Source organism: Limnothrix sp. FACHB-881, assembly GCF_014698135.1.
Taxonomy (GTDB): Bacteria; Cyanobacteriota; Cyanobacteriia; order CACIAM-69d; family CACIAM-69d; genus CACIAM-69d.
Genome location: NZ_JACJSN010000013.1, coordinates 1 through 57,671, shown reverse-complemented (window position 1 = coordinate 57,671; position 57,671 = coordinate 1). Strand labels below are relative to the sequence as shown.

General features: G+C 56.9%; 52 protein-coding genes and 1 tRNA gene (1 of these 53 running past the window's edge). 22 read left to right on the top strand and 31 right to left on the bottom strand.

Features of this window, described 5'->3' with window-relative positions; all coding sequences use genetic code 11:
• The 6 genes from H6G52_RS12645 to H6G52_RS12620 form a co-directional block, all read right to left on the bottom strand.
• A protein-coding gene (locus tag H6G52_RS12645; protein WP_190528774.1) for a hypothetical protein crosses the window boundary here: on the bottom strand, positions 1 to 420 show its start. Its footprint begins 510 nt before the window's first position; only the first 420 of its 930 coding nucleotides appear in the window; it begins with the start codon at positions 418 to 420; the stop codon falls past the left edge of the window.
• Positions 417 to 872, bottom strand: a complete 456-nt coding sequence (locus H6G52_RS12640; protein WP_190528772.1) for a hypothetical protein — start codon at positions 870 to 872, stop codon at positions 417 to 419. Before H6G52_RS12640 ends, H6G52_RS12645 begins: the two co-directional genes overlap by 4 nt.
• A 79-nt stretch (positions 873 to 951) precedes the next feature.
• On the bottom strand, positions 952 to 1,569 hold the full coding sequence (locus H6G52_RS12635) for a hypothetical protein (protein WP_190528770.1): 618 nt from the start codon (positions 1,567 to 1,569) through the stop codon (positions 952 to 954).
• Positions 1,566 to 2,063 (bottom strand): DUF29 domain-containing protein, encoded by a 498-nt coding sequence (locus H6G52_RS12630; RefSeq protein ID WP_242026362.1) that lies wholly within the window; start codon positions 2,061 to 2,063, stop codon positions 1,566 to 1,568. Before H6G52_RS12630 ends, H6G52_RS12635 begins: the two co-directional genes overlap by 4 nt.
• Entirely contained in the window at positions 1,997 to 2,260 is a 264-nt protein-coding gene (locus tag H6G52_RS19120; protein ID WP_190528766.1) for a DUF2442 domain-containing protein, read from the bottom strand. The genes H6G52_RS12630 and H6G52_RS19120 overlap by 67 nt, the downstream gene beginning before the upstream one ends.
• Positions 2,261 to 2,267: 7 nt before the next feature.
• A complete protein-coding gene (locus H6G52_RS12620; RefSeq protein ID WP_190528764.1) occupies positions 2,268 to 5,138 on the bottom strand; it encodes a CHAT domain-containing protein in 2,871 nt (956 codons plus the stop codon).
• A 207-nt stretch (positions 5,139 to 5,345) separates the two neighbouring features.
• Here H6G52_RS12620 and H6G52_RS12615 point away from each other — a divergent pair, with 207 nt between their 5' ends.
• From H6G52_RS12615 to H6G52_RS12605, 3 genes are all read left to right on the top strand, one after another.
• Positions 5,346 to 5,597 (top strand): UPF0175 family protein, encoded by a 252-nt coding sequence (locus H6G52_RS12615; protein ID WP_190354529.1) that lies wholly within the window; start codon positions 5,346 to 5,348, stop codon positions 5,595 to 5,597.
• Complete coding sequence (locus tag H6G52_RS12610) at positions 5,584 to 6,063, top strand: DUF3368 domain-containing protein (protein WP_190528762.1); 480 nt, start codon at positions 5,584 to 5,586, stop codon at positions 6,061 to 6,063. The genes H6G52_RS12615 and H6G52_RS12610 overlap by 14 nt, the downstream gene beginning before the upstream one ends.
• A 172-nt stretch (positions 6,064 to 6,235) precedes the next feature.
• Entirely contained in the window at positions 6,236 to 6,802 is a 567-nt protein-coding gene (locus H6G52_RS12605; RefSeq protein WP_190528760.1) for a Uma2 family endonuclease, read from the top strand.
• 44 nt (positions 6,803 to 6,846) lie between these two features.
• Here the strand turns inward: H6G52_RS12605 and H6G52_RS12600 are convergent, their stop codons facing one another.
• Positions 6,847 to 8,577, bottom strand: a complete 1,731-nt coding sequence (locus tag H6G52_RS12600) for a hypothetical protein (RefSeq protein WP_190528758.1) — start codon at positions 8,575 to 8,577, stop codon at positions 6,847 to 6,849.
• 343 nt (positions 8,578 to 8,920) lie between these two features.
• Here H6G52_RS12600 and H6G52_RS12595 point away from each other — a divergent pair, with 343 nt between their 5' ends.
• Positions 8,921 to 10,105 carry a hypothetical protein gene (locus H6G52_RS12595; RefSeq protein ID WP_190528757.1) on the top strand — a complete coding sequence of 395 codons (1,185 nt, stop codon included), beginning with the start codon at positions 8,921 to 8,923 and terminating at the stop codon, positions 10,103 to 10,105.
• A 144-nt stretch (positions 10,106 to 10,249) separates the two neighbouring features.
• Here H6G52_RS12595 and H6G52_RS12590 read toward each other — a convergent pair whose 3' ends face one another.
• From H6G52_RS12590 to H6G52_RS12570, 5 genes are all read right to left on the bottom strand, one after another.
• Positions 10,250 to 11,437, bottom strand: coding sequence for an LL-diaminopimelate aminotransferase (locus tag H6G52_RS12590; RefSeq protein ID WP_190528755.1), 1,188 nt, complete (start codon positions 11,435 to 11,437; stop codon positions 10,250 to 10,252).
• A gap of 34 nt (positions 11,438 to 11,471) precedes the next feature.
• The gene (locus H6G52_RS12585) at positions 11,472 to 11,822 is read right to left on the bottom strand and encodes a co-chaperone YbbN (protein WP_099531524.1); all 351 of its coding nucleotides are present in this window, start codon (positions 11,820 to 11,822) and stop codon (positions 11,472 to 11,474) included.
• Positions 11,823 to 12,035: 213 nt separating this feature from the next.
• A complete protein-coding gene (locus H6G52_RS12580) occupies positions 12,036 to 12,815 on the bottom strand; it encodes a PspA/IM30 family protein (RefSeq protein ID WP_190528753.1) in 780 nt (259 codons plus the stop codon).
• Between the two features lie 348 nt (positions 12,816 to 13,163).
• Positions 13,164 to 13,826, bottom strand: coding sequence for a PspA/IM30 family protein (locus tag H6G52_RS12575; RefSeq protein ID WP_190528751.1), 663 nt, complete (start codon positions 13,824 to 13,826; stop codon positions 13,164 to 13,166).
• A 214-nt stretch (positions 13,827 to 14,040) separates the two neighbouring features.
• Positions 14,041 to 15,348, bottom strand: coding sequence for an SPOR domain-containing protein (locus H6G52_RS12570; RefSeq protein ID WP_190528749.1), 1,308 nt, complete (start codon positions 15,346 to 15,348; stop codon positions 14,041 to 14,043).
• 615 nt (positions 15,349 to 15,963) lie between these two features.
• Here H6G52_RS12570 and H6G52_RS12565 point away from each other — a divergent pair.
• Both H6G52_RS12565 and H6G52_RS12560 read left to right on the top strand, forming a co-directional pair.
• The gene (locus H6G52_RS12565) at positions 15,964 to 16,539 is read left to right on the top strand and encodes a DciA family protein (protein ID WP_190528747.1); all 576 of its coding nucleotides are present in this window, start codon (positions 15,964 to 15,966) and stop codon (positions 16,537 to 16,539) included.
• 865 nt (positions 16,540 to 17,404) lie between these two features.
• Positions 17,405 to 17,698 (top strand): hypothetical protein, encoded by a 294-nt coding sequence (locus H6G52_RS12560; RefSeq protein WP_190528857.1) that lies wholly within the window; start codon positions 17,405 to 17,407, stop codon positions 17,696 to 17,698.
• 381 nt (positions 17,699 to 18,079) lie between these two features.
• Here H6G52_RS12560 and menB read toward each other — a convergent pair whose 3' ends face one another.
• Entirely contained in the window at positions 18,080 to 18,913 is an 834-nt protein-coding gene (gene menB / locus H6G52_RS12555; RefSeq protein WP_190528745.1) for a 1,4-dihydroxy-2-naphthoyl-CoA synthase, read from the bottom strand.
• 306 nt (positions 18,914 to 19,219) lie between these two features.
• On the opposite strand from menB, the gene ald reads away from it, so the two are divergent.
• A complete protein-coding gene (gene ald / locus H6G52_RS12550) occupies positions 19,220 to 20,302 on the top strand; it encodes an alanine dehydrogenase (RefSeq protein ID WP_190528743.1) in 1,083 nt (360 codons plus the stop codon).
• 129 nt (positions 20,303 to 20,431) lie between these two features.
• On the opposite strand, the gene cysK is transcribed toward ald, so the two are convergent.
• The 6 genes from cysK to efp form a co-directional block, all read right to left on the bottom strand.
• The gene (cysK, locus tag H6G52_RS12545; protein ID WP_190354527.1) at positions 20,432 to 21,391 is read right to left on the bottom strand and encodes a cysteine synthase A; all 960 of its coding nucleotides are present in this window, start codon (positions 21,389 to 21,391) and stop codon (positions 20,432 to 20,434) included.
• A gap of 233 nt (positions 21,392 to 21,624) precedes the next feature.
• The gene (locus H6G52_RS12540; protein ID WP_190528741.1) at positions 21,625 to 22,062 is read right to left on the bottom strand and encodes an Rrf2 family transcriptional regulator; all 438 of its coding nucleotides are present in this window, start codon (positions 22,060 to 22,062) and stop codon (positions 21,625 to 21,627) included.
• A gap of 250 nt (positions 22,063 to 22,312) precedes the next feature.
• Positions 22,313 to 23,161 carry a hypothetical protein gene (locus H6G52_RS12535; RefSeq protein WP_190528740.1) on the bottom strand — a complete coding sequence of 283 codons (849 nt, stop codon included), beginning with the start codon at positions 23,159 to 23,161 and terminating at the stop codon, positions 22,313 to 22,315.
• A 467-nt stretch (positions 23,162 to 23,628) separates the two neighbouring features.
• Positions 23,629 to 23,970, bottom strand: coding sequence for a DUF2288 domain-containing protein (locus tag H6G52_RS12530; RefSeq protein WP_190354367.1), 342 nt, complete (start codon positions 23,968 to 23,970; stop codon positions 23,629 to 23,631).
• A gap of 22 nt (positions 23,971 to 23,992) precedes the next feature.
• Entirely contained in the window at positions 23,993 to 24,490 is a 498-nt protein-coding gene (gene accB / locus H6G52_RS12525) for an acetyl-CoA carboxylase biotin carboxyl carrier protein (protein WP_099534809.1), read from the bottom strand.
• A 332-nt stretch (positions 24,491 to 24,822) separates the two neighbouring features.
• Positions 24,823 to 25,383, bottom strand: coding sequence for an elongation factor P (gene efp, locus H6G52_RS12520; RefSeq protein ID WP_099534808.1), 561 nt, complete (start codon positions 25,381 to 25,383; stop codon positions 24,823 to 24,825).
• A 455-nt stretch (positions 25,384 to 25,838) separates the two neighbouring features.
• On the opposite strand from efp, the gene H6G52_RS12515 reads away from it, so the two are divergent.
• The 4 genes from H6G52_RS12515 to ispE all read left to right on the top strand — a co-directional run bounded on the left by H6G52_RS12515 (position 25,839) and on the right by ispE (position 31,261).
• Complete coding sequence (locus H6G52_RS12515) at positions 25,839 to 26,906, top strand: peptidylprolyl isomerase (RefSeq protein WP_190354526.1); 1,068 nt, start codon at positions 25,839 to 25,841, stop codon at positions 26,904 to 26,906.
• Positions 26,907 to 27,101: 195 nt separating this feature from the next.
• Positions 27,102 to 28,178, top strand: a complete 1,077-nt coding sequence (gene thiL, locus H6G52_RS12510; RefSeq protein ID WP_190528738.1) for a thiamine-phosphate kinase — start codon at positions 27,102 to 27,104, stop codon at positions 28,176 to 28,178.
• A 146-nt stretch (positions 28,179 to 28,324) separates the two neighbouring features.
• Complete coding sequence (locus H6G52_RS12505; RefSeq protein ID WP_190528736.1) at positions 28,325 to 30,208, top strand: DMT family transporter; 1,884 nt, start codon at positions 28,325 to 28,327, stop codon at positions 30,206 to 30,208.
• Positions 30,209 to 30,289: 81 nt separating this feature from the next.
• Entirely contained in the window at positions 30,290 to 31,261 is a 972-nt protein-coding gene (gene ispE, locus H6G52_RS12500) for a 4-(cytidine 5'-diphospho)-2-C-methyl-D-erythritol kinase (RefSeq protein ID WP_190528734.1), read from the top strand.
• A 40-nt stretch (positions 31,262 to 31,301) separates the two neighbouring features.
• On the opposite strand, the gene H6G52_RS12495 is transcribed toward ispE, so the two are convergent.
• The gene (locus H6G52_RS12495; protein WP_190528732.1) at positions 31,302 to 32,852 is read right to left on the bottom strand and encodes a sensor histidine kinase KdpD; all 1,551 of its coding nucleotides are present in this window, start codon (positions 32,850 to 32,852) and stop codon (positions 31,302 to 31,304) included.
• 455 nt (positions 32,853 to 33,307) lie between these two features.
• Here H6G52_RS12495 and H6G52_RS12490 point away from each other — a divergent pair, with 455 nt between their 5' ends.
• On the top strand, positions 33,308 to 33,637 hold the full coding sequence (locus H6G52_RS12490) for a DUF3155 domain-containing protein (protein WP_099534815.1): 330 nt from the start codon (positions 33,308 to 33,310) through the stop codon (positions 33,635 to 33,637).
• A gap of 519 nt (positions 33,638 to 34,156) precedes the next feature.
• On the opposite strand, the gene H6G52_RS12485 is transcribed toward H6G52_RS12490, so the two are convergent.
• On the bottom strand, positions 34,157 to 34,675 hold the full coding sequence (locus H6G52_RS12485) for a hypothetical protein (protein WP_190528730.1): 519 nt from the start codon (positions 34,673 to 34,675) through the stop codon (positions 34,157 to 34,159).
• A gap of 24 nt (positions 34,676 to 34,699) precedes the next feature.
• Between H6G52_RS12485 and H6G52_RS12480 the strand changes: the two genes are divergently transcribed.
• Positions 34,700 to 34,840 carry a hypothetical protein gene (locus H6G52_RS12480; protein ID WP_190528728.1) on the top strand — a complete coding sequence of 47 codons (141 nt, stop codon included), beginning with the start codon at positions 34,700 to 34,702 and terminating at the stop codon, positions 34,838 to 34,840.
• 40 nt (positions 34,841 to 34,880) lie between these two features.
• Here H6G52_RS12480 and H6G52_RS12475 read toward each other — a convergent pair whose 3' ends face one another.
• The 3 genes from H6G52_RS12475 to H6G52_RS12465 form a co-directional block, all read right to left on the bottom strand.
• Positions 34,881 to 37,394 (bottom strand): adenylate/guanylate cyclase domain-containing protein, encoded by a 2,514-nt coding sequence (locus H6G52_RS12475; RefSeq protein ID WP_190354357.1) that lies wholly within the window; start codon positions 37,392 to 37,394, stop codon positions 34,881 to 34,883.
• 356 nt (positions 37,395 to 37,750) lie between these two features.
• Positions 37,751 to 39,499: a phospholipid carrier-dependent glycosyltransferase gene (locus tag H6G52_RS12470; protein ID WP_190528727.1), complete on the bottom strand. Its 1,749-nt coding sequence runs from the start codon at positions 39,497 to 39,499 to the stop codon at positions 37,751 to 37,753.
• 64 nt (positions 39,500 to 39,563) lie between these two features.
• The gene (locus H6G52_RS12465; RefSeq protein WP_347278295.1) at positions 39,564 to 40,991 is read right to left on the bottom strand and encodes an LCP family protein; all 1,428 of its coding nucleotides are present in this window, start codon (positions 40,989 to 40,991) and stop codon (positions 39,564 to 39,566) included.
• A 763-nt stretch (positions 40,992 to 41,754) separates the two neighbouring features.
• Between H6G52_RS12465 and H6G52_RS19115 the strand changes: the two genes are divergently transcribed.
• Complete coding sequence (locus tag H6G52_RS19115) at positions 41,755 to 42,105, top strand: DUF565 domain-containing protein (RefSeq protein WP_099534799.1); 351 nt, start codon at positions 41,755 to 41,757, stop codon at positions 42,103 to 42,105.
• A gap of 193 nt (positions 42,106 to 42,298) precedes the next feature.
• On the opposite strand, the gene H6G52_RS12455 is transcribed toward H6G52_RS19115, so the two are convergent.
• Positions 42,299 to 42,973: a hypothetical protein gene (locus H6G52_RS12455; protein WP_190354352.1), complete on the bottom strand. Its 675-nt coding sequence runs from the start codon at positions 42,971 to 42,973 to the stop codon at positions 42,299 to 42,301.
• Positions 42,974 to 43,338: 365 nt separating this feature from the next.
• A complete protein-coding gene (locus H6G52_RS12450; protein ID WP_190528719.1) occupies positions 43,339 to 43,959 on the bottom strand; it encodes a phosphoribosyltransferase in 621 nt (206 codons plus the stop codon).
• Between the two features lie 78 nt (positions 43,960 to 44,037).
• Here H6G52_RS12450 and H6G52_RS12445 point away from each other — a divergent pair, with 78 nt between their 5' ends.
• On the top strand, positions 44,038 to 44,226 hold the full coding sequence (locus H6G52_RS12445; RefSeq protein WP_190528717.1) for a hypothetical protein: 189 nt from the start codon (positions 44,038 to 44,040) through the stop codon (positions 44,224 to 44,226).
• Positions 44,227 to 44,346: 120 nt separating this feature from the next.
• On the opposite strand, the gene ilvB is transcribed toward H6G52_RS12445, so the two are convergent.
• The 3 genes from ilvB to H6G52_RS12430 all read right to left on the bottom strand — a co-directional run bounded on the left by ilvB (position 44,347) and on the right by H6G52_RS12430 (position 47,847).
• On the bottom strand, positions 44,347 to 46,203 hold the full coding sequence (gene ilvB, locus H6G52_RS12440) for a biosynthetic-type acetolactate synthase large subunit (RefSeq protein ID WP_190528715.1): 1,857 nt from the start codon (positions 46,201 to 46,203) through the stop codon (positions 44,347 to 44,349).
• Positions 46,204 to 46,518: 315 nt separating this feature from the next.
• Positions 46,519 to 47,658 (bottom strand): aromatic ring-hydroxylating dioxygenase subunit alpha, encoded by a 1,140-nt coding sequence (locus H6G52_RS12435; RefSeq protein WP_190354339.1) that lies wholly within the window; start codon positions 47,656 to 47,658, stop codon positions 46,519 to 46,521.
• A 102-nt stretch (positions 47,659 to 47,760) separates the two neighbouring features.
• Positions 47,761 to 47,847 (bottom strand) — tRNA-Ser (locus tag H6G52_RS12430).
• Between the two features lie 134 nt (positions 47,848 to 47,981).
• On the opposite strand from H6G52_RS12430, the gene H6G52_RS12425 reads away from it, so the two are divergent.
• From H6G52_RS12425 to H6G52_RS12405, 5 genes are all read left to right on the top strand, one after another.
• Positions 47,982 to 48,380: a 2Fe-2S iron-sulfur cluster-binding protein gene (locus H6G52_RS12425; RefSeq protein WP_099535405.1), complete on the top strand. Its 399-nt coding sequence runs from the start codon at positions 47,982 to 47,984 to the stop codon at positions 48,378 to 48,380.
• Positions 48,370 to 49,074, top strand: a complete 705-nt coding sequence (locus H6G52_RS12420; protein WP_190528713.1) for a thermonuclease family protein — start codon at positions 48,370 to 48,372, stop codon at positions 49,072 to 49,074. The genes H6G52_RS12425 and H6G52_RS12420 overlap by 11 nt, the downstream gene beginning before the upstream one ends.
• 75 nt (positions 49,075 to 49,149) lie before the next feature.
• A complete protein-coding gene (locus H6G52_RS12415) occupies positions 49,150 to 50,010 on the top strand; it encodes an inositol monophosphatase family protein (protein WP_190354335.1) in 861 nt (286 codons plus the stop codon).
• A 292-nt stretch (positions 50,011 to 50,302) separates the two neighbouring features.
• Positions 50,303 to 51,283, top strand: coding sequence for a J domain-containing protein (locus H6G52_RS12410; protein ID WP_190528711.1), 981 nt, complete (start codon positions 50,303 to 50,305; stop codon positions 51,281 to 51,283).
• 47 nt (positions 51,284 to 51,330) lie between these two features.
• Positions 51,331 to 52,590 carry an ATP phosphoribosyltransferase regulatory subunit gene (locus H6G52_RS12405; RefSeq protein ID WP_190354331.1) on the top strand — a complete coding sequence of 420 codons (1,260 nt, stop codon included), beginning with the start codon at positions 51,331 to 51,333 and terminating at the stop codon, positions 52,588 to 52,590.
• Here the strand turns inward: H6G52_RS12405 and H6G52_RS12400 are convergent.
• The gene (locus tag H6G52_RS12400) at positions 52,587 to 54,203 is read right to left on the bottom strand and encodes a hypothetical protein (protein WP_190528709.1); all 1,617 of its coding nucleotides are present in this window, start codon (positions 54,201 to 54,203) and stop codon (positions 52,587 to 52,589) included. The genes H6G52_RS12405 and H6G52_RS12400 overlap by 4 nt on opposite strands.
• A 688-nt stretch (positions 54,204 to 54,891) precedes the next feature.
• On the bottom strand, positions 54,892 to 56,949 hold the full coding sequence (locus H6G52_RS12395) for an NAD(P)H-quinone oxidoreductase subunit 5 (protein ID WP_190528707.1): 2,058 nt from the start codon (positions 56,947 to 56,949) through the stop codon (positions 54,892 to 54,894).
• 11 nt (positions 56,950 to 56,960) lie between these two features.
• Here H6G52_RS12395 and H6G52_RS12390 point away from each other — a divergent pair, with 11 nt between their 5' ends.
• Both H6G52_RS12390 and H6G52_RS12385 read left to right on the top strand, forming a co-directional pair.
• Positions 56,961 to 57,215 (top strand): hypothetical protein, encoded by a 255-nt coding sequence (locus tag H6G52_RS12390; RefSeq protein WP_190354326.1) that lies wholly within the window; start codon positions 56,961 to 56,963, stop codon positions 57,213 to 57,215.
• Positions 57,216 to 57,261: 46 nt separating this feature from the next.
• Entirely contained in the window at positions 57,262 to 57,474 is a 213-nt protein-coding gene (locus H6G52_RS12385) for a chlorophyll a/b-binding protein (RefSeq protein ID WP_099535357.1), read from the top strand.
• Positions 57,475 to 57,671 lie beyond the last annotated feature (197 nt).

Sequence of the window (57,671 nt, the reverse complement as noted above, 5' to 3'; positions counted from 1 at the left end):
GAGTTGGCGATCGAGCTTGATACGTAGTTGGCGATCGCGACTGGTAAGCCTTGGGAGATTATCTAATTTTTGAAATTGTGATTCAAGTTTTCCCTTGGCCCTGATTTGCTGGCAAATGAAGTGATCTTTAAACCCATTAAAAATAGGATACCAATAGCCCTCAAGACCGCGTAGTGCCATCAGTTGAAACCGTTCCACCACGGCAGCCGAGGCGATCGCCCCGCCCAGCACGGCCACCAACAAAGCCAACTGTAATGGTTCCGGCTGTTTGGTGAACCAATCCGTGAAGGGTTGCCAGCCAAATCGCTGAATAACCGCCACTAAGCCCCCAGCCCAAAAGACAATGGCAGAAGTCAGCAGACTCGAAATCCACTGTTCTGCAACCTTGCCGCCTGCGCCTTCGAGTACCTTGGCAGTCATGGGTTCTCCTGCGCTGGATTAGACCGTAACTGCTGAAATTCAGCGATCGGGATTAGGGAAAGATTATGGGTTGGGCAACGGGGAATCGGTTGGCCGACGCTGCGCCGTGACCAGCGATAGTCACCGTGGGGACAAATATATTTATCGGTCGCAACGTAGCTGGCATTCCCGGGAAGGGCTTCAAAACTTTTGCGCTGATCATTAGATGAGTCAATCAGAAAGGATTGCAGCCAAGTTTTTGTAGATTCATGTGTGTTTAAGTACTCTTCGACTTGAGTGGCGATCGCACTGATTGTTTCGTAATGTAGATTGCGCAGATCAAAAGGTACTTGATTCAGCAGTTCAGCGAGGCGATTGTCTAGGTTTTGTGCTGTTTCGGGAGCCAACAAATCCGGTAATTCGCTGCGAATCGTGCGAGCAGCCTCAAATAAATCTTCGTCCGTGTAGAGCATCGGTTTCGAGGGCTTTAATCAAGACAGGTTAGAAGATGAATCAAATTGAGAATTTTAGTGTGGCATTTGTGATTCTGAGCTAATGCATTAGAATGCCAATCAAGACTCGGAGTAGATGTTCCAATTCCGTGAAGATTGAATAGAGGTTTAGATCTTGATAAATCACTTTTTTCTCAAAATCGAGTAACGAAAATTGCCAAATTTTCCCGATTGAAACAGCTCCCCAAAGTTGGGGTTTCAGAACTAAGCTTTCTTGGTTTTCTTGGGCAATCGCAATTAGCTCAACGGCGAGTTGCTTGAATCCGCGCTCTAGGTTTTCATCCTTGGCTTCAATCACGAGTAAGCGATCGCGTGCTTGCAAGAAATAGTCGATCGAGCCTCGTAGTTGGCTACTAACTTCCACTGGATAGCTAACCCGCAATTGACTATTGGTGGCCAGCACTACCTCCGTAAGCAAGGGTGCGATCAAAAACTCCCGCCGAGCCATTTCGTTGTCCGCTCGGATCAGGTGCATGGTTTTCTTGAGCCGTAATTGTAGCGGCTCGATCGCAAAGGGCAATGATTCCGCCTGGGGTAATGTCATCTCAGTTAGTTCAAAGCCATAGCCGAAATTTGCCAAAATTTCTTCAGGGTAGGCATTGAGTTTAAAGTAGTCGGAAAATGAACAGCTTTCCGGTAGCTTAATCGGTCGAATCATGGGCTGAATTCCAATTCGTCTGACAAAATAAATTCCAACGTAAATGGCGAAATTTCGGGAAATACAGAATCAGCAAGGTTAGTTTCTTGAATGGCTAGATCGCGCCCGTCGGGATAGGCCTCGGCAAAAGCTTCGGATAAAAAAGGTTTGAGACTGGGGTTATTTTTCAAGAGTCGCTGAATGCGTCGTCGCTGCTCACGAATTGTGCCGATCCAGGAATTGGTTCGCATCTCAGGCTGATAGCGCCATTTCAAGAGATGACCAATCAGAACACCTAAGCGGTTGACGAGCTGTTCGCGTTCCTGGCGACCCATGGCGGCGAGTTCTTCGATTAAATTTGGGAGGTCGATCGCCCCGAAATCACGATTTTGGAGCAGCGCGATTTGCTCCTGTGTCCAAGCATAAAAGTCGCGATCGTAGGTGGTGTTCATGCTGACAGTGGCTGGGCTGCGATCGGTACAGGGATAGAGTCTAGATAAAGCGTGTCTGGGCAAATATCTTGCTCATTGGGCCAAGTAACTGTGCCATTGAACACCTTGACTTTCCGAAAATAAGCTTCGTCCCTGAGTTCCTGAAACACGCCAAAATCTAAGAGCGATAAGCAATCATAAGCTCGCACTTCTTGATTGGTGAACTGAATTTTAAGTGTGTAATTGCTGCGTGGAATAACGCTGTGGACTCGGGGATTCATGTCTGGATTATATGCCGGTGTAGCTGAAGCCTGCCCAGTAGTAGGGGTGGGTAAATGGGTGTTCAGCTCCTCGCAACCCGATGCCTGTGAGCTGGCGAATTTCGGCAAGGGTGGCGGCGCGGAGCCATTGTTGCGCTTGGCGGAGAGCGTCGGGTGGGGTGAGGTGGTGGTTGCGCCAGAGGTCGTAGAACTTGGTGAGCAGGATTGCGGTGCTGAGGTCGCTCACGGCCCAGAGGGAGGCGATCGCCCCGGCCACGCCTGCTTGCAACAATCCGACGGGCAAGCCGATCGCCTCGTCGGCTAAGTCCAGGCCGGGGAGGCCTGTTTCGCAGGCGGAAAGGATGGCCAGCCGGATGCCATGTTTGTTGCCTTCGGTGAGCTTGAGGGCAAACAGCTCGCGCAGGGTCAGCAGGTTGTCGTTCATCAGCAGTCCGCTGTTGAGGGGTTCGTTGAAGTCAACGGTTCCGTGGCAGGAGAAATGGACGATCGCCTGTTGACCCAGGTTGGCAGCGACGGTGGCGGTGGTGGCTTTTTCGTGCCGTAGGACGGTGGGGCGGGGGAAGGTTTTGACGGCGGCCAGGACTTCCCGTTCGGAGCTGGGGAGGTCTTGGCGGGGATTGTCGATCGCCAGGATTGAATTGAGGTGGCTGTCGGGGAATCGTTGGGCGATCGCGCGGGCGGCCACGAGGGATTGGGCGTTGGGGGCGTAGGTGAAGGTCAGCTCATCAAGGGCGTAGCGGCGGCCGGTGGGGCGGTTGGGGTCGGGTGTCCAGGCGGCATGGAGGGGCAGGAGGCTGAGGAAGCCGGTGGGAATCAGGATCGCTTGGGTGTGGTTGTGTTGTTTGAGGCGATCGATGAGGGGAGCCATCAGGTTGTCCCACAGTTGGCGGGTTCCCTGGTCGATCGCCTCCAGCCAGCCGGGGAAGTTGTTGCGTTGATTCTGGTAAGCGTTGAGCCAGGTTTGCACCAAGTCGGTGAGGGTGGCTTCGGGGAACGCATCGAGCCACAGGGGGTCGATCGCCTGGGGGGTGGCGATCAGGGCGAGGCTGCCGTTGGGGGTGGGAATCAGGTAGACGGTGGGTGCTTCGGTGCTGAGGTTTTGTTGAATTTCGGTGAGGCTGGGTGCTTGCAGGAAGGTTTCATAGTCGGGAACTTGGCGAATTTGGGCGATCGCCTCGGTCAAGTCCTGGCGGAGTCTTTGGGCTTCGTTGCGGTGTTGTTCGGGGGTGATGGCTTGGCGATCGCGGACTTGCTGTTCGCGTTGGAGGCTTTCCAGGTTTTGCAGTTGGTTGGTGATGTCGCGATAGCGATCAAATAGGTCGGGGCGCTGCTGCTGGAGTTGTGCGAGGTCGGCGCGATCGCGTTGGAGTCGTTCGCTGAGGCCCCGGGCGCGGCCCCGTTCGATCGTTTCGAGTGCTTTGGCGAGTTGACCAATTTTGGCGTAGGCATAGGCTGCACGGCGGGGCAGGTCGGCGGTTTCTTTGAGTTCACCGGCTTGGCTATCGAGCAGCGTGCAGGCTTGATAAAGATCTTCCGCAGCGGCGAGAGCTTGCCCGTAGGCTTGGGTCGCGGCATCCCAGTTTTGTAAATCACTGTGGAGATAGCCGAGTAATCCAGAAGTTTGGCGGCATTCCTTCGGAAACGCCTCACGGGTTCTGACTTCCAGCGCCCGTTCGTAGGCGGCGATCGCTAGTTCCAGGTTGTCGGCGCGCTCCCCTCGGATGCGATCGCTGTAAGCATTTGCCAGGTTGTTTTGGATCAGTGCCCACCTTTCAGGAAAGGCATCGCGGGTATAGACTTCCAGCGCCCGTTCGTAGGCGGCGATCGCTTGCTCCAGGTTGTCCGCCCGCTCCCCTCGGATGCGATCGCTGTAAGCATTTGCCAGGTTGTTTTGGGTCGCTGCCCAATTTTCAGGAAAGGCATCGTGGGTTCTGACTTCCAGCGCCCGTTCGTAGGCGGCAATCGCTAGTTCCAGGTTGTCGGCGCGCTCCCCTCGGATGCGATCGCTGTAAGCATTTGCCAGGCTGTTTTGGGTCATGGCCCAACCTTCAGGAAAGGCATCGCGGGTTCTAACTTCCAGCGCCCGTTCGTAGGCGGTGATCGCTTGTTCCAGGTTATTGGCGCGCTCCCCTCGGATGCGATTGCTGTAAGCAACAGCCAGGTTGTGTTGTGTTGCTGCCCAATCTTCAGAAAAGGCCTTGCGGGTATAGACTTCCAGCGCCCGTTCGTAGGCGGCGATCGCCCGCTCCAGGTTGTCGGCGCGCTCGCCTCGGATGCGATTGCGGTAAGCATTTGCCAGGTTGTTTTGGGTTGCTGCCCAATCTTCAGGAAAGGCATCGCGGGTTCCGACTTCTAGCGCCCGTTTGTAGGCGGCGATCGCCATTTCCAAGTTCAGCCAACGAAGGCCCAAGGGAAACTGCTGAATTAAGTTGCCGAACTCATTAAAAACCGCTGCAATTAGTTCAGGGTTATTTTGCCCAATCAAACGTCGAAACGTGATCGGCAACGTCACCAAAAACTCTGGATTAAATCGATCTAAATTCGCCCGCCAAAACCCATAAACCTGTGCCGGATTGCCTCGGGCTTGGGCAATCTGCCCCATCACCTCTGCCACAAACTGAGCCATATCCTTCGTGTTGCTCGCACTCGACTGCTCCAGACCCAGCGCCTGCGCCACCTGTCCCGCAAATTGCCGCAACCAACCGGCGTTATTGTGCCCCTCCGCCGCCATCTGGTCAGCCACTAGGCGCATCACCTCCACCAGCCCCGCATCCACCAACTTCGCCTGGCCTTGCAAAACGCTTGCCTCTTCCCCCGCCGGACAAGCCAACAACTGCTGAATTAATTGCAAATAAGCCTGAAGTCGCTGCTCGTCCATGGGGCCGCCTCAATCCCTCGGTGAATCGTCACCAAAACTCTGCCCCCACCCTAGCGCCCCATTCCCCTCACTGCCCAGCGCCTTTGTGAGGCAAGCCCCCAATCATCGCCCCCTAGGGCAATCGATCGCCCTGCCTCCCTCCTTTCAGCGGTGCTAAGATCGCCACAATCCAAAGACCAACAGGCAGCAGGCGATCGCCCAAAAATCATGGGACTACAACTCTCAATTCCCGATTCAATTGTTCAAGCCATTCGCCTACCAGAACCCCGCATCGAGCGCGAACTACGGCGCGAACTCGCGATCGCCCTCTATGCCCAAAATCTGCTGGCCTTCGGTAAAGCCCGCGAACTTGCTGAAATGGATAAATACGACTTCGGCCAACTGCTTGCCCAACGCGGAATTCTGCGACATTACAGCCATGAAGAACTAGACGATGACCTCGCCTATGCTAGTCGTTAGCAACACCTCGCCAATTTTGAACTTGGCCATCATTAATCAACTTTTCCTTTTACAACAGCAATTTGGCAAAATCATCATTCCCAAAGCTGTTTTAGAAGAACTAAAAATCAGTGAAAATCGCCCTGGATCTGCGATTATTCAAGGCGCGATCACTTCAGGATGGATTGAAGTTCAAGAAGCTCATGATCAGTCCTTGACTCGACTGCTAAAGCAAACTCTCGATCAAGGAGAATCCGAAGCAATTTCCCTCGCGCTAGAACTCAACGCTGACTGGATACTCTTAGATGAGCGAGAAGGTCGAAAAACCGCTAAATCTCTGGGATTGCAAGTAACAGGTATTTTGGGAATTTTGCTCCGAGCGGAACAAGACGGTCAGCTTGCATCCTTGCCAGTAGCAATCAACAATCTTATTCATCAAGCTGGCTTTCGGATTGCTCCAGATTTACTCAAACGAATATTGGAGTGAAATCAGATCATTTAGACTAAGAGGATATTTCAAAAGCCGGAATTGACCTCCTGCCTGCCCCAGTGATCGTTGAAAACAAGGGGCTTAAGCCCCTTGCTCCCCACGATTTTTGTTATCGACATTATATTTAGCTCCCTTTGAACCACATTCAACCGACCCAGCGATAACCCCCATGGTTGCCAATGCTGACCCGAAAAATCGGTGGACAACCGCCGATTTAGAATTCTTCCCCAACACCGGCGATCGCTACGAAATCATCGACGGAGACCTATACGTGACCCGCGCGCCCCACTGGAAACACCAGCGAGTTTTAACGCGCCTCTGTCGATCGCTCCCCACCCAGGATGTAGACAACCGCACCGGAGAAGCCTTGCAAACACCGGGGCTGATTTTTGCGGGAGAACAAAACGTCATTCCGGATCTAATTTGGATTAGTGACGAGCGAGCCGCAAGCTGTGTTGATGAGGCCGGTCATTTCACAGCGGCTCCCGAGCTGATCGTTGAGGTCGCTTCCCAGTCCTCCCAAGATATTACGCGCGATCGCCAGGTGAAATTAAAGCTCTATTCCCGCGTCGGTGTGCGGGAATATTGGATCGTGGATTGGCAACAACAAACCGTTGAGATTTATCGGCGATCGCAAGCCCGTTTAGAGCTAGTCTTTACTCTCTTTGCCGAAGACGAATTAACCTCGCCCTTGTTTGCTGAATTTACCCTCAAAGTAGCTGAGATTTTCAGCTAATCTGGCTTCTCAAGTTACCGGTTATTTTTGGATTTTTGATAGTGTTAGGGCAGTTGCAAAATGCAGCGGGCATCGAGCAGTTGGAGGCGCTTATTTTCGAGGACAGAACAGGGAGCGATCGCCCGTTCCAAAGCTGGAGTTTCACCGCGATCGAGCCGATCGCTCACGTCTTGAATGAGCGGCTGAAATTGCTGTAACCAAGTGTTATCTGCCAAGTCAGACTTTGAGAGTGACCAGGGTTCTAATAACCAAAAATTCACTTGATACTTCCGCAAAAAAGCTTGCACCTCCGATAGGTTGCTGGTGTATTGAGCGCGGATAGTGTCTTCAATACGTTGGCGCAAAACTCGGTAATAGCCCCAATGGTAAGGCAGGGCAAATTCGCGGCTGGCGAGAATCGATCGCCGGGCAAAGATCGGAATGAAATCCGCTTCCTTGGACAGGGAAACCACTAGGGTATCCTTCGGTTGTTTTTGCAGAAATTCATAGACTTCGGCCATGCGTCCTTCCATTTGCAATTGGCTGGACACGGCCAAGTTAGGAACCATGGGCACAACGATCGACAGGCTGAGAACGAGGCTCACCAGGGGCCAGAACCAGCGCGGTTTTTGGGATTGGGTGGCTTGCATTTGCCGATCGAGCCACAGGCCCAGGGCGATCGCCCCCGCCACTGGCAACACCACCCGCAAGGGCACATAGCCATAGCGATTGGGTAAATACAATCGAAACAGCAGGGCATGGGCCGCGAGAAACAGACCCAACCCACCCCAAACCCAATCCCCCAGCATAGCCAAGTGAGGCGAAAGGCGACTGGCTAGGGGAAATTGACGGGCGCGAGCGGGCCGGCTCAACCAACGGGGCAAGGCCAAGGCCGCCAGGGCGATCGGAGGCACAAATCCCACCCACAGGAAACCACTGCGGGGGGCAAACAGCCAAAAAATCAGCGGATTGGGGTGAAAGAAGAACGATCGCCCGTATTCATTGCCCACAAAGTTAAATTCCGGCAGGGCGGCGGCTTGGGATCGGCTGATTACGGGGCCAAAATCGCTGCTGGTGAACAGTTCCGGCAACAACACCGCAATGGCCATGGCAATGCCCCCGATCGCCAAGCGCCAGTCCAGGGGAGTCAGGGCTTCGGGATGCGATCGCCCCCGACGAGTGGCCCACCAGCGCCGACCCAAATTCACAGTCAGGGCCGCCGCCGCCACCACCGCCACCATTGGATAAAACAAACCGCTGAGGGCGATCGCCCCTAAACAGCCCCAGAGCGATCGACTCAGCAGCGCATCCATCACCGCCAACACCAGGGGCGTGGCAAAGGCTCGCGGCGTGGATGAGGCCAAATCATCCTCCATCCACAGGCTTTGATTCACCAAAATGCAACCCAGCAGGGCCACCCACGGCACGGGCAACAGCCGAATCATCACGCGCCAGGTCAGCGCCGTGGTCACCAACCCCAAAATCACCGGCCAATATTTACTGACCGTTAGGGGATCCCAGCCGAGGAGGGCCGCTCCGTGATAGAGCCACTGATAGCCCAGGGGCGCAACGGATTGGTAATAGTCAGCGATCCAGTCGCCGGGGAAGAGGCCAGGATCCAGGTAACGAAAGGCCCAAAACACATGCTGGCGCACATCGTCTTGCACGATATAGGGATTGCGTGTGGCCCACTGCACCGACTGCCAGCCATAAAACAACGCCATGGCTCCACTGAGCACCATGCTCCAGCGCCGATCGCCCGATCGCGCCCCTATCCAAGCCCATGCGTTTTTCATCCAACCAAACCTTTCGGGATTCCCGGCAACTGATCAGCCAGAAGCCACCCTAAACCAAGGTTGGGCCGTTTGGGGCGATCGCTGGTGTCGGTTCTCCGTTTGGGTAATGGCGAATTGAGGGGACGGGCCCAGCGGCAGAGGGGCTTTGGGGTTGGACCCTGGCTGCAGGGTTGCCAGACCCGATAGAATGGAAGCAGCAATTGTTACCTAAAACTGGGCCATCGCTCCAAGGCTCGTTCTCGTCTAGGGTTTTCGCTCGCTTCTCCGCCGTCTCTGTCCAGCGGCTCTCGTTCAGCCTCCCCAACCCCAACCGACGCTCCAACCACTCTCTGATCCTGCTCCGGTGACCCTAACTATGTCCGAGCATCACCATCACTCATCGGGCCATCACCCATCGAGCCATCACCCGGCGGGTCATCATGGCCACAAGGCGCACTCAGGAACCCATGAGCCAGGAACCCATGAGGGTTGGGTGTCGCAACTGCGCGAAACCTTCAGCCTAACGCTGGTGCTGAGAAATCTGCGCTGGTTGGGTGAACCCTTCATTTGGTTGCCGGCCATGGCGATTTCGATGGCGACCTTGGGGGCTTGGGTTTTTTGGAAAAATCCCGATCGCTGGACTAATGCCGAACCTGAGCCGGACAAGGTGGATTGGCTCTCGATTCTGGAGTCCCAGCCCGATGATGATTCGGTGGCGGCTGATATTGACTCGTCTAATGTGTTGGCAACGGAGCTAACCCTGCCCCAAAACCAGCGCCGGAACAATCGCAATAACCGCGATCGCCAGAATGAAGAAAAAACGGCGAACAATACCAACTCTGAGCTGGCGGATATTTTGCAGTTGCTCAGTGGCGGTTCGGCGGGCCCCGTGGGCAGTCGATCGCGCGGTGGCGAGGGCAGCGGTTTGGCCCCAAGGGCGGTGAATCAATTTTTGAGCAATGACCCTCGGGCCGCCAGTGCCAATGGCAGCACCTACAGCGTGGGGGGAAGCTCGACCATGCTCAATGGCAATGGGACAACCACCGGCCAGCCCGTGAGTCCCCTGCAAGCGGCGCTCGATCGCCTCTACCTCAACAACAGTGATGGCAGCAGCGATTCCAGCGGCACACCCCCCACCACCAGCCCTAACACCACCACTCCGACGGTTCCCGTGACGGGTTCCAGCGGCACAACTTCCACCATCGGCAGCGGCACAACCAATCCCGCGCTACCGAATGTGGCGGTTCCCAATGCTGGGGCCGGCAATGGGAACTATGGCGGCTTTGGCAGCCCCACCGGTTATCCCAGCTATGGTTCTGGCCCGGCAACGGCGGGCAGCACCTTGCCCAAAATCCCAACAGCTCCGATGCCGGGCTATGGTTCCACGGGTTCCGGTGTGCCCTTAAACGCCGGTTACAACACGGTTCCCAACAGCCCCGCGATCGCCCCGCCGCCCAGCCAGCCGGCCGTGGCTCCGGAACCCGTAACACAGCCATCCCAGTCCAACATCGGTGGGCGACCGGTACGCACCTTCAGTAATCCTTGGTAGGGACTGAGGGCGCAAGGTTGGTCTATGTGTTGAGTGTTGATCTACTCTTGACCTACCTTTGACCAGTTTTTGGGCAGTTTTCGAGCAGCCGATCACTCAGGTCAACCTCTGTGGTTAGCCCTGGTAATTGGCTGGCGAAGCGGTTTATGCAAACGCAGCAGTTTTGAGAGTAGTTTTGAGAAAGGCGGCGATGCGATCGACCGAAAGCGCCAACTGTTCCGGGGTTTGCACCAGCGCAAAGCGCACATAACCTTCGCCGGAGGGGCCAAAGCCCACCCCCGGGGCTACGGCGATTCCCGTGGCAGCCACCAGTTGCTTACAGAATTCGATCGACTGGTTTTCCCAAGGCGGCGGCAACTTAGCCCAGGCAAACATAGTCGCTTGAGGCGTTTCCAGGGGCCAACCAATCCGATTCATGGCGGCCACAAACGCATCCCGGCGATCGCGAAAAATGGCTAACCGTTCTTGCACATCGGCTTGGGGCCCCTGAAGCGCTGCGATCGCCCCCCTCAAGATGCCCTGGTATTGGTTAAAGTCCACGGCGGCCTTGACACTGCGCAGGGCCGAAATCAGGTCACGGTTACCGATGGCATAGCCCGCCCGAAAGCCGCCCATGTTGAAGGCCTTGGACAGGGTGAAAAACTCGATCGAAACCGTCTTTTCCGGATCCGCTTGCAGCACCGACGGCGGGCGATCGCCAAAGGCCATCCCGTCGTAGGCAAAATCATGAATCAACACCATGCCGTGCTGCTGACAAAACGCCACCGCCCGCCGGAAAAAGTCCAGGTTAGCGACCGCTGTGGTTGGGTTGTGGGGATAGTTCAGCACCATCAGCCGTGCCCGATCGACCACGGCCGGCGGAATTTGGTCAAACTGGGGCAAATAGCCATGTTTTGCCAGTAGCGGCATCGGATAAACCTCACCGCCCGCCAAATGCACGCCGCCGTAGTGGGAGGGATAGCCCGGATCGCCCAGCAGGGCCACATCCCCCGGGTTTAAAACCGCTAGAGGTAAGTGAGCGGTTCCTTCCTGGGAGCCAATTAAGGCCAGCACTTCCGTTTCCGGGTCGATCGCCAGGCCAAATTGCCGTTCGTAGCGATCGGCCACCGCCTGTCGGAAGGCCGCCGTATTGCGAAAGAGTTGGTAGCCGTGGGTGCTGGGATCCTGGAGCGCTTCCCCGATCGCCGCCAGCACGTGGGGCGAAGTGGGCAAGTCCACCGATCCCAGCGATAAATCCACAATCTCGTGGGTTTCAGCCGCCGCAGCCTTCGCCCGATCCATTTCCGCAAACACGTTAAATTGCAGCGGTTTTAGTCGATCGGCAAATTGCATGGATTGAAGCCTCAGGATGCTGCTGCGATGATCCTCAAACCGCGCTGGGCACTGCACCCACATGCGGCTTGAGGAAATCCGCCAACTTCTCCTTGGTCAGGGCCCCTTCGCTGGTGTCCAGCAATTGGCCATCCTGAAACAGTCGCAGGGCGGGCACCCCTTCCACCTGGCAATGTTTGACGCTGACGGGGTTAGGATCCACTTCCAATTTCACGATCTGGAGCCGATCGCCCCAGGTGGTCGCCGCCCATTCCACACTCGGACTCATCAACCGGCAAGGCCCACACCAAGATGCCCAAAAATACGCTAAGACGGGCGTTCCCGAGGCTCCCAGCACGTCGCTTTCAAATTCGGCATCCGAAATGACTCGCACTTGACTCACGATCGTTGTCCTTGCTTCTGAAAATTCGCCTTTTGCATCTTAAATCCACAGGTGTCTTGGCGGTAAGGGCAATATTTCGAGGGGGCGGCCGCCTGCGGGTTAGGTCACAAAACGCGTTAATTAACCACTGCACAGGCAATGCTACAGGGGCGCGCGGCCGCACGCCCCCACCCGAACTCGATCGCAGTTTTTGGTTTGGCGGTTTTGGTGTCCTGCCTACTTGGTGTCGTTGAGCTGGCGGCGCAGGGCTTCCAACTCGGCATCGATCGCCGCGTCTTTTGCCTCCGTAGCTGGTGCGGCATTGCTGGCCGGCAGGGCCCCCGCTGGCGTTGAGGAACCACCCAACATTTGCGCCTTCATTGCCGCCAGTTCATCATCCACATCGCTACCGGCTTCCAGGGATGCAAATTGTTGCTCCAACGAAACGCCGCTCAGTTCCAACGCTGCCGTGGAGCGGGCTTCCATTTCCAGCACCTTTTCTTCCATCCGCTCAAAGGCGGACATGGCGCTGCCGGTGTTCATGGAGCTGAGGGCCCCTTGCAGTTGCTCGTTGGCCTTGGCGGCTTGGGCCCGGGCCTTGAGCATGTCTTTCTTGGTTTTGGCTTCCGAAATCTTCCCTTCCAGGGCGATCAGGTTGCGCTTGAGCTGATCCACCATCCCCACTTGCTGATCCAGTTGGCCCTTGAGGGCGGTGGCAGCTTCGGTCTGCACCTTTTTGCGGTTGAGGGCTTCGCGAGCCAAGCTTTCATCGCCTTTTTGCAGAGCCAGTTGGGCGCGTTGTTGCCACAGGTTGGCCTCACTTTGGGCCTGGTTATATTGCTGCTGAATTTTTTGTTGAGCGGAGATCGCCCGGGCAACGGCCTGGCGCATTTGCACCAGGTCTTCTTGCATGTCGATGATCGATTGCTCAAGGATTTTTTCGGGATCCTCGGCTTTGTTCACAAGGTCGTTGACATTGGCCCGAATCAGGCGGCTGACGCGATCGAAAAGGCCCATGACGGTGGCTCTCCTGCTGGTTAAATCGGGGAAGCGATCGGGATTGGGAAGCTTGGCCCCAAGGCCAACTGCTTTATCCAAACTACCAACTCCATCGGTCAACGGCCGCGTGATCAAGCCCGGCAGTTGCGATCGTCCTATTAGCCTAGATACCGAAAATCAGCGGCCCATGGCAAGTTCGGTTAGCTCTCCCGCCGTGATCGGCTATTGGGGGGCTGAGGGGCCCGGGCCCTGTGCAATTGCCCAAAACCGGGGATTTTGGCGGCTAGGAGGTTTGGGAATCGCCGCTGGGAATCGCTGCCGGGAATCGCCCGAGGGCGGGTTTGTGATGCTGCTGAATGATCGAAATTATCGAAGCTCCGGGGGACGACGGGCTTTCAGTTGTTCTAAGTCCCGATCGAGGCGCTGGTCAGACTCTAGGGTTTGGAAGGCCTGTTCCAATGGATCGCGACCGGCGGTCTGGGACAACTGGGCACGAGCTTCGAGTTCCATGGTCCAAGACTCCAAACGCTCCAGCGGATTGTTGGGCCGGCTCAGGTAATTCAGAGTGTCGTGCATTCGTTGGGTAGCCATGGCCGATCGGGCGCGGGCCACGTACAAATCGCGTTTGGTGCGAGTTTCCAGCAGCTTGGCTTCCAAATCCCGCAGGGTGTTGCGCAGTTGGGCGATCGTGTCCCGTTGGGTTTCCCACTGTTCCTGAAGGTGGGCGGCTGCGTCTTGCTGACCGTGACACTGGCTCAGGGCCGATCGGGCCCCTGGCTCGTCACCAACATTCAGCAACTGTTGGGCCCGTCGATACCAATCCTCAGCGGCGCGGGCGGCGGCCTCCCGTTGGCGCTCCGTGCGCTTTTGGGTGGCGATCGCCTGGGCCACCGCTTGGCGCAACTGCACCAAATCATCCTGCATGTCCATCAGGGCCTGATCCAAGGCCTGTTCAGGATCTTCCGCCTGGGCGATCGCCGCGTTCACATTGGCGCGCACCAGTTTCCCAAGTCGCTGCAATAGTCCCACGCTCGATCTCCTTCTGGCTCTTGCCCCGATCCTATCGCTTCGATCGTTCGGTGGGGCCTTTGGGGGGCGATGCCGTTGCGGTTGGTCAGCAATTGATCAATTACTGCTCAACCGATCAATGACCGCTCAACTGATAGTCAGTTGCTGGCTGATGCTGACTCGCTTGCTGACTGTTGACTGAACCGGCCGATGACTGGCTGGTTTACGGATTGGCTCAGGGACTGGGCTTCGGGCTGGAACTGGGTTGGGAGCGGTTGCCGGCCGCAGATTGATTGCGACTATTGGGCTGGTTACGGTTAGCGGCGTTGCGATTATTGGGTTGGTTGCGATTGACGCTATTCGCATTCGGGCTAGGTTTGGCCCCTGGGCTAGCGGCTGGCCTGGGGGCAACGGGGCGATAGACCGTGGCGGGAATTCCGGCCGCCTTCAGTTGCTGAATGAGCTGGTTGGCCTGTTGTGCATTGTCCAAGGCCCCAAACTGAATTCGCCGCCCGATCGACAATTCCCGCACATAGGCATCGGCCACCTGTTTGCGCGCGGCAATCAGGCTAGCGGGGCCACTGTAGGGCCCCACCACATACCAACGCCCATCCGCACTCGGATTAGTCACCGCTGGGGCTGCGGGTGAGTTGGTTGGGGGATTGGCTGGAGCACGCTGGGCTTGGGGAAACGGCAAGGGGCTGGGGGCCGGTTGCGGGGCCAAGTTAGCCCCAGCGGGCGCGGTGGCCCCGATCGTTCCCGTGGGCATTGGCGGGCGATCGCCCAAAACCGAAAGGCTCTCCAGGCTCAAATCAGCAAACTCATCCCGCGTCAAATCCACCGTGACCCCAGTGGGAGCCGTGGGCAAAGGGGTGGGTTCCGCAGGGGGCAATTCCGCCAAAACCGGCTCTGGCGATCGAGTGGCCGGTTGATTCAGCCCGATCGCCCGGCCCGTTCGTTCCAAAAATCCACCCACCTTTAGCCAACCGTCACTGTCGGGATAGTTGCTGTAGTAAGTCCAAATTGTGCCCGACAGCATCACCAAAATCGTTCCGACCCCAATCCCCGTCCAGGTGGGTTCCTGTCTCCGACGCACCCGCCGCCGATCCCAGCCATTGCCATTGGCAACCGGTTGGGCCCCCTCCAGCAGCATCGCCGCCTGCACTACGGACTTCGCCGCCAAGGGTGCATCCTCGCCCAACTCATCCGCCGCCGTCAGCAATCGAGGCGAAGCCGGGCGGCGGTTTTGCTGAGCCAAAGCTGCTTGCAAATCGCTAGTATCAGGCACAGGGGGCAAGCTCAGGGCCCCAGAAGCCTCCAGCGCCTCCGCAGAAGCCAACAGGGGCGGTTCTCCAGCCCGTTCCGGGGGCTTCAGAAAGAAGCGGCGAACAATGCCTTGGCGAGGGCCCCGCAGGCGGCGATAGCGCGCGAGTTCCGCGTCTAAGTCCAACTCCATGCATTCCAACGCCAAGGACAGGCGACGGTGCAGGGTTGGCTCGGTCTCCGATCGCGCGGGTTGTTGGCGCGCTGGGCGGAATTTCATAGCGGTTTCGAGGCTCCTCGGTGCAGGGTTAATAATCACCCAAACGGTTCAACGTGACCAGGAAAAATATGACCAGAAAAGATTAAACGAATGCCTCAGAGGGTGTCTGAAAAGCCAAAATGGATACACCGCTTCCCCCAGCGATCAATAGCGATCGATAGCGATCGACACAGACAAGGGGCTTAAGCCCCTTGCCCCGACGACAATTGGGGCTTGACTGGGGCTTCAAGACATTTTTCAAACATCCTCTCAGCGGGCTTGCTTCTCGCCTATTTTAGATTTTGCGAAGCGTTTGTCCAGATTAAACGCTGTTTGCTTAACCCATAAGGCTTTCCCACGGGTTCTGAATCTGAGCTGCTGCGATCTGAGCCGCTGTGATCTGAGCTGATGCAGCCTGAGCGAACCCAATCCGCGCCGATTCAACGCAGGTTCAACGCAGATTCAACCTGATCGAATTTAACCCGATCGAACCGACTCTGAGCCGCGAGTTGTGATTGGGTTCACGGAATTGTTGAGCAGGGCCATGGGCTGGATTCACAAGGCTGACTGGTTCGATCGATCCCGGTTGTTTCCCAAATCTCTGCTGATTAATCCCTTTGCTCCCCCGTACTTTCCATGGCCTTTGACCCGATCGATGGACTGCTCAAACGGCTTGACCAACACCCGGCTTGGCAGTCAAACCGATCTTTCCTGCAACTCTGTCAGCAATGGCGAGTCATTGTGGGCGAGGCCTTGGCCGGTCACACCCGCCCCATTTCCGTACATCAGGGGGTGCTGTGGGTGGCGGTGTCCAATCCCGCTTGGGCCCAAACCCTGATGTTTGAGCGATCGCGCCTGATCACCAAAATCAACCAATCGATCACGCCTCCCTTCAATCCACCCCTGACCGACGCGCGATTTTCTACGGCTCGCTGGTTTGAAAATCGGTCTCAGTCGATCGCCCTGGGATCCGCTGCCACTGCTCGATCGCCCCAAAGATCCCAGCACCTTCCCGATCGACCCCGACCCGCCACCGCCACCGAAGCGTTTACCCAGTGGGCCGCTTCCGTGCAAAGTCAATTGAAGCGCTATGATTGCTGTCCCCATTGCGGGCGATCGACCCCGCCAGCGGAATTAGAGCGCTGGGGAGTTTGTAGTTTGTGCATGGTTGAGCGCTGGTCTCAAGACCGTTCACCCGGCTCTGGATCTTGAGATCAGCTTGTATTCAGCTTGCATTTGGAAGCTCGATGCGCAAGCCAGAAACCCCAAGCCAGAAATCCAAGCCAGAAGCACAGGAACAGAAAAACCACAACTCCACAATCATATGAATGTGGGTGAATACCAATTCAATATCAACGCGAAGTCAATATCAACGCGAAATCAGTGCAAGCAGTGAAATGCGGGCACTGGTTTCATGGAAGCCTCAAAACCTTGCGCAGAATTTGCTTGCAGGATTTGCTCACCAAAATTCTGGGAGAGTTTCTTGCGAAATTTCCTGGAGAAGGTATCAAAAATAGCTCAACTCGATTGATCCCAATCCCAAACTCATCGCAGATCCAAATGGCTTCCCGATCGAGCAATGAGGCCAACAGTATGTCCAAAAAAAATTGATCTCGAATGTCCTGCCTTCGTCAATTTCAAGAGATGTTGCCAAATATTGCGTTTTGTATGATGGCCCCTCTTGGGAAACGGTATTCTAGGTAACCATTCACTCCTAGACTTTCATAACCTACCATTACTAAAAACCCAGGTTCCTAGCGCCATCAGAGAAAGCGCATACCCTTTTTAAAGACTTTTTAAAGTAATTGACAAAAACTCTTCAAAATGATTAACGATTGATTTTAAGTGATTTTTCTTTGATCCCCTAACTGATTTTTCAGGAAAATCGATGGGCTTCTGAAGAAACTTTCTGAAAAAGCCAAAGTGGAAGCTGAAGATAATCTAAATTTCTAAAAGTGTTTGGGATCGCTGAATCTCAGAGTAGATCTAGGTCTTAAGGACTTTTACAGCAATTCGTCTCAATTCCATAATGAAGTTAGCAAATTCTCAGCGGCGCTCTGCGTTGGCAGTGCAAAATATGAGTGCTACGCCCTTCCAAGTTTCTGCTTGCCGCCATTGTCGCTACTACACCCCAGAAGGGCGACGTGGTGGATATTGCGGTCAGTTTGATGCAGTGGTTCGTGCGGGCTGGAAGGCTTGTCCGCTCGCAATGCCAGCATTCGCTCCATCTTGGGAATCGTTAGAGCGGTTGGTTCACAACCCCGCAGAAACGGGCGTGGCAATCGTGGCGACGGTGGAATTTAAAAATGAAGCGGCCCTGGCGGCCACTACGCCGGTTTTGCGATCGAATGCTTCTGCTTCCATTGCCTAGGGGATCAGTCACGCCGTTGGCAATCAAGGGCTGATGAATGCTAGCTTCAGGGTGCATCAAGCCCTCAATTCAGTGCCTAGCCAATCAGGCGATTTTCTGGTAGTAGTTCCCTGGGATCTTGCTCCGCTTTCAGGATGAATACTTAAAGATTGCGATCGGGTTTGAAATAGGGACTGAAACAACGATTGAAACCAACTTTGACCCACCATTAACGACTGATGGATGCGACTGGGTAAACGCCATGTCATCAATCATTCAAAAGCGAAAAATGAACCAGGAGACTAAGATACTCCTGGTTCATTTTTTTAGATCGGATTTTGTGTCAACTGGGCAAGGGTGAGCCTGATACTCAGAAACCCAAAAAAGGTTCCCTGCTATGGCTTAGGGTCGCCAGGGATAGCGACGGAAATTGGGCGATCGCTTCTCTAGAAAGGCCTGTTTGCCCTCGCTGCCTTCTTCGGTCATGTAATAGAGCATGGTGGCATTGCCAGCCAATTCTTGTAAGCCCGCTTGCCCGTCGCAATCGGCATTCAAAGCGGCTTTTAGGCAACGAATCGCGATCGGGCTTTTTTCGAGCACTTCTTGGGCCCAGCGCAGGCCTGCCGCTTCCAGCTCCGCCACGGGAACCACGGTGTTAACCAGACCCATCTCCAAGGCCTGTTGCGCGTCGTATTGCCGACACAAAAACCAAATTTCCCGAGCTTTTTTCTGGCCGACAATTCGGGCCAGGTAGCTGGCTCCAAAGCCGCCGTCAAAGCTGCCCACTTTCGGGCCCGTTTGCCCAAAAATCGCGTTGTCAGCGGCGATCGTCAAGTCACAGAGCAGGTGCAGCACATGGCCACCCCCGATCGCATAGCCCGCCACTAGGGCGATCGTCACCTTGGGGATCGATCGAATCAGCCGCTGCAAATCCAGCACATTCAACCGGGGCACGCCAGCCTCATCCACATAGCCCGCTTCCCCGCGAATGCTCTGATCCCCACCGGCACAGAAGGCATATTTCCCATCGGTGTGGGGGCCCGCGCCGGTCAGCAAAATCACGCCCACGGCCGCATCTTCGCGGGCATCACAAAAGGCTTCGTACAGCTCAAACACCGTTTTGGGGCGGAAGGCGTTGCGCTTGTGGGGGCGGTTGATGGTGATTTTGGCGATGCCGTCGGCTTTGACGTAGAGGATGTCTTCGTAGGTTTTAACGGTTTGCCATTGAATGGTCATGGTTGGCTGGTTTGTTAATCAAAAATTGGATGCTTGACCAGCATAGGGGTTGGCGCGATCGCCCGGATGCGGGCCGGGCCGAGTCTCTGCCAATGAAGCCTTGCGCTCTGGAAATGGCATCTGTGACGAGGGGCACACCTTGATCCCCGATCGAGCCGTTAGCTTAGAGGGGATCCCATGCAAATGCACGATCGCACGTGATTTTTGATTTTGGGGCAAAACCCTTAAGGTTTCTGCAACAAAACAGCAACGGGGCGATCGGGCGCGTTTAGCCACTCACGACCGCTTCAACAGGAGGTAGTCCCCGTGGAAATCGGTGTTCCCAAGGAAATTAAGGATCTGGAATTTCGGGTGGGTTTGACTCCCCAGGGTGTGCGGGCGTTGGTCGATCGGGGGCATTCGGTGCGGGTGGAAACCCAGGCCGGTGCCGGTGCGGGGTTTGGCGACGAGGACTATCGATCGGCTGGGGCGCGGATTGTGCCCGACGCGGATTTGGCTTGGGACTGCGAGTTGGTGGTGAAGGTGAAGGAGCCGCTGCCCGGTGAATATGGCTTCTTGAAAACTACGCCGCTGTTGTTCACCTATTTGCATTTGGCGGCGGAGCGGAGCTTAACCGAAGCCTTGCTGAAATCGGGGATCAGTGCGATCGCCTACGAAACCGTGGAAACCCCCGATCGCCGCCTGCCCCTGTTGGCCCCCATGAGCGCGATCGCCGGTCGGTTGTCCGTGCAGTTTGGGGCCCGCTACCTGGAAAAACAACAGGGCGGGCGCGGAGTCTTGCTGGGCGGTGTGCCGGGGGTTGCGCCGGGCCGCGTCACGATCCTCGGTGGCGGCGTGGTCGGCACCGAAGCCGCCAAGATGGCCGTGGGCTTGGGGGCCAAGGTGCGGATCTTGGATGTGAATGTCGATCGCCTGAACTATCTGGAAACCCTGTTTGGCTCGCGGGTGGAATTGCTTTACAGCAGCAGCGCCGCGATCGAAGCCGTTGTGCCCGAAACGGACTTGCTGATCGGCGCAGTGTTGGTGACGGGGCGGCGGGCCCCGATCTTGGTCGGGAGATCGCTGGTGGAACAGATGCCCACCGGAGCCGTAATCGTTGATGTGGCCGTCGATCAGGGCGGTTGCATCGAAACCCTGCGCCCCACCTCCCACAGCCATCCCACCTACACCGAATGCGGCGTGGTGCATTACGGCGTGCCGAATATGCCGGGTGCTGTGCCTCGCACCTCCACCCAAGCCCTGGAAAACAGCACCTTGCCCTACGTGTTGTCCCTGGCGGATCACGGTCTGGGCGCGCTCGATCGCGACCCAGCATTGGCGAAGGGCCTCAACATCAAAGACGGCCGGATCGAACATCCAGCCGTCCAAGCGGTTTTCCCAGATTTGTAGGAATGAGGAGGGGTCGCTAAAACCATCCACGGTTACAGCGTGATCAAAATCATCCCCATTCGGGTCGATCAAGACCCATCAACCCTGTAGGGGCGTACCTCTGTACGCCCCTACCCGGATTAATCCTCATTACAACGGAATATTCGTAACCGGCTCCGCGTCTTGGAACAACGGCGTGCTCAGGTAGCGCTCCCCAAAGCTGGGCTGAATCGCCACAATCAACTTGCCCGCATTTTCCGGGCGGCGACCCACCTGAATCGCCGCATAAATCGCTGCTCCCGAAGAAATCCCCGACAGCAAGCCCTCTTCCCGCGCCAGTCGACGACCATAGGCGATCGCCTCGTCATCCGTCACCGTAATCACCTCATCAATCAGATCCACCTTCAGCACCTCGGGCACAAACCCCGCGCCGATCCCCTGGATCCGGTGGGGCCCCGGTTGCCCGCCAGACAGCACCGGACTATTGGCCGGCTCCACGGCGATCGCCTGAAAGTCCGGTTTCCGCTGCTTAATCACTTCCGCCACGCCCGTAATCGTGCCGCCCGTGCCCACACCGGAAATCAAGAAATCAATCTTGCCGTCCGTATCCGTCCAAATTTCCTCAGCGGTGGTGCGGCGGTGAATATCTGGATTTGCCGGGTTGCGGAACTGCTGCAACATATAGGCATTGGGAACCGTGTTGGCAATGTCCTGGGCTCGCCGAATGCAACCGCCCATCCCTTCAATGCCCGGCGTGAGTTCCAACTGTGCCCCGTAGGCTCGCAGCATGGCCCGCCGCTCGGCGCTCATGGTTTCCGGCATAGTCAGGATCAGTTGATAGCCCTTGGCAGCGGCGGCCATAGCCAGGGCAATCCCCGTGTTTCCGGAGGTGGGTTCCACCAAAACGGTCTTACCCGGAATGATCGTGCCGGCCTGTTCGGCGGCTTCGATCATGTTGATGCCGATCCGGTCTTTCACCGAAGCGGAAGGGTTCATGCTTTCCAGCTTGACCAGCACTTCGGCCAGGCAGCCTTCCGCTTGGGGCAGGCGGTTAAGCCGAACTAGGGGAGTGCGGCCAATCAGTTCGGTGATGTTGTTGGCGACGTTCATGGGCATCTGGCTGGAACTCTCTCGTCAGGTCTGAGGGGGTCGATCGCCCCTATGGCACGGGTCGGATCGAACAACGAAGCATTGGGCAGTGAGTAGATCAGTCGAATCATCCGGCCATTCAGCCAGCCATTCAGCAAAAATCAAGCAACCGCAAGCAACCCAAAATATCCCGAGCATTCTAAGGATTTTTTCAGTGCTCTTGATTGCCCCTGGGCAGCCATGATCCCCAGAGCCTAGATGTAATACATCAGGTCAAGTTGCTTGCGGGCATCTCGACGATCCTTGAGATCCTGGAGGGTGTAGCGTTGCAGCACGTCGTTGGCGGCTTGATCCACTTCAACCCAAATCTCGTAAATAATGGCGCTTTCGAGCGGGCGATCGCGCCCACCGTCGTTGGCAATGTTGGCATCGGCTCCTTCTAAACATCGCAGCACATCCAGCAGCGAGATCGTCCAGGGCGATCGCGCCAGCAGATAGCCGCCTTTGGCCCCACGTTGGCTTTTGACCAAACCGCCTCGGCGCAGGGTGGCTAAGAGTTGCTCAAGGTAGCGATCGGGAATGTCCTGATCGGCAGCAATTTGGCGGATTTGCAACGGCTCGTCGTCTTGGTAGCGATCGGCGAGTTGCAACAGGGCCAGAAGGGCATATTCGCTTTTGGATGACAGTTCCACGGGTGGAGAACCTAGGAGCGAGGCTGGATCCCCAAGCGCCCGATCGCCTCATGATCGTTGATCTGAATCATGGATCTGAATCATGGATCGGCGAGTCGATCGAGATAGCTTCGGGGCGATCCTAGTATACCCCGGTTTTCCGCTGGGTTTTGTAGGGTTTCGAGAGAGGTGTGGGGCATGGAAAATTCAAGCCAATCCGCCACGACTGAGCGATTGGCTAGGTCAGAAAAAGGCCTTCAGTCAAGACTTCCTAAGTCGCTGGCTCTGGCTCCAAAACGATATAACCCTTGATTACTGACGACTCTGGCAAGCTTAACAATTTGGCTTCCAGGGCCGAGGGAGTTAGCTGTTGGTCTTCCAACAACTTGTATTGGGCGACATAACCTTCAAAGACTGCGCTCCGAGCCAGTAGCTTTCGCAAAGTTGGGATCACCACTTGCTTTTCCTGGTCAAGCCCTAGCCCCGCATTTCGGCTGAGGCCCGATCCCAAGTTGCCCAGATTCGGGAGCCAGCCTCGGGCGTACCAGGTTTCATTCATCTTCAATCGCAGCTCATCTACCCAACCTAATCCCCGTTGTTCGGGCTGAATAAAGTCCATCCACTGGGCTAATTCCGTCACAGGAACCGTATCCGCAAAATCCGTAGCTAGGAATCGCTCGGGGTATTCACCAATCAGAATGTCCTTAGCGATGCGGCGGGCTTGTGCTTGCCAGAGTTCATTGACTTCCTGTGCTTCCTTACGAGCAATGTCTAGCATTCCTAGCTCTGCGGTGCAGCGGATTTGCGCTAAAGCAGTGAGAGAAAAATATTCCTCATGGGCGATCGTAACTTTCAGTGCCTGGGACTCCGCTAAGAGTTCCCGATAGCGCATGTGAATCTCCGCCAAGACATTCCGCGATTGATGCAAAATGGTGTGGCGATGGGCTGAATCGGTACGCTCATCAATTTTCAGTAAGGCATTTAAAGCGGCGAAAAGTTTGGCTCGTTCACTACTTTCAAGAAACGATTTGATCGCCTGCACTTCTTGCTGAATTTCCTTGAGCCGACTATCAATTTTGCTGAGCTTGTGGTTCATTGCCAAAAAACCAATCGAACTCACGGCCAGGCCCAATCCGGAAAAGACTGCTGCTCCGGTTGCCATTTGCAAAATTTGCTGAGTCGATTGAGACAGGACGCTAATTTGCCCTGAGAGTTGGAGGAGTTGCTGAGTATTTGCTTCTGTTAATTTTTGTAGGTCATGTAGTTGGACATTCGCGATGATTCCCGGTACAAAACTGAGTCCTGGAATAGCGCCAAAAAGATCAGAACTGATGGGGATTAGATGCCGAACAATTTGCCCTCCTTGTCCTGTTCCAGCAGCCCAACGAATTACGCCACCATAGAGTTTGTACTGTCCAGCCACTAAGCCAACTAGGATTTCAGTGGGGATTGCGCGGGCAACTGTCCAGCCAGGAATCATGGGCTTTTATCCCTTAGATTTTGTGTCCCATAGATACAGCTATGATGCTTTGTGTTCAAGCATCAATCACTCTTAGGTTAGTGTAATCCTGATCTTGGGAAGCGAACCTAGCCAGTGATCAGCTTGACCAGCACAAAGGGCGCAACAATCATGGCCTGAAAACGAACATCGCCCGATCGATCCCACTCCGCAAGTTCGGCTTGGGTGGGTTTTGTGATCGCCTGTTCATCAATCCAGCGCTGCACGACGGCGGTGTTGTCGCTGGCCAGGGCCTCGCCCACTTCGGCCAAGTCCAAATCTGGCGTAACCACAATGACGGCATCACGGCCGATGTGGGGCTTCAGCCAATCCCATTCGGCTAGGTCGATCGATTCCGTGAGGCTCGATCGCAGGTTGCCGCTGGAGGAGTCATCGGCCGGAAAATTGGGGTTGCTGGGTTCGCTATCCATGCGCTTGGTGGGGGCAGGTGATTTAGGCGGGCCGCACCCGCATCAGAACTTGATCGAATTCGACGGGTTGGGCATTTTCCACCAAAATTTCCACCACTTCACCGCTGATTTCGGCCTCTAGCTCGTTCATCAGCTTCATGGCTTCGATGATGCAAACCGTTTGCCCCGAAGTGATTCGATCGCCCGGTTGCACAAAGGGCGGCTCGCCGGGGGCCGGGGCCCGGTAAAACGTGCCCACCATCGGGGACTTGATTTCCAGCAGTTTGGGATCGTTGAGGGGCGGTGGCGAGGCGGGCGGCGCTGCTGGCTCCAGGGGGGCGGCCGTGGTCACCGGGGCCGCGACCGGGGCGATCGGGGCCGCTGCCATGGCCACCGGGGCGATCGCCGTGCCTGCTGCTGCCGCCGCCACTGCCTTTCGCACGGTCAGCTCATAGTCACCTTGCTTGAGCGTCACTTCGGCAATATCCGTCTGGTTCAGAACCAGCAGCAGTTCCCGCAATTCGTCAAAGTCCAGCGGCACGGGTCGTCTCGCTCCTAATCGCAGAATGTTAAAGCGTTAAAGGGATTCAAAAAAGAGCCGTCCATGGGGCCTTGGGCCCAGGCTCCGAGTTGAAAAAGAGGCAATCTAGGCAATCTAAAGCAATGCAAACCAAGGCAATGCAAAATGCAGGATTTAGTCAGGATTTAGTTTAGAGAGCTGCCTGGTCTGAGGACGATCGCTTGGAGATTCCCAAGGGTTGCCCAGACCAAGGGTAGGGGCTGATTCAGTATCGGTTGTAACACTAATTGCCTAGCCCCTGGCGATCGGTCGTGGCGTTCCAGGGCCCAATCGCCAGGAGCTTCAGAAGGAAATTAATTTTCGCGGCCAAGGTACTTATCTTCGCGGGTGTCAATCCGCAATTTTTCGCCCACGGAAATGAACAGGGGAACCATGACCGTTGCGCCGGTTTCCAGTTTGGCGGGCTTTTGGCCCCCGGTGGCGGTGTCGCCCTTCACGCCGGGATCCGTTTCCACCACTTCCAGAACCACGGTGTTGGGCAAGTCCACTTCAATCACCTTGCCGTTCCAGGTCACCACCTGGGCTTCCATCCCTTCTTTCAGGTATTTGACCCGATCGCCAATTTGGGCAGCGGAAATGTTCATTTCCTCGTAGGTCTTCATGTCCATGAACACATACTGCTCACCGTCCATGTAGGTGTGCTGCATGTCGCTTTTTTCCAGGGTCGCTTGTGGAACCGTTTCCCCTGCGCGGAAGGTGCGCTCAACCACGCTACCGGTCTGCACGTTTTTCAGCTTCGTGCGAACAAACGCTGCGCCTTTGCCGGGTTTGACGTGCAAAAACTCAACAACTCGCCAGACACCATTGTCTAGCTCGATCGTGACACCGGGGCGGAAATCGTTACTGGAAATCATCGGAAGCTGGTTTACAAAGCACCGCAGGCGGGCATAGGACGGGATACACTCTACCGCTTTTTGGGGCCGTTGGGTATTGGGCCCAGGAATCTGGAATCGACCGGGCTATGGCAAGATTGGAAGATTGGCAGTCTCCCGATGCGCCCATGGAAACGGGCAATCGCGCTGGGGCTGTTGCGATGGTTTGAGGGCTTGCGGGCTAGGGTTTAGGGCTTCCTTGCGAGTCCTGGGGGCTGGCTTGCGGGTGGGCTGGCGCAATTGCCGGTGTAGCCAGTGGTCAGCCAGCCGTCAAGCAGCCATATTTTTTATTCACTTCGATTGACCTCGATTTATCTTCGATCATGGCTATTCCAAGGCGATTTAAGGCAGGGCAAACCCGCTCCGGGTGGGCGAAGACGATCGAAACCTGGACAGCGGTGGTCGATCGACAACTGCAACGACGGGAGCAAGGGTGGATGGGCGGTTGGGCGATCGCCCTGAGCCTGGTGATGGTGCTGTGGACGATCGGGGCGGCTCCCGCTTGGGCAGCACTGCCGGCCGGGAATGCCATCACTGACGGCAAGGCCCTGCTGCGCTATTCCTTGCCGATCGACAATGTGCCGATTCGCAAGGTGCAGTCGGAGGTGGAATCGATCGCCGGATCCTTGCGGGCTAAGCGTTGGAGTCCCGTGGCCACCAGCTTGAAAACGGCCGATCGGACGGTGACCTACAAGCGCAACCAGATTTTGGCGGCCGTTCGTCCCGATCGCCAGGAAGCCGCTGCCCAAAAGCTTGATCAGATTAGCGAGACGATCGCCAAGGCCCAGGCCGCCGTGGAAACCAAAAATAAGTCCACGGTTTGGGAACTGCGCCGGGAGATTCTGGACGCAGTGGGGGCGATCGAAGCGGATATGGTACAGGGTTTCCCCTTTGAAGTGCCTGCTCAATATGCCAACCTGCCCCAACTGAAGGGCCGCGCCACGATCGAGATTGAAACCAGCAAAGGCAGCGTCACCGTGGTGGTGGATGGCTACAGCGCCCCCGTCACGGCCGGCAACTTTGTGGACTTGGTGCAGCGGGGCTTCTATGACGGGTTGCCCTTCACCCGTGCCGAAGATTCCTACGTGTTGCAATTTGGCGATCCGGCTGGCCCCGCTGAAGGCTTCATTGATCCCAAAAACAACGAATATCGCGCCATTCCCCTAGAAATTCTGGCCAGCGGCGACAAGGAACCCACCTACGGCATCACGCTCGAAGATGCGGGCCGCTATGGCGATTTGCCCGTGCTGCCCTTCTCGTCCTATGGGGCCCTGGCCATGGCCCGACCGGAACCGGATCCCGATGGCGGTTCGTCTCAGGTGTTTTTCTTCCTGTTTGAACCGGAACTGACCCCCGCCGGGGCCAACCTGCTGGATGGTCGCTATGCGGTATTTGGCTACTCAATTAGCGATGCCAAGGCGGTGTTGGATAAGATTCGCCCCGGTGACCAGGTGGTGAAGGCAACGGTGGTGGATGGGTTGGAAAATCTGGTGCAGCCCAGTTAGATGCGGCGGGTTCTGAGTGATGCCGTTTGCTCAGAACCTGTCTTGCAGCGAACCCCTCCCCGAGGATTGAGTCCCCGCTTGGCCTGGATGCCAAGGGGGATTCGTTTTGTTGGAACCGTTCCGTTTAGCCGGGTTGCCTAGGTTACGGGGTCATTATGTTTGGGTTGGGTGCGTTTAGAGTCAGTGCGAGAGCTTATGGACGCGGTGGAATCGTTGCGGTTGGCGGATGTGGGGGAAGCGGGGTTACTGGCGCGGTTGTTTACCTTTTGCGATCGCTCGGTGGTGGGTGATGACGCGGCCCTGTTGGATTGGCCCGAGGGTCGATCGCTCGTGGTCACAACTGATGTGCTGGTGGACGGGGTGCATTTTAGCGATCGCACCACCCCTCCTAGGTCGATCGGGTGGCGAGCGGTGGCGGCTAATTTGTCCGATTTGGCGGCCATGGGGGCAATGCCTCGGGCAATCACCGTGGGGCTGTCTCTGCCGGGGAATTGCGCGATCGACTGGGTGGAGTCTCTCTATGGGGGGATGGCCGATTGCTTAGCCCAGTTTGGCGGGGCAATTGTGGGGGGTGATGTGACCCGATCGACTGTGGCCACGGTGGCGATCACGGCGATCGGGTCGGTTTTGCCCGATCGATCCCTCCAGCGCCACGCGGCCCAACCGGGAGATGCGATCGTCGTGACGGGTGAACATGGGGCTTCCCGCGCGGGGTTAGCCCTGCTGTTGGCTGACTGGCCCCCGGAGGCTGCGGAACCTTCGGCCGCAGCGCGATCGGCCTGGATTCGGGCCCACCAATACCCAACCCCCCGCTTGGACGTGATTGCGCAGTTGATCCAGTTGATCCAACTGCGCCCCAGGCTGGCCGATCGCCCCCTGGCTGCCATGGACTCCAGCGATGGGTTGGCCGATGCGGTGGTGCAATTGGCCCAAGCCAGCGGCCTGAGGGCGAAACTGCAGGGCGATCGGCTGCCAATACCATCGGGGTTGGTGGCGGCGGTGGGGCTGGCGCGGGCCCGCCATTGGACACTCTATGGGGGCGAAGATTTTGAATTGGTGCTGTGTTTACCGCCGGATTTGGCTGCTGATTTGGTGCAGTCCTTGGGCGGTTCGGCGGCCATTGTGGGAGAAATGGTGGCTCCAGAGGCGGATCTAGAAGCGTTAACCCAGCAGCCGATCGCCTGGGTGGTGGATTCAGGGGCGATCGAGCCGATCGGGCGATCGGCTAGCTTCCAACATTTCGGAACATCGGCCACCACCGGGCCCGCTTGAGGCTGTCCCGCTGGGCCAGGCCCAAGGCGGCTATGCCCAATTGGCCCAGGATTGAGCCATCATGATTGAGCAATGCTAGAGGCGCAAAATGCGGAGCTGTTCAACCGCAAAGCCACTGACCTGAGCCACTGACCTGAGCCATCTCCATGGGCCCATCGGAGCAACCAACCTTGCCCATTGAAGAACCCACGATCGACCCCATGGGCCTCGATCCCAATCCGCATCCCCCTGGGTCGGCGGCGAAAGATGCCCGTGATGATCGATCGAGCCTGGCCCCGATCGCCCCAGAATCAGCACCGGATTGGTCAGCAGTGATTGAGCAATTGCAAATTTTTCAGCGATCGCAACTTAACCAACTTGCCCAAGATCTCGATCGCCTGAGCGCCGAGAAAACCCAATTACTGTTGGATCTCGATCGCCTAGCTCGCTATCGCCAACAACTGCGAGCACAGTCCGCTCCGGGGCAGTCCCTGTTGGATCCCACCAGCCAAGCTTGGGCCCAACAGTGGGCAAAACAACTGGCTCAACACATGGGATCCCACCTGAAAAGGGCGATCGACCAACGGTTTCAGGCCTTGGCTCAGGAATTGCGGCCCAGGGATTCCAGCGAGGTGATCGGCTCGCCCGTGGTGATCCATGGTCGTCTCAGCAGCACCGCGATTGAGCGACAATTGATGGCGCTGGATCAAACCCTGGCCCAAGTTTTTACCCATCTCCATCAAGACTTAGCGGCCTATGAACAGGCGCTGGCCCAACGACTCAGCCGATTGGCCCGGCAGCAACAGCAGGGGGAATTGTTGTTGAAGCAGGTGATGGCTCGTTGGGAAACCTCGATCGCACCCAATGCTCTTGCGCCTGATTCCCTTGGGTTGAATCCTGGGGTTCCCAATCCTGCGGTTCCTGAGCCTGAATCAACCGCGCTCGATCGGCCCGCTTCCCCGATCGCTCCCTTGCCCGATCCGGCTCCTGTGTTGTTCCCTCCCCCCCTTGTGGCCGTGAAACCCTCCGTCCCCCACCCTCAGACCCTGCGGCAACCGGGCTGGCTGTTGGCCCTGGTGGCGGCCCTGTTGTTGGCCCTGTTCAATGTGGCCCTGAAACTGTTGTTTACGGGCAATGCTCCGGAAACCCTGTTAGGGGTGGTGACCCTACCCGGCATCATTGCGCCAGGGCTGGGCAATTCCCTGCTGATTTTGCTGTTGCGCACCCTGGCGATCGTGTTGGTGTTTCCAGCGCTGGCCACTTGGCTTTATCCCGCCACTTGGCAGGAAATTCGCCACCTGTGCCAAAGCCGCGATCGCCGGTCTTGGCAAGTGATCTTGCTGAACGGCTTTTTCATGTTTGTGTCCCAAGTGCTGCTCTATGTGGCGATCGGGAATTTGCCGACGGGCTTGGCGGTCACCCTCTTTTTTCTCTACCCCGTCTTTACCCTGCCCCTGTCCTGGTGGCTATTGGGCGATCGCCCCACGGCCCTGCGCTTGTTTCTCACGGCTCTGATTCTGCTGGGGGGCGGCTTGGCCCTGCCCGAGGGGGGCCCGACCGCGGGCGATAACTGGGTGGGTCTCTCCAGCGGGCTAGCGGCCGGCGCAGCCTTCGCAGGCTATCTACTCACGGTGCAATGGGGAACCAAAACCTTGCATCCCGTGCCGTTCACCCTGGTTTCCTTCCTGTGGGTGTTTGTGTTGGCTTGCTTTGGACTCATTGCGCGGCCGGAGGCGGTGACGGTGCAGGTGTTGCCGGGGACTTGGGGCGGCCTGCTGTTGGGTGGAGTCATTTTGGGTCTGTTGACCTTGGGGGGCTACCTGCTGAATAACTTGGCGGTGCAACGGGTGGGAGCCGCTTGGACGGCCATTCTCAGCGCCTCGGGCAATGCCCTGACGGCCCTGGCGGCCTGGGTTTTGATCCAAGAATCGCTGGCCGGGGGGCAATGGCTGGGCATTGGGTTGGTGACCCTTGGGGTAACGCTGCTGAGTGTGGAGCAGTTGAGCAAGCCGCGCCGATCGCCCCGATCGCGCCAATCGCCCCAAAGCTAGGCCAGGTTAATCAACCATCGATGGTCTCGTGGGCCCCTTCTGAGACAATAGGGACGCTTTTGTCCTGATGCTTGCGTGCCGATGAAATCCTATTCGCTGCGATCGCCCGCCAAAATTAATCTCTATTTGGAAATTGTGGGCGATCGTCCCGATGGTTTCCATGAGTTGGCCACCGTGTTCCAGAGCATTGACTTGGCGGATCTCGTCCATGTGCAATCGGGAATGCAGGGCGTAATCCAAGTGGAGTGCGCCGCCGAAGGTGTGCCTAACGATGCCAGCAATTTAGCCTATCGGGCCGCAGCCCTGATGAGCGAGCGGTTTCCCGAAGCCTTCGCCAAATGTGGGGGCGTGTCGATCGAAATTGAAAAGCGAATTCCCGTGGCCGCTGGCTTAGCCGGGGGATCGGGCAATGGCGCGGCGGTGTTGGTGGGGCTGGACTTGGCCTGGGGCTTGGGCCTCACCCAAGGAGAATTGCAGGAGTTGGCGGCCGAGTTGGGATCCGATGTGCCATTCTGTGTGGGCGGAGGAACAGCGTTGGCCACGGGACGCGGTGAGGTGCTGGATCCCCTCGCGGGGGTGGATCAGGTGTGGTTGGTGTTGGCAAAATATCGCAGTTTGGGCGTTTCCACCCCCTGGGCCTATCAAACCTATCGCGCTCAGTTTGGGGCGGAATATGCCCGGACTCCGGAGGCCCAAGCGGCTCGGCATACGGCGGCCAAGTCTGGGCCCCTCGTGCGATCGCTCCAGGCCTTGGCTACGGGCGATCGGGCCGGTCTTTCGGGGTTACGGCCCCTGTTGCGCAATGATTTGGAACGGGTGGTGTTGCCGGCCCATCCCCAAATTGCGCAGTTGCGGGACTTGCTCGATCGCCTGGCCCCGCTGGGAGCGATGATGTCCGGTTCTGGCCCCTCGGTTTTTGCCCTGGCCGAATCCGCCAGCCAAGCCCAGGAAATTCAAGCCGCCGCGCGATCGGCCCTGCCGGATCCGGATTTAGAATTTTGGGTCACCCAATTCAGTGCGGCGGGCATTCGGCCCGTTAACCCATCGGTTTAGCGATGGATTCAGCCGTGGATTCAGCTATTAATTCAGGGATTCACTCAGAGGTTAATTCAGGAGGCGGTGAATTCGTTTCCGCCAGGGGCAACCAAGCCACGGCCATCGTTCCCTGAGCGATCGGGGGAAGGAGTCGATCGGGAGTTTCCCGCAACCGCAACCGAGCAGGTAGGGCGATCGGGGGGCTAAACAGTTCCAAGCGGCCGCCCATCTGCGTCATCAACTGACGGGCGATCGCCAAACCCAAACCCGTGCCTGGAATCGGGCTGGCGGCCTGAATTCCCCGAAAACCGCGCTGAAACAGCCGCTCCAAGTCTGTTGGGGGGATATTGTTGCCCTGATTGCTGACCACCAGCGCCAAACCCCAACCGGCCGCGGGCGCATCTTGCCAAGCGGCGACCCGGGCCAACACCTGCACCCGACCCCGATCACAGGCGTATTTGATGGCGTTATCCAGCAAATTGCTAAACACCTCTCGCCAAGCCGTGCCATCGGCCAAAACCGGCGGCAAATCGGCGGGTAACGAAATTTGAAACGATCGCCCGCGTTCGATCGCCACCGCTTCCGCCGCCGCAATCGCATCCATCACCAAGGCCTCGACTGGCCAAGGGGCGATCGTCACCCCCGGCAACAGCAGGGCCGCCCTGTTTTCGGCGGGGGCGGGCAACTCCGACGGTGAATGCTGGTCGGCACTGGGGGCCGCTGTCCCTGTCCAGTCCGGCGTATCAATCACTTGGCTAAAGTCCGTCAACATCCCTTGGAGTCGATCTCCCTCCCGCAGCAAGCTTTCCAGATGTGGGCGCGATCGATCCTCGCCCCCCAACCGCTTCAGCACCAACTTGCCAAACGTCCGAATGGCCGTCAGGGGATTACGAAACTGGTGCAGCCAATTGTGTAGTAATTCCGCCTGGCGCTGTTGCGTGGTCTGTTGTTGGCGATAGGCCGCCTCCAACAGTTGATTGCGGCGATCAAGTTCGCAGGCCGCCGCCAAGGTCACCGCCACCCGCCCCGCCTGCTGGCGATCCTTGGGAGTCCAAGGTTTAGGGCGATCGAGCACCAACAGCCCCAACATCATCCCCCCTCGGGCCAAGGGCAGCACCAATCGGCCTGGGTGGGGTTGGGGATTGAATAGGGGATTCAACGCGGGGTCAACGGCTGAATGGGAATTGGCTGAATGGGAATTGGTGGAACGGGCAGAGGCTGAATGGTCAGCATCCGTGATCTGGTTGACCGCCGGGGGAATTGCTTCCGGCGCGATCGAGAAGTCCAGCACGTCCGGCCGATCGCCCGCTTGGTGACTAACCTCGGCCTCGGGCGCGATCGCAGAAATGATCTCCGCCGGAGCCGCTGCCCAAGGGCCCGACCCCGACAGCAACCGCGATCGGCCCCGACTGCGCGATCGGCCCGTTCCCGCTTCCCCCAAAAGCTGCGTCTTGGCCCGAGCCGGATATTCCAACACCGGCATCCAAGCCGGTTCCGCCGTTCCCGACCAATCCTGCGCCAAGTACACCACACCCCGTCCCAGGTGCAGCGTTTCCGCCATCAAGGCCAACTGCGCTTGGCACAGGGCCAAAAAGGTTGAACTCGCCATTGCTCGCCACTCCCCCCTGGGGGCCTCCATCGGGGAACATTCGCGGTTGCCAGGGATTGGGGAGCAGCCGCGCCCGGTTTCCCGCATGGGGCGATCGCCGGCTTTGTGAAGAATTACGGCGTTGCTCTCCCCAAGGCTTGAGAACTCCTTAAGCTGGAGCTATCTCAAACCGCTTCTATTCAAATTGCTCCATCTAAACTGATTAAAAACCATTAAAAAGCCGCGAGGGATCGCAAGAACCTGGGGCGGCAATTGTGCAAAATCCAGGCGGTCTCTAGGTTTCTGGATGGGCCAGCACTCAAAATGAAACTGCTAAGAAATCGACAGAATAAACAATTGTAATTGAATCCATGTCGATCAATTAAAACAAGTTGAAATTTTGGCGCAAAGGCGATATACTTTGCACGGCTTTTGTAACCGTCACTACACTTATCTTGGCACGGGAGGTAAGGAGGTTGGCAAGGAGACGCAAGCGCAAGAGCCGTCGGCGGCAAGAAGGGCGACGGATTCTTGAGAATGTGCCACAGTATAGCATCGAATGTGGCGAAGATAAGCCGGTCACGGCCGCTCGCAAATTCATTAAGGCAGAGGGAATTCATCCCCCCGCTTTGGTGTTGGTGAAGCGTAACGAACACACCACGGATCGCTACTTTTGGGCCGAAAAAGGGTTGTTCGGAGCGCAATACGTTGAAGAAAACCACTTCCTGTTCCCGAGTCTTCGGCTCTGGGGCGATCAAGAAGGGGATGTGCCTGCTTTGGGAATGGTGGCCGCTGCGGCCCGCTAAGTCCATGGCAACAAAACTGAAACCCGCGTTGTGTGGAGCCTGAAATCAGACGTTTGAGGTCGTGGCTGCTCTGCAATTCGGGCAAAGTTAAGGTGCAAATCGTCTTGGGGGATGGATGCACGGAAACGTGGATTAATTGGTGATTTGTTATTGATTGGTGGGTGATGACTGTTGACCTTCCCTTGGCGATCGACTCCTACATCGCAGCGCCAGTGGACGATCGAGTGCATCACAGTTGACACATCAATCTCTCATTAGCAAAAAGCTCAATAGCCGACTAACGACGGGCCTAAGCGCGATCGCTTCTTGCGCGATGGCCTTGTGCGGCCCTGGGTGCTTCCAATTCAAAAAAATCCAGCAACGTCCGCGATCAGTCCGCTGATCAGTGGGCGTTGCTGGTTTTTTATGGGTTTGCAGGTGTGGGGCTCTAGGGCTGTGCTGTTCTTTTGAGCTAGGCAACCTGGGACAGCAAGGAACGGAAAAATCGGCCCGTCAATGGATTCATCAACAAATCAGCAGTTACCACATGCCGCGAATTGGTTGTGCGGGGCGATCGGGGGTGACGGTGGTTTGTTGAACAGTGGTTTGTTGGCCGCTGCGTTGTACGGTGCGTTGTTGCACGGTGGTGGTCGTGGTCACGCTGGCTTGACTGGTGCTGACGTAGGCGCTGTCAGCATTGGCCAGTTGAATGGAGCCATTGCGAATCACGAGGGCATCGTTTCCCAGGGCAACGGCTTGGGCAAAGAAACGACCATCGACCAAGGCCAAGGTGATTTGATCTCCCGGATCGAGGCCCAGTCGGGTGCGATCGAGCTGGGTGATGCCCACCAAGCGCGTGGAACCATCGGTCAGCAACAGTCGCACCCGATCGCCCACCAAATCTTGAATCTCGCCGGTCACAATTTCCACATTCTCAGCGGGCCCCACCATCCACACCACTTCCGGCATTTCTGCCCGGGTGGGCAAGGGGGCCAGGGTGGCGGTGGTGACCAAAAGGGCGATCGAACCCATCACTGCGCAAGTCCATTTGCAAGCCATAACCAACTTCTCCAACGGAAGACTGTGAGTGCCAACGGAAGGACTCGATCGGGCGATCGAATCCGCCAACTGATTACTTCGCGGCCGTTGGGGGAAAGTCAGGATCACCAATTCGGCCTCGATCGGGCCCAGAGGAGCGATCGCCAGGGGTTAATCAACCAATAATGAGGATTTTCTAATGAGGATTTTCTGAAGCGTGCGTGCGCTAAAACTCTGGGCCAGCGTCGATCGCAGCGGCCACCACATCCACAACGGCGGTGGTTTGGCGACCCGTGAGCCAATAGGTGCGCATGGGGCCGCGGCCCTTCACATCAATCTCGCCTCGGGATTCAAACTCATAGCGATCGCGTAGGGCCTGATACACCGTTTCGGTCACCTGAATTCGGCTGGCCAAGCCCTGAGACTCCATGCGACTGGCAATGTTGACCGTATCGCCCCAAAGGTCATAGATAAACTTACGAATGCCAATTACACCGGCAATTACGGGCCCGGTGTTCATGCCAATGCGAATTTCCAGCGATCGCCCCAAGGTTTGCTGAAACTCATCCTGAAAGCCATGAATCACCCGCTGCATATCCAGCGCCATGTTGGCCATGGCTGCGGTGGGATCTTCCATGGGCAGGGGCAACCCAGCCGCCACCATGTAGGCATCTCCAAGGGTTTTGATTTTTTCCAGGTGATGGCGTTCTGCCAGGTGGTCAAACTGGGAAAAGATGCGGTTCAACCAGGTCACCAGATCGATCGGGGGCAGTTGGGACGAAAGGGGCGTGAAACCCACGATGTCCGCAAACAGAATGCTGACTTCTTCAAAATGTTGGGCGATCGGTTCCGATTCCGTGGATCCATCGGGCTGCACATTTTGCTTTAGGCGATCGGCCACGGTGCGGGGCAGGATATTCAACAGCAATCGCTCTGATTTTTCCTGTTCCCGGCGCAGGGCTTCTTCGGCCTGTTTGCGTAAGGTGATATCTTCCACCACCCCCAACAACCCAATCACGCGGCGTTGATTGTCGTGAATCGGAATTTTGCTGATATCTAGCCAAATGGTTTCACCCGTGGCTCCCGGTTTTTGCTTGGGGGCGATCGCGTGCCAAACGGGGCGATCGCTCTCAATCACCCGACGATCTTGCTCCCGAAAGGCCTCCGCTGCCTCTGGATCTCGCACCAGGTCAAAATCCGTTAGCCCAATCACCGCTTCAGGGTTTTCCAGCCCCGCCGCTTCTGCCCAGTTTTTGTTGCAACCCTGAAAGACCAGATCGGTATCTTTCCAAAACACATGTTGGGGAATGCTGTCGAGAATTAGCCGCAAATATCGTTCCTTTTCTTGCAGCTTGGCTTCCGAAAGGGTGAGGGCGGCGGTGCGTTGTTGCACCTTCAGCTCTAGATTTTGGTTGGCTTCCTCCCAGGCGGCGAAGGCCTGCCGCAACTGAAAGGCCATGCGGTTAAAGGACTCGGCCAGGCGATCGACCTCTAGGATTGGGCTGGCGGCGGCGGTCTGATTTAAATTGCCCTCAGCGATCGCCTCGGCGGCCCGGCTGATGCGACTAACGGGATCCACAATCCAGCGTGTGGTGGCGATCGCCATTAAGACGGCCAAGCCTAAAGCGCCCAAACAGAGCAGAGCGGTGATGCGGGTATTTTCCTGGATTTGGGATGTGAAATCCCGCTCGGGGACAACCGTCACGGTCACCCAGTCAAGTCCATAGTCATTTTCCAGGGGCAACACATCGATGAAGACACGATCGCTCCCCTTCGGTCGCACAATGCCCTGATATCGCTTGCTGACCTGGCGATAGGTGCCAAAGCGCTCCCGCAAAAACTCACCCGCTGCCCGAATTCGAGGATCGCGGCTCTCCTCCGGTTTCAGCCGCTGGGGTTGGTTTTGGGCATCCCGCAAAAACAGGGGTTCCTCAGATGACGTGGCCACCAGGGCCCCGGTCAACCGCTCCACAATAAACATTTCTCCGGTTCGCCCTACCTTCAGACCCCGTAAAAAGGTGGAAAGCTGCTCCAAGGGAAGGTCGATCGCCAGCACACCCTTGAGCGTTTCCGTGGTCAGCGGTGTGCCACTGGCGGTCACCGTACTGGGGTTGCTGGTGTAAACGGGCAAGGCCGGAGTAATGCCCAAAACCGGCGGCTCCGTGAACACATAAATGGGCGACCAGGCCAAGCCCCCCCGAGCCACAGCAGCCCGATACCAAGGGCGTTTACGGGGGTCGTAGGGCCGGGAGCTAACGAAGCGATCGCGCTGGCCCTGCTTGTTCAGGGTGTAAATTCTCCAGTTGGGAGCCGTTGCCGTTGTTCGCACGGAGACCGTGGAAGGGTTGCCGCGCTCAACCTGCAAAAAATTGCCCTCCGCGTTGCCGTAGTAGAGGGTGGAGACCTCCGGTGTGATGTGTACCTGATGCCAAAAGTAGCGCTGAAGGGCGGCGAAGTCGTTGAGGTTGAGGTTACCCGCCGCCACGGATGCAGCATCAATGCGCAAAAACAGCTCGGATGTGCCCAAATACCCCTGCACATGCTGTTCCACCTTGGCCGCAATTTCGCCACTGAGCCTGGCCGCGAGGTCATTCACGGCCCGCTGGCCATTTCGCAGTGAGAGCCATCCCGTGAGTCCAACGGCCCCGGCCACTTGCAGGACGAGCGGCACGACCAACCAGCGCAAGCGTAGTTGTCGGAACCGCTTCGGGATCGACTGGATGGGTTGCACGAGTTTCATAGGGTGTCTAACGGTGCGGGTGGGGCGTGGTCAGGATCAGGAATGGAAAACCAGGCCTCGCTTGGGTTTCCATGTTGCAATTTGTTGCGGCTGAGAGAAACCGGCGCAGCAAATTGCAGCAGCCGACGAAAGTGCTCCGATGAAAAATGAAAAACGTGCCGAGACTTGAACGAGTCTGGGTTGCAGCCTTCGCGCGGGCATCAGAATCGTTGAGGACGGTGGTTTGATTCTGGCATTCTCGGGGGAACTTGTGGGGTGATACACCCAGGCGCAGCTTGTGACTTCCTGCGGCGCGACGGTTGATCATGATCGGGACGATCGACCCGATCGACCCGCTGCGGCCCACCCGAAGATCGTTAAATCCAGTAAGGCAACCAGCGCACACCCTCAATTCCCCAAATCCGCAGTTGCCAGTCAAAGGGGGTGAGGGGCCAGCCCAAATAAACGGGCAGCCAAAACAGAAAGGACAGCCCAATCAAAATCATGGCGGCGATCGAGAGGGGGCGATCGGAGCGGGATTGCCAGAGCCGATCGAGCAGCCAAGCCAAGACCAAGCTCGAAAACACAAACGCTCCCATGTAGTGGTAGAGAAAGGTGCAACGAGAGACCTTGGCCCAGGGCAGCCAGTTCGCCCCGTAGTTCACCAGGCAATAGGTCAACATCAAAACTTCAGGCGATCGCGCGGCGGCCCCGATCGCGCCCGATCGCTCCCACATCAGCCGCAATTGCCAGCGGTGGGATCCCAACCGCACCACGGGACTTTCCAAATAATTGGTGCTGACCAAGGGGTTCGCCAAAGCGGCCGGTTGCGCGATCGATCGCCACCAGTACCGCCCCAACCACCACAGGGCCACAACCAACGCCCCCGCCGTCAGCCACCAAAGCAGTGGATTTCCCAGGGCATGTACGTCATAAACCGTTGGCGTACCGGCCGGGAGATCCTTGGGAATCGGGTTTTGATAATCGATCGGGGCGGTGGGGCCGCTGGTGCGAGCGTAGAAATAGGCGATCGGGCGCAACAGCAGGGGCCAAGTGAACCAACGGGAACAGTAGGGATGGGCATCATCACCCCCAACCCGATGGTGGTAGCGCAACAAGTCTTGGTTAAATTCCCAAATACTTTTGCCGGGATTCATTTGGGCATGGGGAATCCACAGCAACCAATAAATCACCAACGGCAAAAGCCCCAACATCAATCCCATTTGGATCGGGCTGAAGCGCTGAAGGAGTGTTAAGGGATTTGCAGCCGATCGCCCCGTGCGGGAACTGGGGCTATTTTCAATGCTCGCGGGTGGTTCGGCATTCTCGATCGGCTCGGTTGATTGTCGGGTCGTGAAACCAGGGCGATCGAGCCAATGCCAAACTCGCCACAGGGCCCAACTGCCCCAAGCCCCCACCAAAAAGGCCAAGCCATTCCACTTCACGCTGGCTGTGCAACCAAACCCCAAGCCCGCCACCGCCAACCAGGCCCACACCTGCCAGTGATAACGCGATCGCCCGGCCATGGCCCGCGCCGCCATCAGCCAGCCACAGTGACCCAACAGGCCAAAGATCACCAGGTAAACATTGTTTAACCCATAGCGGGATTCCACCAAAAACAGCCCATCCAGGGCGATCGCCCCCGCCGCCACCAGGGCCAACAGCCGCCGCCCGGAAATTAACCAAGCCAACCAGGCCACCACCAACGGCATCAAAGATCCCACCAGCGCATTCAGCCAGCGATAGCTGACCGTGGCTAGCAGGGAACCGGTTGCTTGGTTGGTGTTGTCGCGCCCCCACTGAAAATGCTCACTGATGGCAATCCCGATCGCAATCAGATACTTACTAAGGGGGGGATGGCCATCTTCAACGGGTTTGCCCACCAAGTAATCGCGGGCGAACTGGGCAAAGTAAACCTCATCAAACACCAAGGTGTTCAGGTGGCCCAAGTGCCAAAATCGAACGATCGCCCCCGCCAGCACGATCGCCCCCAGGATCCACCACCAATGGGATTCCCAGTGCCATCGCAACCTGGAAGATCTTGGAGAGTCCCCCCGATCGGCTTGAGCTTCCTGGTGTGGTGAGTGGTCTAGGGGCGATCGCACATCAGCCATGACAAAACCCATGGAAAAAAGGCCATTTTAAGGGCCATTGCAGCGGCCGCAATTGCGAGGCCCCGCGAACGGACGCTTAAGGATTTGCGTTGGAACCCGTGCCTTGCCAGTCGCTGCCGATTTGAATCGTCACGTCGGATCCCAAAATGCCTGAGCTATCCACCCGCACATCACCCCGCCCGATCGCCGCCTTCACCTGTTCCGCCGTATCCGCATCCCCATTTTGGGCAATCACCCGCGTCGTGCTGATCGTTTCCTTCCAAGACCGCGCCACAAACGTTTGGCGATAGCCCATCGCTTCTAATTGCCGCGCCACCGCCCTAGCGGCCTCCGGATTGCCACTAGCATCCTGCACCGCCACACGCACCTGCGACATCGATCGACTGTCGCCGGAACCGACCCCATGTTCAAAATGCTTAGCCATCATGTCCCGAATTTGATTCGGGTAGGGCAACCAATAGCTCGTGCCGTAACGGGCAATATCTCCGTAATCCCCCGGAGTCACCAGCATTTGCACATTTTGGCGATCGACCTGAGTGGCAAAGCCCGCCAGCGCCACAATCTCCTCCATGCTGAGGTTAGTGTCCAAATTCTCCCGAATCACCGACAAAATGTCCGGTAACTTCAGCAGCGTGGTGGGGTTCAGGGCCTGTTCCTTCAGGCTGCGCATGGCCATCTGCTGGCGCTGGACCCGGCCAATGTCTCCATACTCATCGTGGCGGAACCGCAAAAACGCCAGCGCCTGTTCCCCATTCAGGTGTTGCCGTCCCTGTTTCAGATTGATGTAAAGGTGTTGGCTGTCGTCTTGATACTTCATGTCACGGGGAACATAGACCGTTAAGCCCCCCAAAGCATCCAGCAGCTTTTCCACCCCTTGGACATTAATCCGCATGTAGCGGTCGATCGGCACACCCCCCAGCAGCTCGCTCACCGCCTTGGCGCTCAGGGCCGGCCCCCCACGACTGTTAGCAGCATTAATTTTGGTCATCCCCAGGCCATCCACCCAAGCCCGCGTATCCCGAGGAATCGACAGCACCGATAGTTTTTTCTGGCTGGGGTCAAACCGCACCAAAAACATCGTGTCCGACAGACCCTCAAAGGAGTTCACCAGCGCATGGTAGCCATACTTGCGACTCAGGCTATCATCCACGTCGGAGGTAATGACCTTAATCCCCAGCACCAAAATATTGACCGGCCGGGTGAGCTGCGGCAGTTGCAGACCCAGGCTGGAAATGGGTTGATTGTTCCCAAAAACCGCCTTTTCCTCTTTGCTCAATTCCCGCTGACTGAGGCTGGGGGAACTGAGGGAAACGGCCAGCAACGCCCCCGTGGTTGCGGAGATGGTGGCCACGCCCAAGAGGCTAAACAACAACCAGAACCAGCGGAAGCGATTGGCCCGAGGCTTGGGTTGCGGCGCTGGGGAGCGAGACATATCGGTAGCGTTGGTTTGGGGATGTCGATCGGTCAAGGGTGAGGAGGCGCGGTTGGAATGGCGAGTGGACACGGAATTCCTCAAAAGGGGGTCAAGGGCGGAGAGTTGATGAGAGAGTAGCGCACTGAATGGGCGATCGGGCAGGGGCACTCAGGTGGCTCTGGCAGGGCGATCTCCACTTGATGAGGCTCTGAGAACCGCTAGGAGTGCGGTGTGGGGTGGCTGCCCAGACACCAATCTGACCGTTCTGACCATGGAAAGCAGAGCACAGCGACCCGGCCGCATCGGCGGGGAAAACCACTAGGTGCAACTGCCGTAGCGCAATCATCGGGGATGGGTGCGCAAAACTGCCGTCATTTTAGCGGCGTTTTGGTGCGATCGCGGTGGATCATCCGGAGAAGACTAAGCAAAAATTCGCCGGAACTTTTTAGCAGGATTTAACTAGCTTTGACTGAGAGTTCAGCCAACAATGCGATTCCCCAAGCGGTTCCCGATCATCATTCCCAAATCCCATTCCTAGATCTCAGCTCTTTTCAGGGCTGCTCAGGATGGGTTGGGAATCAGTCCAGGATCGGCCCCAGATTTGTTTGGGGTAAGGTTGGCCAGCTCGTGATTGCAGACCGTTGGCAGCCGCCAAGCTGGGAACCTGACTGCTAGCGGGTCTTGTTTGAGTCTTGATTTAGTAGCGACTTGGTGGCAATTCGATGGCGAGTTGGTGGCGATTCGATGTTAAGGCGCTGTTGAGGCGATGCTGAGATGCGATATTGGAATGCGATATTGAGATGCAATATTGAATTGAACCGGCGTTAACACTATTGAAGCTGGCGTTGAAACCGTGCAAGATACCAGGCTCAACAACCTCCTAGGCGCGATCGCCCGGGGATTAGGAGGATGGCTCCAAAATCCTTGGCGGCGCACTTCTGTACAGTGTTTGGCGGTGTTGGTGGGGTTCTTTGGGGCTTCCGCCTTGATCACCACAGCGGGCCAGGAAGCCGCCTGGGACTTGTCCATGGCGGGCATTTTGGCGGTGTTCTGCGAGGTGGTGAGCATTGTGGTCTATCGCCGCTGGAATGCTCGGGCTACAGATTTCAACGGGCGATCGCCCCTGTGGCTGTCGGTTTTGAATTTACTGAAATTAGGAATGGTTTACGGCCTGTTCTTAGAGGCTTTCAAGTTGGGAAGCTAACCCCAAACAGGAAAAAAGCCCCGCCCTGCTGGGGCGGATGGTCTGAAGTTGGGGAGTGCCTGTGAGGTGATGATTTGCGGCGAGTGAGCGCTGACGCTGCAAGGCTTTCACGAGCTGATCGTGCCTAAATTAGGGCACTACCCAAACGCCCTCATGGTTCCTAGTCGCGCTCTAACTCACCTTGAGCGACTTGCTAGCCAATCCAGACCAAATTCTCAGCCGCGTCTCGAAAATCGTCGGACGCAGACACACCATTACAGGTGGTAATTTCCGGGGACTCCTCACCATCGCGGGGGCGATCGGGTGGGGGCGGCGGTGGTGGAAAGGAAGGCGGCGGCGGCGGTGGTGGAGTTAAGCCCGCCGTGGTTTTTGCGCTGGTGGGGCCGTAATGCTTGCGGTGGCGCAAACTAGCATCATCGGTGCGGAAACTGCCCGCCGGATCCGACACAGCAATCGGCATTCTGGCGGATGGGGGAGCCGGGGGCCGCTTGTTAGGTTCCACCGAGGTCGAGGCCGATCGCACAAAACCCTTGCGGTGGGGACTGGCGGGCGCGGCGGCCCGGGCGGCACTGGTGCGCTGGGTTGCCACAGCCATGGACTGACGGAGCGATCGACGTTCCGGCTCGATCACTTTGTCCATGAAATATTCGATGGTTTGCTCGCGAACCCAACCCCGTTTCGACAAAATTTCCCCAAACCGCAACCCCGTCACACTCTGATCATTCAGAGCAACAGTGACTTGAGCGGGCGCGAGCAAACCCGCCTCCACAAGGTATTGACCCAGGGGCTTAAGGCCGATCGACCGGGGCCAGGCTGCTGGCTGTCCCGAGACCGATCGATCTGTGCTGGGAGACGGTTGATTCTCCATAGCCAACCTCTACTACGACAAGGGATACAAGCGGGAGCGCGATCATGGCAGGGCAGAATCCAGATGCGTCCCTCCGCAAAAGCCGAATTCGGGAACCACCAGAGAAGGAAAGGAACTGGATTGCAACGGAACAACGGAACTGACCATCCACGTTATTACAGAGTTAACGGAGGGTTCAGTGGGGTTTAGCCCCCTAGGGGGTTGCCATCGTTGAATCTGGTCATGTTCAGAATATTATGGCACTGGATTTGTCATCCGAGTAATTACGGAGAATTTTCGAGATTTCAGGCTCCGCCTCAAGCGTAACATGCCCCAATAGTGCCCCCCGGTCATGCGATCGCCCCATGAATTGTCGTTAACTTTGATTAATCTGCCTCGATCGAGGAAGCAAGCTCAGCCAGTTCCATCACGTCATAGCGCTCAAATGGCTGATGGATCCAGGGATTATGGGGCAAATAACAGTCGTAATAATCCGGGGCGATTGATGAACAGCCCTTGTACCAAATCACGGCCGTGCGCAGGTCGCTGAGATCGTAGCGATCGCGCAGCCACTGAATCGAAGCCTTCAGGGTTGCTCCCGAGTCGGCCAAATCATCCACCACCAACACCCTCGGCCCCAGGCGATCGCCCGTCATGGCCAAGCTTTGGGCAAATTTGAGCTGCCCCCGTTCCCGCCCCAACTCTCCGGCATAGGAACTGGCAAACAGAATGGCTAAGGGTTTGTGAAACAGGCGCGAGAAAATATCACCCACTCGCAGGCCCCCACGGGCTAAACAGACAATTTGGTCAAATGCCCAGCCCGATTGATGCACTGAACAGGCTAACCGTTCGATCGCCCGGTGATAGTTTTCCCAGGAGATGTATAAATCGCTACTTAGATTGTTATTTTCTATCCGTGATTGCCGATTGGGTGTTTCAGTCTCGATCGGGGTTCCAGGGGCGATCGGGGATGGGGCTTGGGAATTGCAAGGCGAATCAGAGGGCATGGCAACCATATCCAGGAGGAGTATCGATCAAATCATCAAACAAACATTGAATAGATCAAACTGAATAGATCAAATAGATTGAAGAGCACGATCCGTAACGCGATCGTCAGCGAGGGCCAGGCAATCGGGAAACCGGGAATCCAAACCCACAACAAAGAGCGGCCATCAACTCATCTCCAGCCCGATCGCGTAGATCTGGGTATGGAGAATGGGTCGATCGCCGCTGTAATTTCAGACTTGGGCAGTGATTGCGAGCCGGGCCGTTGAAACCTGTTGATTGTTTTTGATCGGATAGACCCATCGAAAGCGGTCTATTTAGATCCAACTAGAGCCAACTCCGATAGATCCAACAGGCTCTTTCAACAGCCCCTAGCCAACTCTCAAGCCCTACAGCTTGGCCCCGCAATGGGAACAGAACTGATGACTTGGGTGATTATCCGTTTGGCAGTTGGTGCAAGTTTGGTGGCTCACGGGGGTTTCCCGCTTCACTTCCGGCAAACCCAACATTTGGGCATTGCTCTTACCAGGAGCCACCATCGGGTAACAGTTTTCATCGCGCCGCACCCGCACATCCAACAGCACCGGGCCATCATAAGCCAGCATTTCTGCGACGGCCGGCGCAAGCTGGCTGCGCTCCGTCACCAAAATGCCCTTGATGCCAAAGGCTTCGGCCAACTTGCCAAAGTCGGGCATCCCCACTTCCATGTTGGACGACGAGTAGCGCTCACCATAGAAGGCTTCCTGCCATTGGCGCACCATCCCTTGCCAGCCGTTGTTCACAATCACGGTCTTGGCGTTGATTCCAAACTGGGCCAGGGTTCCCAGCTCTTGAATGTTCATTTGCACACTGGCATCGCCAGCCACACAAATCACCTGGTGATCTGGCAAGGCCACCTTCGCGCCCATGGCCGCCGGAATCCCGAAGCCCATGGTTCCCAAGCCAGCGCTGGAAATCCAACGACGGGGGCCGTTCTTCAGGAACTGCGCCGCCCACATTTGGTGCTGCCCCACATCGGTGGTGTAGTAAGCATCGGGGGCTTGGCGACCCAGCTCGACGATCACTTCTTGGGGGGCGATTTCGTTGTCGTAGCTGGGGACTACCAAGGGATAGTCAGTTTTCCATTGGTTGATGCGGGTGTGCCAAGCGGCCGTTTGGGCCGGATCGCTGACGATTTCCAGCTCCCGCACCCGATCGAGCAGTTCAATCAGCACCTGCTTCACATCACCGACGATCGGCACATCAGGCACGCGGGTTTTGCCCACCTCGGCCGGGTCGATGTCGATGTGGATCACCTTGGCGCGGCTGGCGAACTCATCGAGCTTGCCGGTGACGCGATCGTCAAACCGCGCCCCCACCGCAATCAACAAATCGCACTCGGTCACGGCGAAGTTGGCGTAGGCCGTGCCATGCATCCCCAACATGCCCAAGGCCAGAGGGTGATGCTCATCAAAGGCCCCCTTACCCATCAGAGTCGTGGTGGTGGGCAGGCGGAAATGGTCGGCCAAACGGGCAATTTCCGCGTGGGCCCCAGCCGCGATCGCGCCACCACCCACATAGAGCAAAGGACGCTGACTATGGCGAATCAGTTCGATCGCCTGGGTGATTTGGCGCGGGTTGCCCTTCACGGTCGGCTTGTAGCCCGCCGGCCGGATCGATCCTGGCTCCACCGGCACATAGTCAAATTCTTCCAGACCCACATCCTTGGGCACGTCAATCAGCACCGGGCCCGGACGACCGGAAGAGGCGATATAGAACGCTTCCGCCACGATCGCCGCCATATCGGCCGGATCGCGCACCACGTAGGAATGCTTAACGATCGGCAGCGTAATGCCCCAAATATCCGTTTCTTGGAACGCATCAGTCCCGATCGCCGTGCGCGGCACTTGGCCCGTAATCACCACCAAGGGAATCGAGTCCATGTGGGCCGTGGCAATCCCCGTCACCAGGTTGGTGGCCCCGGGGCCGGAAGTTCCGAAGCAAACCCCCACCTGACCGGTGGCGCGGGCGTAACCATCCGCCGCATGGGCCGCGCCCTGTTCATGGCGCACCAAAATATGTTTCAGTTGGCCCGATACTTCAAAGCCGTAGAGTTCGTCATAGATCGGCAGGATCGCGCCGCCGGGATAGCCGAAAATGTGCTTCACACCATGACGGCACAGGCTATCGAGCAGAGCATGAGCGCCCGTGCGCCGCGTCACAGGCACGATCGAAGAGTCAATTTGGGAAGCGTTTCGCGATCGCACGAGCAGGAACCTCTAAAGGCGAAGAGTAAACGGTGGGCAAACGATCACATCGAAGGAAAGCTCTACCACAACATGACTTCGATCGGTGCGATCGTAACCTAGTTTACCGATTGATCGGGATTGGAAGCTAGGTCTCTGTCAAGGTTTTCTGGCCCCGATCGCGAGTTTGGGCATGGGGGCAATTCGGTTGTGATTGGGACGCTGTGATGATCCCCCGTTCAGGATCAAAGAGTGATGTAGATCACAAATTTTCGATCCGCTTAAGGTTTCTGCTCCGCTTCGGGTTGGCGATCCAGTTTGTTTGTTGGCGTTGCTTCACCGCGAGGGTTTGGCTTGGCCGTTCAAAAATTGCTGATATTGGCGCAAAATCATGCGCTGAACCGCAATAATTGCCGGATTGATTTCCACATACCGCCGTTGCGGATCGCGATCGATCGCCCGTTGTTCGCTTTCCATCATTTCAATGTCTTGATTCAGAAAGCGCATAAAGATTTTTTGCTCAATGAGCTTGGCAGCCCAGGGCCGCAACGCCTGCACCAGCCAACCGGGCAGCCCTAACCGCAAAAAGAAAATCGCAAACGATCGGCTCTCCCGCAGCCCCACCGGCAGGCGCATTAGATAAAGGCTCGAAACCCCTTCTAGGCGACTGAAAAAGTGCGGATAGCGATATTGCACCGTCACAGTTTTGGTGGTGACTTGATCGGCCGACTCCGTAAAGCCCAAAAACTTGGCCATTTGCCCCTTATAGGACACTTGGTAATCGGCCACGATCGCGTTGCCTTCGTCCTTGAGCTTCAGCAACACCGGATCAAACCAACCCTGCAATTCTTCGTGTAAAAACCCGTGGAACACATCCATCGAGTTTTCATTACAAACCGAAAAATGGGCCCGAAACTGTCCCGTCACCGGCACGGCCAGCCATTGGGGATCGTCAAATTCAGGAATTTCCGGCAGCGGCATTTGATCCGCTAGGCTCTGGTCGCCGGGAAACACCCAAATGATCCCGTAGCGATCGACCGCTCGATAGCTCTGGGCTTGGGCACAGGGCAGCTTTTGGCTCGGTGGCAAGTAGGGAATCTTGCGACATTGGCCCGCTCCGTCAAACTCCCAGCCATGGTAACGACAGGCGAGATGGTCGCCCATCACCTTGCCCCGGCTCAGTTCCACGCCGCGATGGGGGCAGGCATCTTCGAGGGCCTGGACGGCTCCCGATCGATCCCGATAGAGGGCGATTTTTTGCTGCCACACTTCCACGCCCAACACTTGCCCCGCTGCCAACTGGCTAGACCAAGCCACCGCGTACCAGAAATTGGGATTAATTCCCGCCTGGCGCACGCTGTTTTGCACCTCGTGCTGCTCTAGGGCGATCGCCCTGATGGGGGCTGCTCCGTCGCTGGAATCACCCAAGGCCGAATTGGCAGACTGCTCAGGAGTCTGATTGGCAGATGTCACCATGACAACTTTGGCAACTGATTGGCAACTAAACGACTCTGACAGCTTAGTACAGCGTCGTTCTTGTGGTTTAGGTCGCTCGATCGCAAAACGCGATCGCAAAAACGGAGAGAGAGGGATTCGAACCCTCGTTAGAGTTACCCCTAAACAGCATTTCCAGTGCTGCGCCTTCAACCGCTCGGCCATCTCTCCAGATGACAGGACGTTATCTTATCAGGCTGATGCCGGTTATGGGAAGAGAACGATAAAATCTAGCTTCAGCGCGGCGGCAATCCCTGCGACCCGATCGCGCTGTGCTGGTTGGCCCCTAGATGCCCAAATCCCCCATGACCTACAGTGCTGAAGATCGATCGACCGCCACCCAAACCTATCGGGTGCGGATTCATAACCGCCAGCGGGGCACAGTTCATGAAGTGCAAGTGCCCGGCGATCGCTACATTTTGCAGTCCTCAGAAAATCAAGGGGCAACGCTACCTTTTTCCTGTCGCAACGGGGCTTGCACGGCCTGTGCGGTGCGCGTGCTGGAAGGCAAACTGAGCCAGCCGGAGGCCATGGGCCTGTCGCCTGCTTTGCGCGATCGGGGCTATGCCTTGCTTTGTGTCAGCTATGCCGAATCGGATCTGGTGGTGGAAACCCAGGACGAAGACGAAGTATATGAACTGCAATTTGGCCGCTATTTTGGCAAGGGCAAAGTCCGCCGCGGCCTGCCCCTGGATGAAGATTAAGCCCCTGGATCGGGGTCAACCGTTGCTCCAAGGGCGATCGAGCACCCCATCAACCAGCCCATTCGCGACCCCATCAGCAATCCCACACATCGGGACAGCCACCAGCCCCAAACAGCTCGCCCAAACGCCCACTCAACCCCGCACCGGGCCACTCCCCCCAGTCATTCGCAGCCAGGCTTGGCCAAGGGCGATCGCCCTTGGCCTGATCCTGGGGTTGCTCACCGGTTGTGGCAATTCGTCCCTCACTGGGGTGCAGGTGGTGGTGAACCGCGTGCCCAGCGGCAACACCCTGGAGGTGCGCGGCACGGGAGCCGATGCCAAGCGGCTGGAAACCGTCCGCCTTCTGGGCATTGATGCTCCAGACTTGCGCCAACAGCCCTGGGGGATTAAGGCTCAACAGACCCTGATGGAGTTGGTGGCGGGGCAAACGGTTTGGTTGGAGTTTGAGTCCGGGGAAGCACGCGATCGCCTCGGGCGACTCTTGGCCTATGTTTGGCGGGATGGGCAGCTTGTGAATGAGCAACTGACCAAGGCGGGCTGTGCGGTTCCGGCCAGTCGATCGGGGCTGCTGAAGTACGATCGCCGCATTTTCTACGCCCAGGAATATGCGCGGATTTTGGAGTTGGGTGTTTGGGATCCCCGATCGCCCATGCGGTTGCGGCCCAGCGAATTCCGTCGCCAAAACCCCTCCTAACTGGCGGAAACAGACTGCAAGGTTAATCAACAGCTTTTGCAGGATGCATAACCTTAAACAACGTCGGATTGAAGCATGAGTCAGTTACCGGATCAGGCAACGTTGCAACGACTGCTGGAAATTGCCACGGAAGCGGCCCTGGCCGGAGCGGCAGTGGTGCGATCGTTTCTGGGCAAAATCGAGGCCGAGGAAAAGGGGCGATCGGGCGACCTGGTGACTGCGGCCGATCGCGCCTCGGAAACCGCCACCATTGAGGTACTGAGTCGCCACTGTCCGCAAATTCCCATTTTGGCGGAAGAGTCCGGGGCGATCGGGGGAACCCAAAACAGTGACTATCTTTGGGCGATTGATCCCCTGGATGGAACCACCAATTTTGCTCACCAATACCCGTTTTTTGCCGTTTCGATCGGGCTGCTCTTTCAGGGTCAACCGATCGTTGGGGTTGTGGCCGATCCTGAGCGCGGGGAACTGTTTCGAGCGGCCAAAGGACTCGGGGCCACGCGCGATCGGATCCCAATGCGGGTATCACGCACCGATCAACTAAGCCGCAGCCTATTGGTGACCGGTTTTGCCTACGATCGCCGCGACACCAACGACACCAACTATCCTGAATTCTGCTACCTCACCCACTTAACCCAAGGGGTACGACGCGGCGGATCCGCCTCGATCGACCTAGCCTATGTGGCCTGTGGGCGGTTGGATGGCTATTGGGAACGGGGCCTCTCCCTCTGGGACATTGCCGCCGGCATCGTATTAGTGCAAGAGGCTGGCGGCCAAGTCAGCGCCTACGATGGCAGCCCCGTCAATCCCAGCAGCGGCCGACTCGTGGCCACCAACGGCCACCTACATGATCAACTCTGTGCGGCCCTGGCAACGGTTCCCAAGCTTGACCTGTGGCACCAGCCCCCCGCCACCTGGCCGAAAGTTGGTCAGTAGCGCCCATTGGGGGTTAATCAACCGCCAGATTCCTCAGTCCCCACCCGCAACCCAGATCACCATAGTCACTGATCACCATGGTCAACCCAGGAACCCGATACACTACTAGATAGCGATACTAGATAGCGATTAACCAAATAGCAATTCAACGGCGATCTTTCCGATTGCCCCTCAGGCTGCATCCATCCCAACGGCATTCAGCCCGGCTCTATCCGGCCAGGCTCTGCCCCTGTCTCGTCTACTTCTCCTGCTCCCATCCCCCTTTAGCGACTCACAGCACCGGCGGCGCGCTATGTCATTCGAGATTCAACGAGGGCTTTTTGGTCACGATGTGACGGATCACTATGCCATCCTGGGCATTCCGTTGGGGACAGATCCCAAAACCGTGCGCAAGCGGTTTTTACAAATTGCCCCCCGACTGCATCCCGACACCTGCTCCGCTGCCAATGCTCAGGGCAAAGCCTATGCCCAGCAACTGATGTCGCGGCTGGTGAACCCCGCCTACGCTACCCTCTCCAACGATGCCAAGCGGGCAGATTACGAGGCCGTGTTGCGCACGTTGCATAGCCGCTTGCCCCAACAGGCCAACAAGGTGGCCATCCAAGGGGCCCTGGCCCGCGAGCTAAGTCAGGCTGCCAATGTACAGGGTACTTATCTCAAGGCGTTACAAACCCTCACGGCCAACCAATACGACGATTTGGAACAGGTGCTGAACCGGATTGCCGAAATCAGCGAACTGAATTTGGTTTACCTGCTCAAAACCACATCGGGCAGCGCCAGCCCAGCGCGTCCGGCGGCTGCTCCCCCGCCGCCGGCCCAGCGGCCCGCCCCCACCCCCACCAGCGGCGGGGAAACCACGGGGGCCCGAGAAGGGGCCGCCAGCAATACGCAGTTTGTGGTGCGGGCTTTGCAACGGGCAGAGGAATTAACCGCGAAGGGCCAATTTGCGATGGCGATGCAGGAGTTGAAGGATGCGCTGAAGATTGATGGGAACAATGCCGATTGCCATGCCTGGTTGGGCAAGGTGTATTTGGCTCAAAAGCAAGGAACCCTGGCCAAGGTGCATTTAACACGGGCGTTGGCGATTGATCCGCGCAATGCGATCGCCCTGGCCGCTAAGCAGGAACTCGATCGCGCCACGGGCGGCCAAGCCACGGGCCAAGCCACGGGCCAAACCGCCAAACCCAACAAACCACAGCCCAAAACAATCGGGGGCGGCAAAGATAAACCCGGCGGTGGGTTGTTTGGGGGCCTGTTTGGCCGTAAGAAGTAGGGGGCCGATGTTCACTGCCCGATCGATTTCGTTTCCCCCCTGACACCATGGCAATTCACCAACCCCCGACCGGCGCGCGCGATCTGTTGCCCCTTGATGTGGCCCAGAAGCATTGGATCGAAACCAAGCTGCAAGACGTGTTTCAGCGCTGGGGCTATCAGTGGATTGTCACGTCCACCCTGGAACGGGTCGATACATTGGTGGCGGGCGGTTCGGTGCGCCGGGACAAGGTGATTCAAATCTATGACAGCGAAAGTGAGGATCTGGGGCTGCGGCCGGAGTTGACGGCTTCGATCGCCCGGGCCGCCGTTACCCGTATGGCCGGCGTGACCCACCCCCAGCGCCTTTGCTACAGCGCCAATGTGTTTCGCAAGCCCCCCAAGGGCAGCGCCAGCCGCCAGCAGGAGTTTTTCCAATCGGGGGTGGAGTTGTTGGGTGTTGGGGGCGTGGCGGCTGATGTGGAGGTGCTGTTGCTGCTGACGGACTGTCTGGAGCGATCGGGCGTGGCCGATTGGCATTTGCTTTTGAGTGAGGCGGGCTTGACCCGATCGCTCCTGGAACCCTTCCCACAACCCTGGCGCGATCGGGTGCGTTCGGCCATGGCGCGGCTTGATCGCCTAGCCATCGAAGCCATGCCCCTTGACCCCGCCCTGCGCGATCGGGCTTTGATTTTGTTTGATCTGCGCGGCCGCCCCATGGACGTGATTCAACAGGTGGGCCAACTGGACTTAACCCCCGATCAGCAAGCCATGCTCGATCGGCTCAAAACCACCGTTGACCTGCTGCAAGATTACGGTCGAGCCACCGAACAAACCCTGCCGATCGTCCTGGATCTGAGCCTCATTCAAACCTTTGACTACTACACCGGCATCGTCTTTGAAGCGATCAGCAGCGCCGACACCGGCCACGAAATTCTCGGCCAAGGGGGGCGCTACGATCAACTGCTGGGCCTATACGACCCCGACGGCAACAGCTATCCCGGCATTGGCTTTTGTTTAAACCTGGAACCCTTGCACCGCGTTCTTTCCAGCGGCGAGCGCCTGCCCAATCAACTGCCCGCCAGTGACTGGTTGGTGGTTCCGGCGGGGCCCCGCGCCCGGGCTGCGGCCTTTGTCTATGCCCGTCGTCTGCGCACGGAAGCCCCCAGCTTGATTCGGGTGGAGTTGGACTTGCAAGCCACCGTGACGCGGGAGTCGGCCCGCGATCGCGCCCGGGCCCGTCGCATCGGGCGGCTGGCTTGGGTGCAAGAGGACGGCTCGATCGAAACGGAAACGATCACAAAACGCAAAGGGCCTGAAGCCCCCTAGCGATCGGGCCCATCGGCAATCAGCGAATCCGCAAGCACCGGATCCGTTTCCAACAAATCCCCCGTGGACGGCAACTGAGCATGGGGAGCCATTTGCAAAAACAGCCGATAGCGATCTAACTGGGCCGATCGCAGGCTGCGGCGCAACTCATTGTCATACAACCCTTCAAACACCACCCGATCTTCCTTTTGGGTGGTTTCCGGGGCCAAGGGTAATGGCTCCGGCCCATCGATCGAAACCAGGTTGTACTGGACATTTTCCGTGTAAATCGCAAACGTCACATTGAAAATGTCAAAGAAATAAATGGCCCAGCGACATTTTTCCTCATCAAACTGTTCGTAATATTTCACCAATCGCGCAATACACAAATCCAAGTGCGATCGGGTGCTGGGGGCAATCAAAACCAACTTCAACAGAAAAATGGTCAGCGTTAACGCACTGCCATTCGACAAAATGAGCAGAAAAAGCCGCGAGGGATTATGCAAATCTTCCGTCGTCAGAAACTGAATTAAGTGGCGGCAGGTCTCCGCCTGCAAATCTTCCGTAATCACCTCATCATGATGTTCCGCCAGCAAGCTCGCTAACTTGTCTTGTAACTTTTGGCGAACCACCTTCGTCATGTGATCTTGGGTACTTTCCAATATGATGTATTTCAGCAGACTTTTTTTATAGCCGTGATACCTCAGTCCTTCCGTTTGTTGCAGAAACAAATTGGACAGGCTGGAGTAGCTGTATTTTCCCGTTCTCAAAACAATTGATTTCACAATTTTGAGCACCTGATCACCCAAATTGGTTGGATTTTTCAGGCGCTCTCGATCGCTCCGGCTCGACTGAGACTTGGCCATATACATCGCCAAATCAAACTTAAAACGCTCCCGCCACTGTCGCGCATAGGCCGCCGCCGCTTCCCGTTGCTCCAAGGGATTGTTGGGATCCACCGATTGAGCCACCAACAGTTGTCCCACATAACGACTGCTCCAATGCTGCTCATCAGGTGTAATAGCAGTTGCTGTAATCTGATCGGACTGCAATCGAGTGCGCGTGGCCGTCATTTCTGACTGACTTTGGTCAGAAGCTTGGGAATGATCTAGCTCGTGACGCGCAATGAAAAGTTTTAGCTCGTCATAGTCATTACTACTAATGAAATCCGCAACCCACTGGCGCACCCGATTCAACGATAAGGACGCGCTATCACTATGTTCATGGGAATGCTCAAACATCGCAATCAGGCGATAAATAAAAGCCTCATTCCGACGACTAGCCCAGTTATTAATCAAGATGTAGCAAGACCGTTTGAGAGTAGTTTGAAAGGCCTCTTGATTATTGAGAAAAACTAGTTGATATAAAGCATGTAAAGGCTTGCTATCGGTTGTGTCACAGCAATTAATAAACAAGCAGCAAAATTCGTGCAGAACTTCCTCCGGCGAAAGATTCTGCACCGATCGAATCAGGTGTTGAAAAATAATGTCTTGAATCTGCGGAACCGTTAAACGGCTTGGAAGTTCACTCTTGGGCGCAGGCGAAGCTCCCAGGCCCTGAGAATCGGACTGATGGCGGCTGGCAGATCGATCGCTCATGGCAGAAAGAGGAGAGGAGGGCAGGAGAGCGTCCATGGTGGAGTTGTGCCGAAAACCCATCGGTTGTAGATGCAATGAAACAGAAACAATACGTTAAATGGGGTTGAATGTTGGAAATTGCTCATTCCAAACTGATCACCAACCTGCCGCATTAGCCCGGAACCTTCACTCACTGAAATCGCAGCCATCAGTCTCAGTGATAGCTGTGTGATCGCTGTTGAGGGCCGCTGCTTGATGATTACAGTTGAGCAACTTAATCAACATCAATTCAGTAGGGATTTGCATTGGTCAGCGCCAATTCCTGACAAGTTCTGCCAATTCTGGCTCATCAGTCGCGAAGGTTTGTGATGACAACCAGGGGGCAACCACGAGCACCAGCAAATTGGTGTAAAAAAAGGCACTTAATAACACTTAAGTATGAACATATTCCGAGTCTAGCAAATTCAGATTCACTATCGGTAGAGTGTTGTCAGCCCTACCCCCCAAATACTTCACCATTAGCCACTAACAGTTCAACAATCAAGCTTTGTTGACTGTCATGGGTTTGGGGAAAATTCCCTAGCTCTACGTGGGGATACTGGAATTTCTATCAGGCTGAGTTCAAGGGTTTGGATCGCTCAACAAAAAACCCCCTGAACCAGGAACCAGTTCAGGGGGTGATGACTTGACAGTCAATTCAGTTGTTAACTCGTGATGCCCGAGAGCACCACAAAGCAAAAGACCGCTAGCCCGTGATGCCCGACAGCACCACGAAGCCCAAAACCGCCGCAAACACGATCAACGCATAGAACTGGGCGCGACCGTTCTCGAAGTACTTCAGACCTTCGCCGGAAATCAGGGTGACGAAACCGGTCAGGTTCACCGCGCCATCGACGATCCGGAAGTCCACTTCCATCACCTGGCGGGCCAGGCGGCGGCTGCCTTGGACAAACAGCCGATCGTAGATTTCATCGAAGTACCACTTGTTCAGGGACAGGCGGTAGAAGAAGGGAATCTTTTGGGCGATCGCGCTGGGGTCGATCGACTTCTTGAAATACATCAAGGAAGCCAAGGTAATCCCGATCAGCGCAATGCCCACGGAGTTGCCGCCCATCACCAAAAACTCGGTGAGGTTAAAGGCGTGCTCCGCGTGCTCGGCGGCGTGGGGCGACTCCAGGAAATGCTCAAACAAGTTGTTCCAGGGCACACCCAGCAACCCAATCAGCATCGACGGAACCGCCAACACCACCAGAGGCAACACCATCGTGGTGGGCGACTCGTGCGGCTCGTGGGCGTGGTGATGGTCGTGGTCGTGGCTCAGTTCCTTGGGATCCATTGCGCCGGGGCCGAAGTTGGGAGTGGCCTCCACCAACACCGGAACCGCCGCCGCTTCGAGCAGTTGCGATTGGATCGTCTTGTCATTGCCCCGGAATTCGCCTTCAAAGGTGTTGAAGTACATCCGGAACATATAGAACGCCGTCACACCAGCCGTGACCCAGGCGATCGCCCAGAGGGCGGGGTTGGCCTCAAAGGTCAGACCCAGAATTTCATCCTTCGACCAGAACCCGGCAAAGGGCGGAATTCCGCAAATGGCCAGCGTTCCAATGAAGAACGTGGCGGCAGTAATCGGCATGTATTTCCGCAAACCGCCCATCAAGCGCATATCCTGCGCCAGCACGGCGTTGTGGCCCACCACCGCTTCCATCCCGTGAATCACGGAGCCAGAACCGAGGAACAGCATCGCCTTGAAATAGGCGTGGGTCATCAGGTGGAACATCCCGGCACTGGATGCACCAACGCCCATGGCCATCACCATGTAGCCCAACTGGGACATGGTGGAGTAGGCGAGGCCTTTTTTGATGTCGTTTTGGGTGATGGCGATCGAAGCGCCCAGCAGGGCCGTGAAACCACCCGTCCAAGCGATCACGGTCATCACGTCGGGCAGTCCTTCAAACACCGGAATCATCCGGGCAATCAGGAACACACCCGCCGCCACCATCGTTGCCGCGTGGATCAGGGCAGAGATCGGCGTGGGGCCTTCCATTGCGTCCGGCAGCCAGACATGCAACGGGAATTGGGCAGACTTGGCGACGGGGCCGAGGAATACGAGGATGCAAAACAGGCTGGCCACGCCCGCGCTCAGGGAGCCGGAAGACACTAGCTCTTGCAGGCGATCGCCCATCACGTTGAAGTCAAAGCTGCCGGTACACCAGTAGAGCGCCAACAGCCCCAACAACAGGCCAAAGTCACCCACCCGGTTGGTCACGAAGGCCTTTTGGCAGGCTTCGGCGGCGGGTTTGCGATCGAACCAAAAGCCGATCAGCAAATAGGAGCACATCCCCACCAGTTCCCAGAACACATAGATCTGAACCAGGTTGGGGCTGATCACCAGGCCCAGCATCGAGGAGCTGAACAGGCTGAGGTAGGCATAGAACCGCACATAGCTCGGATCATGGGCCATGTAGCCATCGGTGTAGATCATCACCAAGAACGCCACGGTGGTGACAATCACCAACATCAGGGCGCTCAGGTGGTCGATCGTGTAGCCCATCGTGATGTGGAAGTCTCCGGCGGCCGCCCATTCGATGCTGCGGGCGAAGGCTTCGTGGCCGTTGAGTTGGCTCCAAAACAGGGCAAAGGCCATGGTCATGGCCCCACCGATCGTGGTGAGGATGACGATCGCGTTAATTTGCCGCAGCTTGTTGGTGAATTGGTTAAAGGAAATCAGACCCAGGCCGACCAGCGCTGCACCAAGCAACGGCAAGACCGGCACGAGCCACGCATACTCGTAAAGCGGTTCCATCGCACAAGCCTGTGTTACAAGACAGGACGTTCAAAAGTTGTCTGGCCGGGCGATCGGGCTGGGGCTGGTGGCGGGGAATGCAGCCAGTGACGGATGCAGCCAACAAACGGCCCCAGAGTAATCGTCACGATCCGGCAAAACCAGTGACTATTGTGGCATGGGTGGCCGAGGGCGATCGGGCAGTTTTGCGTTGGTATTTGGGATCACGGGGCGATCGGGCAGCCCCTGAGTTAAAAACGAGTTACAAACCTCTTTACATTTCTTAAAAAGCAGTTACAATTGTTTACAACACCCCAACCGAGAGCAACCACCATGACGCAACGCGGCTACACCACGGAAGAACTGGGTCGTTTGAACAACTTCGCCGTTGAACCCAAGGTCTATGTAGACGACGTGCAGCGTGTGGGCTTCACCCAATACGCCGAACAACTGAACGGCCGCCTGGCAATGATTGGCTTCCTGTCTGCCCTGGCTGTGGAATTGGTCACCGGCCATGGCGTTGTAACTTGGCTCACCAACCTGTAATTGACCCACTCCCCCAAGACTCACGGATTCTCATTTTTCAAGGGATCCGTTCTCAGCAAGTCTTCTTTTGGTCAATCAACATTAAGAGCTGATTTATAAAGACAATATTAATCAGCCATCCCCGCTAATCGTTTCACCATCAAATGCATTAAGCAGCCGTAGATCATCCCTTCGCTCGTCTCCGAATACAACTCATA

Coding starts and splice junctions, on each gene's coding strand:
- H6G52_RS12640 (WP_190528772.1), bottom strand. CDS start 872: ATGCTCTACACGGACGAAGATTTATTTGAGGCTGCTCGCACGATTCGC.
- H6G52_RS12635 (WP_190528770.1), bottom strand. CDS start 1,569: ATGATTCGACCGATTAAGCTACCGGAAAGCTGTTCATTTTCCGACTAC.
- H6G52_RS19120 (WP_190528766.1), bottom strand. CDS start 2,260: ATGAATCCCCGAGTCCACAGCGTTATTCCACGCAGCAATTACACACTT.
- H6G52_RS12620 (WP_190528764.1), bottom strand. CDS start 5,138: ATGGACGAGCAGCGACTTCAGGCTTATTTGCAATTAATTCAGCAGTTG.
- H6G52_RS12615 (WP_190354529.1), top strand. CDS start 5,346: ATGGGACTACAACTCTCAATTCCCGATTCAATTGTTCAAGCCATTCGC.
- H6G52_RS12610 (WP_190528762.1), top strand. CDS start 5,584: ATGCTAGTCGTTAGCAACACCTCGCCAATTTTGAACTTGGCCATCATT.
- H6G52_RS12605 (WP_190528760.1), top strand. CDS start 6,236: ATGGTTGCCAATGCTGACCCGAAAAATCGGTGGACAACCGCCGATTTA.
- H6G52_RS12600 (WP_190528758.1), bottom strand. CDS start 8,577: ATGAAAAACGCATGGGCTTGGATAGGGGCGCGATCGGGCGATCGGCGC.
- H6G52_RS12590 (WP_190528755.1), bottom strand. CDS start 11,437: ATGCAATTTGCCGATCGACTAAAACCGCTGCAATTTAACGTGTTTGCG.
- H6G52_RS12580 (WP_190528753.1), bottom strand. CDS start 12,815: ATGGGCCTTTTCGATCGCGTCAGCCGCCTGATTCGGGCCAATGTCAAC.
- H6G52_RS12570 (WP_190528749.1), bottom strand. CDS start 15,348: ATGAAATTCCGCCCAGCGCGCCAACAACCCGCGCGATCGGAGACCGAG.
- H6G52_RS12565 (WP_190528747.1), top strand. CDS start 15,964: ATGGCCTTTGACCCGATCGATGGACTGCTCAAACGGCTTGACCAACAC.
- H6G52_RS12560 (WP_190528857.1), top strand. CDS start 17,405: ATGAGTGCTACGCCCTTCCAAGTTTCTGCTTGCCGCCATTGTCGCTAC.
- menB (WP_190528745.1), bottom strand. CDS start 18,913: ATGACCATTCAATGGCAAACCGTTAAAACCTACGAAGACATCCTCTAC.
- cysK (WP_190354527.1), bottom strand. CDS start 21,391: ATGAACGTCGCCAACAACATCACCGAACTGATTGGCCGCACTCCCCTA.
- H6G52_RS12530 (WP_190354367.1), bottom strand. CDS start 23,970: ATGGATAGCGAACCCAGCAACCCCAATTTTCCGGCCGATGACTCCTCC.
- efp (WP_099534808.1), bottom strand. CDS start 25,383: ATGATTTCCAGTAACGATTTCCGCCCCGGTGTCACGATCGAGCTAGAC.
- H6G52_RS12515 (WP_190354526.1), top strand. CDS start 25,839: ATGGGCGGTTGGGCGATCGCCCTGAGCCTGGTGATGGTGCTGTGGACG.
- thiL (WP_190528738.1), top strand. CDS start 27,102: ATGGACGCGGTGGAATCGTTGCGGTTGGCGGATGTGGGGGAAGCGGGG.
- H6G52_RS12505 (WP_190528736.1), top strand. CDS start 28,325: ATGGGCCCATCGGAGCAACCAACCTTGCCCATTGAAGAACCCACGATC.
- ispE (WP_190528734.1), top strand. CDS start 30,290: ATGAAATCCTATTCGCTGCGATCGCCCGCCAAAATTAATCTCTATTTG.
- H6G52_RS12495 (WP_190528732.1), bottom strand. CDS start 32,852: ATGGCGAGTTCAACCTTTTTGGCCCTGTGCCAAGCGCAGTTGGCCTTG.
- H6G52_RS12485 (WP_190528730.1), bottom strand. CDS start 34,675: ATGGCTTGCAAATGGACTTGCGCAGTGATGGGTTCGATCGCCCTTTTG.
- H6G52_RS12475 (WP_190354357.1), bottom strand. CDS start 37,394: ATGAAACTCGTGCAACCCATCCAGTCGATCCCGAAGCGGTTCCGACAA.
- H6G52_RS12470 (WP_190528727.1), bottom strand. CDS start 39,499: ATGGGTTTTGTCATGGCTGATGTGCGATCGCCCCTAGACCACTCACCA.
- H6G52_RS12455 (WP_190354352.1), bottom strand. CDS start 42,973: ATGGAGAATCAACCGTCTCCCAGCACAGATCGATCGGTCTCGGGACAG.
- H6G52_RS12450 (WP_190528719.1), bottom strand. CDS start 43,959: ATGCCCTCTGATTCGCCTTGCAATTCCCAAGCCCCATCCCCGATCGCC.
- H6G52_RS12435 (WP_190354339.1), bottom strand. CDS start 47,658: ATGGTGACATCTGCCAATCAGACTCCTGAGCAGTCTGCCAATTCGGCC.
- H6G52_RS12425 (WP_099535405.1), top strand. CDS start 47,982: ATGACCTACAGTGCTGAAGATCGATCGACCGCCACCCAAACCTATCGG.
- H6G52_RS12420 (WP_190528713.1), top strand. CDS start 48,370: ATGAAGATTAAGCCCCTGGATCGGGGTCAACCGTTGCTCCAAGGGCGA.
- H6G52_RS12415 (WP_190354335.1), top strand. CDS start 49,150: ATGAGTCAGTTACCGGATCAGGCAACGTTGCAACGACTGCTGGAAATT.
- H6G52_RS12410 (WP_190528711.1), top strand. CDS start 50,303: ATGTCATTCGAGATTCAACGAGGGCTTTTTGGTCACGATGTGACGGAT.
- H6G52_RS12405 (WP_190354331.1), top strand. CDS start 51,331: ATGGCAATTCACCAACCCCCGACCGGCGCGCGCGATCTGTTGCCCCTT.
- H6G52_RS12400 (WP_190528709.1), bottom strand. CDS start 54,203: ATGGACGCTCTCCTGCCCTCCTCTCCTCTTTCTGCCATGAGCGATCGA.
- H6G52_RS12395 (WP_190528707.1), bottom strand. CDS start 56,949: ATGGAACCGCTTTACGAGTATGCGTGGCTCGTGCCGGTCTTGCCGTTG.
- H6G52_RS12385 (WP_099535357.1), top strand. CDS start 57,262: ATGACGCAACGCGGCTACACCACGGAAGAACTGGGTCGTTTGAACAAC.